Raw genomic sequence first — 57,671 nt, forward strand, 5'->3', positions numbered from 1 at the left:
TTGCATCGAGCCTCATACCCTTCTTTGTCGATCTTGGCGATCCAGTAGTTCGCCATCTTGCGCAGCGAGGACGGGTTCTTGCCCTGCAACCGGTTGGCCATGATGGCATCGACTTCGCGGGCTTTCTCGTCGCCCAAATAGGCCGTGGGTTCGGCGATCTTGGATGCTTTCTCCTCGTCGATCACCCCGCCCTCCATGGCCTTCAAGGTCTCGGGCAGTCGCGTGGTCAGTGTCCGCGCGAGCGCCACCTTTCTCGCCGCCTTGTGCTCGGTCAGTTTCAGTATCCAGGCGACTTCGCCGGGCACGCCACGGGATCTTCCTTGCAGGTTGTCCAGTTCCGCAATGGCTCTCAACTGCCGGGCCTGCGCCTTCGCGATCACCTCCCCTTCCGATTGAATAATGTCTTTCAGGCCTGCAAGTCTGGTATTTGTTTCCACGTCTCCCATTTTATCGACAACGGAAGATCAACACCTTTCCCGAATGGGTGAATCTGGAACTAAAACCAACGTAACCAAACGTGCTCATTCCGTGGGGAACTGTCGCTGGTGACCAACGACGGGAATCGACCCGTGGAGCGACAGTTTCCCACGGCGCGCCGAAGGCGTGCCTGAAACCCAACCCAACTCCCCAATCCGGCAACCACCGCTCGGACGTCAACCCGGCAACCCCTTGTCCCACCACCCCGTACACCGGCATACTGCGCACGTGCCTCGAACCTTCCAGGTCGTCATCGACTGCGAGAACCCGGACCGGATGGCGACTTTCTGGGCCGCCGCCCTGGACTACCAAATAGACACCGCACCGGAAGGCTATCCAACCTGGATGGACTACCAGATCGGAAAAGGCTTTCCGGAGCCCGACCGGGTCCGCTTCGCCGCGGTGAGCGACCCCGAGGGAGGCGGGCGCATCTGCTTTCTCGCGGTCCCGGAGAAAAAGCACGGCAAGAACCGGCTGCACCTGGACATCCAGGCCACCGACCGGGAAGACTCCTTGGAACGGAAGGCAGAACGGGTCGACGCGCTGGTGGCCCGGCTGTGCGAACTGGGCGCTTCGGCCCGCCGGACCGGTCGTGAACGTGGTCAGTATTTCGTGACCATGGTAGACGTGGAGGGCAACGAGTTCTGCGTCCACTGACGACCTCCCTGGGGATATAATTTGATGCATGAAGGCGCGTTCCTGAACAGCGGCGTTCGACGTGCGGGTCGACGTCTGTTGCCATTCATGGCCCTGCTTTTCCTGGTGAACTATCTGGACCGGGTCAATGTGGGCATCGCCGCGGTGGAGATGAATGCCGACCTCGGATTCAGCGCCACCGCGTTCGGTCTGGGGGCGGGGCTCCTTTTCGCCGGTTACACGCTGTTCGAGCTGCCCAGCAACCTCATTCTGCGCCGGGTCGGCGCCCGGTTGTGGATCGCGGCGATCACCGCGAGCTGGGGCGTGTGCGCCACGGCGACCGCGTTCATCCAGGGCGAGACGAGCTTCTACCTGCTGCGATTCCTGCTCGGCGCCTGCGAAGCGGGGTTCCTGCCCGGGATGATCCTGTATCTCACGGACTGGTTTCCCCGATATGAACGCGGACGGTTCACCGCGCTCTTCATGCTCGCCGTGCCGGTCACCGTGGCGCTCGGCACGCCCCTGTCGACGCTGCTCATGGACGTCGACGCCTTCGGCCTGCCCGGCTGGCGGTTCATGTTCCTCGCCGAGGGCGCACCGGCCATCCTGCTCAGCCTGCTGGTGCCGAAGTTGCTGCCGAACCGGCCGGAGGACGCCCGCTGGCTGCCCGCGGAAGAGGCGATCGCGCTCCGCGACAAGCTCACCGCGGAGCACGGTGGCGTGGTCGAGCACGGAAGCGGTTCGCTGCGCGCGGCGCTGAGCGACTACCGGCTGTACGTGGTCGCCCTGATCGGGTTCGGCACCAGCGGCGGCCTCTACGCCCTCACCTATTTCCTCCCGCAGATCGTGGCGGGTTTCCGGAACGACTTCGGGATGCAGCTGTCCACCTACCACATCGGCCTGATCACCGCGTTCCCGTCCGGGGCCGCCGCGGTGGCGATGTGGTTGTACGCGAGGAAATCCGACCGCGCCCGGGAACGCATCCGGCACATCGCCGTACCGCTCTTCCCGGCCGCGGCTGCCCTGGGCGCGGCGCTCTACCTCCGGTCGCCGCTGCTGGTCATGGTGGCGATCACGATCACCACGGTCGGCGCGTTCATCGTGCTGCCGGTGTGGTGGCAGCTCCCGGGGATGTTCCTGACCGGCCCGGGCGCGGCCGGTGGCATCGGGGTGATCGCGGCACTGGGCAACGCTTCCGGGTTCGTCGCCCCCTATCTCACCGGCTGGTTCAAGGATCTGACCGGCGATTACCGCCTGGGCATGCTGGTCATCGCCGGATTCATGGTGGTCGCGGCCGTGAGCGCCCTGCTCCTCGGCCGCGACCCGGCCTTCCGCCACCGCTGACAGCGCGCGGGGAAAGGTTCGCCGCGCCGCGCCGGAACCGATCGGCCAGCTGCAGCAGCGCGTCGGCGAGTTCTGGTGGATCCTCGACCTCGAAGTCGACCTCGAGCGCGCCGAGCAGGAACGCCAGCGAATGCGGGGTGTCCGCGCCGAAGGTCAACCGGCAGGTGTGCTCGTCGACCGGCTCGATCCGCCCGTAGGTGGTGGCACTGCGCGCGTGCGGGGAGTCCGCCGGGGCGTGCAGCAGCACGGTGGCCTGGTACGGCCACATCCGCGCGACACCGCGGGAGACGAAGGCGGCCGCGTCGCCGCCCGGGATCTCGCGGGGCGCGAAGCGCGGGCCGGTCGGGATCCGGGGACGCATCCGGTCGACCCGGAAGGTGCGCCAGCCCTCCCGTTCGACGTCCCAGGCGACCAGGTACCACCGGCGCCCCCAGGTCACCAGCTCGTGCGGTTCGGTGATCCGCACGCTCTCCTCGCCGTGGTGGCCGTGGTAGTCGAAGCGCAGGCGCTGGCGATCCCGGCAGGCGGCGGCGATGGCGGTGAGCACATCGGCGTCCACGGACGGCGTGCCGGGGATCTCCACGGTGGAGACCCGCAGGGCGTCGATGCGGTGCCGCAGCCGGGGCGGCAGCACCTGCTCGAGTTTGACCAGGGCCCGCAGTGCCGTCTCGCCGATGCCGGTGACGCTGCTGCCGGTCGCGGTGCGCAGCCCCACGGCGACGGCGACGGCCTCCTCGTCGTCCAGCAGGAGCGGCGGGAGTTCGGCGCCGGCGCCGAGCCGGTAGCCGCCGGCCGGACCCATGTCGACCTGGATCGGGTAGTCGAGGTCGCGCAGCTTGTCGACATCGCGGCGGACGGTCCGGGTGCTCACCCGCAGCCGCTCGGCGAGTTCCGCACCGGACCACTCGCGGCGCGTCTGCAGCAGGGCGAGCAGTTTCAGCAAGCGGGCCGAGGTCTCCTTCACATTCGCCGAGTCTGCCAGAAGTGGAGGACAGGAGTTGTCCGCCACTGTTCCTACGGTGGGTGCCATGGACGAAACCATCAAGCCCTTCCGCATCGACATCCCGCAGGCGGATCTGGACGATCTGACCCGGCGCCTGGCGGACACCCGCTGGCCGGAGGAGCCGCCCGGGGTCGGCTGGGCCAACGGCATCCCGGTCGGTTACCTGCGGGAGCTGGCGGAGTACTGGCGCACGCGCTACGACTGGCGGGCGGCCGAACGCAAGCTCAACGCGTTCCCGCAGTTCACCACCGAGATCGACGGGCACGACATCCACTTCGTGCACGTCCGCTCGCCGGAGCCGGACGCGCTGCCGCTGGTGCTCACGCACGGGTGGCCCGGTTCGCTCGTGGAGTTTCTCGACGTGATCGGCCCGCTCGCCGATCCGCGGGCCCACGGCGGCGATCCGGCCGACGCCTTCCACGTGGTGGTGCCCTCGCCGCCCGGATTCACGCTGTCCGGCCCCACCCGCGAGACCGGGTGGACGGTGTCCCGGGTGACCCGGGCGTGGGCGGAGCTGATGCGCCGCCTCGGCTACTCCCGGTACGGGGCGCACGGCGGCGATTTCGGTTCCCTGGTCTCGCGCGAACTCGGGCTCGTCGACGCCGAGCACGTGGCCGCGGTGCACCTCACCTCGGTCTTCTCCGCGAGCGCCACCCAGGAGAACGCCGACTTCTCCGTCGAAGCGGAGAAGCGCAGCGTCGAGAAGCAGTTCCGGTACGAGTACGAGCTCGGTGGCTACGCCGCCATCCAGGGCACCAAACCGCAGCTGATCGCCTACGGGCTCACCGATTCGCCGGTCGCCCAGCTCGCCTGGATCGCGGACGGGTTCAAGGCGTGGACCGATGCCAAGGAGGTTCCCGAGGACGCGGTGGATCGGGACGCGATGCTGACCAACGTGATGCTCTACTGGCTCACCGGCACCGCGGGTTCCTCGGCCCGCTACTACAAGGAGGGCACCGAAACCTGGGGTGAACCGGAACCGGACTCGCGGACCCCGACCGCGGTCGCGGTGTTCCCGCACGACATCGCGCTGCCGATCCGCCGGCTCGCCGAGCGCAACAACAACATCGTGCGCTGGACCGAATTCGACCGCGGCGGTCACTTCGGCGCGATGGAGGAACCGGATCTGATCATCACCGATCTCCGCGAAACCTTCCGCGATTACCGGTAGCGGGACGGCGGCGCCGCGATCTTCGCCATCGACCCGACCGATTCACTGTCCACAGTGGAACGAGGCGAGGTGGCCGCGGAGGGCGAGCGCCTGCTGCGGTTCGCCGAGGAGCACGATATCCGGTTCCTTGGCGAACCGGCCCGGTGACCGGCTAGTATCGGCCGCATCGCCGAAAGCAGGGAACCGACGCAGCACCGCGACGCCGGGTGGCGCCGCGGAGCCGCCGGGCGCGCGCTGGCGGTGCTGTTCGCGTTCCTGCTGACCGCGGTCGGCGCCACCACGGCGACGGCCGGTGCCGCGCAGCTCGCGCCGGGGCCGCGGCAGGCGACGAACGCCCAAGCCGCGCCGGGGGTCAAGAGCGCCCCCGCACCGGTGGCGAACCGGCAGCACGTCGCGCAAGCCCACGCGCACGATCTCCCGTTCTCCGAGCCGCCGACCGCCTGGTCGGCGTGCCCCGTGCTCATCCCGGCCGGGCCTGGTGCCGCGCCGGATCCGGCGAGTAACGCGGCGCCGCGTTACGTTTCCGGCGGCCGGGCTCCTCCGTCCCGCCAGCCGGTTCGGTAATTCGCCGCAGCCCGCGAAAACCGCGGTGCGGCGCCGGTTCCGCGCGTTTCTTCGCGTGGAGTTGTTCCTGACGGAGGATTCAGTCACCGTGTCGCGCTCCCGTGCGCGGCGGGGGACGATCGGGCGTGCCGTGGTGTCGCTCGTCGTTCTCGCCGCGTCTGCTTACCTGTTGCTCACCACCGCCCCGCGCCTGGGCCTCGATCTGCGGGGCGGAACCCAGATCGTGGTGGAAACCCGGAACTCACCGACCGTCGTCGCGGACGCGGAGGCCACCGACCGCGCGCTGGAAGTGCTGCGCCGCCGGGTCGACGCGCTGGGCGTGGCCGAACCGATGCTGGCCCGCTCCGGCGACAACCGGATTGTCGTCGAACTGCCCGGCGTGCAGGACCCCGACGAGGCGGTGGCCATGATCGGCCAGACCGCGCAGCTCACCTTCCGCCCGGTGCTGGGCATCGAGGCGCCCGGATCCCCGGGGGAGGGCACGGCCCTGCCCGATGAGGAAGGCAGGCCGCTGCAGCTGGGCCCGCCCGCGCTCAGCGGGGACGGCGTCGAGCGCGCGCGGTCGGGCACTAACCCGCAGGCCGGGCCCGGCTGGTTCGTCAACGTCGAATTCACCGGCCCCGCCGCCGATTCGTGGCAACGGCTGACCGGCCGGGCGGCCTGCTTCCCGCCGGGCGACCCGCAGCGCCGGGTGGCGATCGTCCTGGACAACCGGGTGATCTCCGCCCCGCAGGTCGATCCGCAGATCCGCTGTGACACCGGGATGGGCGGCGGCACCACCACCATCACCGGCCGGTTCACCCAAGACCAGGCCAACGACCTGGCCAAACTGATCAGCGCCGGCGCCCTCCCCGTTCCGGTGGAGATCATCGAGCAACGCACGGTCGGCCCGACCCTGGGTGCCGAGGCGATCGAGGCCAGCGCGTGGGCGGCCGTGGCCGGGCTCGTCCTCACCGGGCTGTTCCTGCTGGCGGCCTACCGGCTGGCCGGGCTGGTCGCCGTGCTTTCGCTGCTGGGCTACGCGCTGGTCGCCTACGCCGCGCTGATCGCCCTCGGCGCCACCCTCACCCTGCCCGGCCTGGCGGGATTCGTGCTGGCGATCGGGATGGCCGTCGACGCCACGGTGCTCGTCTTCGAACGGGCCCGGGAGGAACGCGCGGCCAGACCGAACGGTTCGCTGGCCCGGGCGGGCGACCGGGGTTTCCGCGGCGCGCTCTCGGCGATCGTCGATTCCAACGTGACCACGCTGCTGGCGGCCGGGTTGCTCTTCTGGCTGGCGTCCGGACCGGTGCGCGGGTTCGGCGCCACCCTCACCGTCGGCGTGCTGGCCGCGCTGTTCACCTCGTTCGTGCTCGTCCGATCGTTGCTGCCGCTGGCACTGCGGTCCGCGCCGCGCAAGCGGCCGCAGCTGAGCGGGCTCGCGCACGAGGGCCGGGTGCGGCGCTGGGTGGATCGCCGGAATCCCGGATTCCTGTCCCGGCCCCGGCGCTGGCTGGCCGCGGCCGGGGTGGCCGTGGGACTCGCGGTGGCCGGGCTGGCGGTCGCCGGTCCGAACCTCGGCGTGGAGTTCACCGGTGGCCGGGTGCTCGACTTTTCGACCGCCGCGGTGTCCGATGTGGACAGGGTGCGGGCCGCCGTCGTGGACGCGGGCTTCGGTGACGCGGTCGTGCAGACCTCCGGCGACCGCACCATTTCCGTGCGCACCGGCCCGGTGGACCAGCCGGCCGCCGAACGCATCCGCGCGGCCGTGGCCACCGTGGGCGGGGAGACAACTCAAGTACGAGACGAAAGGATCGGCCCCAGCCTCGGCGCCGAACTGCGCGCCAACGCCCTGCTCGCCCTCGGGCTCGCGGTGCTGGCGCAGCTGGTCTACCTGGCGATCCGGTTCGACTGGCGCCTCGGCGTGGCGACCGTGGTCGCGCTCGCCCAGGACGTCCTGCTCGTGGTCGGGGTGTTCGCCTGGCTGGGCAAGACGTTCGACGGGGTGTTCCTCGCCGCGTTGCTGACCATCATCGGGTACTCGGTCAACGACTCGGTCGTCGTGTTCGACCGCGTCCGGGAACTGCGCGCGGCTCGGCGGCAGGAACCCTTCGCCCGGGTCGTGGGCGCCGCGGTGCTGCAGACCCTGCCGCGCACGGTCAACACCGGCATCGGTGTGCTGTTCGTGCTCGGCGCGCTCCTGCTGTTCGGGGACGGGTCGCTCGCCGACTTCGCGCTGGCGCTGCTGCTCGGGGTGGTCGCCGGGACGGTCTCCACCGTCGCCACCGCGAGCCCGGTCGCCATCCTGCTCGAGGCGCGCGGTCGGCTCAGGGAGTCGCCGCCAGGCGCTCCCCGGCGGCCTGCGCGGTCTTCAGCTCGTAGGACAGCTGAGCGCACGCGGCCTGTCCCCGCGCGATCGCACCCGTCACCCGGAACAGGTACGCCGTGAGCTCGTCGAGCGCCGCGCTGTCCCCGGCGCCGCCCAGGCGGCCCGACCACATCTGCTGTTCCAGCCATTCGCCGAGTTCGGGCAGGGTCCGGGAAAGGTTGCCCACCAACAGTTCCAGCGACCCGAGCACCCGGCAGACATCGGCCGGGCCGCGGATGCCGTCCGGGTTTCCCGCGGCGCAGGCCTGGTTCAGCGCACGGTTCACGTCACGCACCCGCTCACCGAGCGCGAGCACCGCGTTCCCTGCCGTCCCATTGCCGGTTTCTCCCATGATCACGTCCTCACACCACCAATTGATGAGGAGGAGTACCCGCCGGACACAGGTTCAAACCACGCGGCCAGGAAGTTCTGTCCGATGTGCGCACCAGCGCCTCGCCGAAGGCGCGCAACCGGATGAGGGGATCCTCGTCCGGATTTTCGCGGCAGGCGAGTGCTTCCTTGGTCGCGCCGGGCTCGGGACCCCTCCCGGGCGGTATGTGCAGGGTGGTGCGCACGCCTTGCGGGTGGCGTTCGTTTCCAGGTCGAGGAGGGTCGACGGTGTTTGTGGGGCGGTCGAGCCTGCTCACCCTGCTCGACGAGCTGGTCCGGGTTCCCGCGGGCGGCGAGGCCAGGCCGGTGCTGGTGCTGCGGGGCTGCGGTGGCTGCGGCCGCACCGCGTTGCTGGAGAAGGCATACGAGACGTGGCGGGACCGGACGCCCGCGGTCCTGGTGCGCCCGCTCGCCCTCGGCGAGGGCGCCGTCCGGCCCGTTATGGTCGCCATGATGCTGGGGTTGAGCCAGGGCGCGGTGGCGTTCCCGCGTTTCGTGCTGGCCCAGATCGCCATCCGGGAGAACTTCGCCGGGCTGAGCCACGACCAAGCACGGATGCGGCTGCGCAGCGCACTGCACGGTCTCCGGGATCGCGCCGCGCTGCTCGATTTCCTCCGGTACCTGGCGCGGGCGGCGGGTGTGCCCGCGGAGCCGAACCGGCTCGCGGAAGGCGCCGTCGCCAGGCTGTTGCGCGGGCGGCGGATGGTGCGATTCACCTGGCGCCGGGCCCAGGAGTGGTTCGGCCACCAGGACCAGGGTTTCCGGTTCGATCCCGAACGCGTGCTGATCCAGCTCGGCATTCAGGCCGGAAGCCGGAATCCCGCGGTCCGCCGCGGGGTGGACGATCTTCTGGTCACCGCCCTGCTCGCGGATCTGCGATCCAGCCCGGCGAACGCGTTGGTACTGCTCGACGACGGGGAGGTCCCGGCGGCGATGTCCGTCACCCGCTCGCTGCTGCGGGTGCGGCGAGCGCTCGCCGCGGTTCCCGGCAACCGGGAGCAGGGGCTGCCCGATCCGCTGACCCTGGTCACCACCGGCGGCGGTGCGGACACCCCGGACGGTGTCCTCGCGGTCCCGGTGCCGGACCTGCCCGCCGGTGAGGTGCTCCTGCTGGCCAGGAACCACGTGTGGCCCGACGAACTCGGGGCGGCCTCGATCGCCGCCGCGGTGTACCGGCTCACGCGCGGTCATCCCGAGGCGACCGCGTTCCTGCTCCGGAAGCTCAACGACGAACCGCACCTCGTCGACGATCTCGACGCGGCGCTGCGGAGTCCGGGACCCGAGCCCGGGATTCCCGTCGAGCGCCGGTTGCTGCATCCGTTCGTCCGGGGGCTGAGCGAGTGGAAGCGGATCGACGAGATCCTGCTGGAGGCGCTGATCACCCTTTCCGCCGCGCGGAATCCGCTCGAAGCCGAGGCGTTGGCCGCGCTCCTGCCGGCGCCGGTCGGCGTCGATTCGGTGCTCTTCACCTCGCCGGCCCTGTGGTCGCCGCCCGGCGCGAGCGCGCGCCCGCGTTTGCATCCGCTGGCGCGGTATCTGGGCATCCGTGCGCTCGCGGTCCGGGCGGACGCGCGGACGGGCTGGGACGCGGTCTTCGGCTGCCTGCGCGCCAGGGCCGCCGCCGGGGATCGCGCGGGCAGGCTGCACCACGAACGGTTGCTGGGCCGCCGGGACGAGGTCGCCGCGGAGCTGGCCGAGCTGCTGCCCGCCCTGCCGGGTGCGGAGTGGCTGTCCCTGCTCGACGAGATCGTCGCCACGCCCGATCCGCGCGAGCGGGACCTCGAGCGGATCCGGGGTGCCGGTCAGCCCGGGAACCGCCGGGGCCACATCGCGGTCCTGCTTGGCGTGCTGCCCGCGCTCGCGGATCCCTGCCGCACCGAATGGTCCGTGCGGAAGACGCTTCGCGCGCACGCCGAACACAGCCTGCGCCGGCTCGCCGACGAGACCGGCGATCCGAAGCCGTTCATCCTGCGCGCGAAGCGGTACGACCGCGATCCGGACCGGTTCCTGTGACGGGAGCCGAAGTCACACCCGGAGGGAAACCTCGATCCCGTCGCCCAGCGGCAACGCCATGCTGAAGTAGCCGTTGGCCGGTTCCCGGACGTAGTCGAGATAGGGCTTGATCAGGTCCTGCCCGCCGGGTATCCCGTCCGCGACGATCAGCGCGCCCCGCGCGAGGGACGGTTCGACCAGCCGGAGAACGTCCGGGTACAGGGCCGGGAATCCGTCGATCAGCAACAGGTCGACCGCTGCGGGCAGGTCCCGCAGCGTCTGCCGGGCGTCGCCTTCCCGCAGGTCGATCAGGTCGTCCAGGCACGCTTCGGCGAAATTCGCCCGTGCGGCCCGCACCTTGTTCTCCGCCAGTTCGGTCGTGATCACCACGCTTTCGGCGTTGCCGTTGTCGCGCAGCGCGGACGCCAGGTAGAGGGTGGAGACGCCGAAGGAGGTACCGAACTCCACCACGGTTCTGGCATTCCGGTTTCGGGCGAGCAGGTAGAGCAGTTCCCCGGTCGCCGCGTCCACCGGGATCTGGGCTTCGCCGAACAGTTCCACGAGTTCTTCGACCGACTTCCCGCCTCGATCGGGTTCCCCGTGCATCACCCGCACGTCGATGCCGGCGAGAATCTCCGCGTCGTTCCGCTCTTCGGCGAGCAGGCGGTCCAGTACCTTGCGTACCGGCTTGGTGGTCAGCGTGTTCATCGGTCCTCCGGGGCTTCTGCGCTCTGTCAATCCACAGTGGACACTTATCGACGGGGCCACGGCCGACCCTCGTACTCCTCCACTGTACGGTTGAGCCGGGTCAGCATCTCGGTCAGTTCCTTGATGTCCTGCTCGCTCCAACCGGACAGCACCGTGCCGATCCGGTCGCGGTAGCAGTCGCGGTCGGCGGCCAGCCGGCGGGCCCCTTCGGCGGTGATCCGCAGTTTGCGGGCCGGACCGCAGTCGTAGTCCGGGATTCGCTCGACCAGCCCGCAGCGCAGCAGCGCGGCGGTCTGCCGGTTGATGGTCGAGGTGTCCAGTCCGAAGGCTTCGGTGAGTTCCCGGATCGTCATCGGCCCGTCGGCATCGATCCGGTTGAGCAGGATGTAGGCCGATCGGTCCAGCCGCCCGGCGTCCCGGTCCTTGGGAACAAGCAGGTGGCGGCGGCCAATCAGCATCAGCTCCTGTTCCAAGCGTTCGAGCATTGTTGATCTCCACTGATCCCAGGCCGTGGACGAAGGTATGCATGGTACATATGCTGTGTACTGTGCACATCGTCCGGACGCGCGCCGGGCGGGCGTTTATCACGCGTTTGGGGGAAGGTTTCCAGTGCTGTCCCAGCCCGTCGCGCCGGAAGGCACGGCCAAACCCGGTGGCCTGATCACCGTGCTCGCCCTCGCGGGCGTCGTGGTCGCGGTGATGCAGACCTTGCTCGTCCCGGTCCTCGCGAAGCTGCCCGAGCTGTTGCAGACCTCGAGTTCCAACGCGGCCTGGGTGATGACCTCGACCCTGGTGACCGGCGCGGTGGCCACCCCGGTCCTCGGGCGGCTGGGCGACATGTACGGCAAGCGCCGCATGTTGCTGGTCGCGATGGCTTTGCTGGTGGCGGGTTCGGTGGTGTGCGGGCTGACCTCCGATCTGGTCACGATGGTCACCGGCCGCGCGTTGCAGGGCGGCGCCATGGGCGCGATCCCGTTGGGCATCAGCATCATGCGCGACGAGCTGCCACCGGAGCGGCTCGGCTCGGCGATGGGGCTGATGAGTTCCTCGCTGGGCATCGGTGGCGCGCTGGCGCTCCCGGCCGCCGCGGTGGTGGCCGAGCACACCGACTGGCACACCCTGTTCTTCGGCTCGGCCGGGCTCGGCGTGGTCAGCATCGCGCTGGTTCTGCTGGTGGTGCCCGAATCGGCGGTCCGCGCGCCCGGCCGGTTCGATTTTCCCGGCGCGATCGGGCTTTCCGCCGGGCTGGTCTGCCTGTTGCTGCCGATCTCCAAGGGCGGCGACTGGGGCTGGGGGAGCGGTCTGACCCTGGGCATGCTCGGCGCCGCGGTGGTGATCTTCCTCGCCTGGGGTGCGCTGGAACTGCGGATCAACGAGCCGCTGATCGACCTCCGCACGACCGCGCGCCGCCAGGTGCTGCTCACCAACCTGGCTTCGATCATGGTCGGGTTCTCGTTCTTCGCGATGCAGCTGGTGCCCGCGCAACTGCTGCAATTGCCCACCGCCACCGGATACGGCCTGGGCCAGTCGATGGTGGCCGCCGGCCTGGCGGTCGCGCCGGTGGGGCTGCTGATGATGTTGGTCTCCCCGCTGGGTGCGCGGCTGACCGCCGCCCGCGGCCCCAAGGCTTCGTTGATGGCCGGGTTGGGCGTGCTCACGGTTGCGTATGCCGCCGGGCTCGGTCTGCTCGGCGCGGTCTGGCAGGTGTCGGTGATCGCCGCGCTCGTCGGCCTGGGCGTCGGCCTCGCGTATGCCGCCATGCCCGCACTGATCATCGCGGCGGTGCCCGCTTCGGAGACCGGCGCCGCGAACGGCCTGAACACGCTCATGCGGTCCATCGGCACGTCCAGTTCCAGCGCGGTGGTCGGCATGGTGCTGGCGCATATGAGTATCCGGTTCGGCACGGCCGAGGTGCCCACCATGGCCGGTTTCCGCACCGCGCTGGTCCTGTCCGGTGCGGCGGGCATCGTCGGCCTGCTGATCGCCGTGTTCATCCCGGGCCGCCGCCGGGCTCCCGCGGTGGAGCCCGTTCCGGTTGCCCCGGAATCCGGCATCGGCGGCCGGGTGCTCGACGACCGGGGATTACCGGTCGCCCAAGCGAATTTCACCCTGATCGACCAGCAGGGCCACCAGGTGTCCCGCGCGATCAGCCGACCGGACGGACGGTACACAGTGGACGTTCCACGGCCCGGAACGTACGTGCTGATCTGCGCCTCCGCACACCACCAGCCGCAGGCGGCCACCCTGACCATCGGGAACGCCCCAACCGATTTCGACGTCGTGCTCACCGGAGAACCCGCGGCGACCGGTTCGCTCCAGGGGATCGTCCGCTCACCCACCGGAAATCCGGTCGCCGACGCGCGGGTGCTACTGCGAGACGCGACCGGAAACGCGGTGGCATCCGGGGCCACCGGCGCCGACGGCCGGTACCGGTTCACCGGTCTCCCGGACGGCGCGTACACAGTGGTGGCCAGCGGTTTCCCGCCGGTCACCACGACCGTCAGTTTGCTGGGTTTGGGTAGGCACGATCTGGATCTGGCCCTTCGCCATGACACGGGTTCCCCGATCGGTTGAGAAGTGGTTCCTTCTGAACTGACCTCCTAACCGCGGGGTTCGTGGAGTGGTTCGGGTTTGCTGGTGTAGGTGCCGCCGGTGGGGGTGGTGATGGTGATGTTGCCGTTGGGTTGGGGTTCGAAGTTCCAGCCTGGCTGATCCTTCAGGTAGTGGTGTCGTTCGCACCAGCCGCCGAGGATGGTTTTGTCGGTGGTGCCGCCTTTTGCCCAGTCTTGGGTGTGGTCGATGTCGCCTGCCTGGGTGGGTCGGTTGCAGCCCGGTGCTCGGCATTCGCGGTCGCGTAGCCGGATGTAGCGGTCGAGGGCGGTGGGTGGGCGGTAGCGGGTGCGGCCGACGTCGACTGGGAGCCCGGCGACCGGGTCGGTGACGATGCGGCGCCAGGTGGAGTTTTTGCTGTGGGCGATGTCGCGGGCGATGGTGGCGGGGATGGGGCCGTATCCGGCGAGTTGGGCGGGGTCGTTGTTGAGTCCGGTCAGGGTTTGCAGGTCGACGTAGACGTAGATGTCGGCTTTGGGGTCGCCGCCGGACGAGCCGAGACACCGCTCGATCAGGACGTCGGCGCGCAACTGGTCCAGGGTTCGCGATTCATCCTTGGTTTTCCTTTTCCGGGCTTCGCGGTCGATGCTGTGGTAGGCGGCGCTGCCCTTTTCCACCGGCACGTCCGCGACCAGAGTGGACATGCCATGGTCTTGGTGGATCAATTGCAGTTGCCGGTCAGCTCGCCTGGCTTTGCACCGTGCCTCGTATCCCGCCTTGTCGATCTTGGCGATCCAGTAGTTGACCATCTTGCGCAGCGAGGACGGGTTCTTGCCCTGCAACCGTCTCGCCATGATGGCATCAACCTCACGGGCTTTCTCATCGCTCAAATAGGCCGTGGGTTCGGCGATCTTGGCGGCTTTCTCCTCGTCGATCACCCCGCCTTCCATGGCCTTCAAGGTTTCGAGCAGCCGCGTGGTGAGCGTTCGCGCGAGTGCCACTTTCTTCGCCGCCTTGTGCTCCACCAGATTCAACATCCAAGCGATTTCGACGGGTACACCCCGGGATCTTCCTTGCAGGTTGTCCAGTTCCGCAATGGCTCTCAACTGCCGGGCCTGCGCCCGCGCGATCACCTCCCCCTCCAACTGAATAATGTCTTTCAGGTCTGCAAGTCTGGTATTTGTTTCCACGCCTCCCATTTTATCGAAAACGGAAGATCGATACCTATCTCGAATGGGTGAATCGGGCACAGAAACCAACGTAACCAAACGTGCTCGTTCCGTGGGGAACTGTCGCTGGTGACCAACGACGGGAATCGACCCGTGGAGCGACAGTTTCCCACGGCGCGCCGAAGGCGTGCCTGAAACTCAACCCAACTCAGCCAAACGGCGAGAATCCCGCCACTCCCGCAACGCCGCATGAATTCCACCAAGCGCACGGTAAGACTCACTATAGATCCCATACAACGGATCGATACACTCCGCAGCCGCCGCATCAGGAACGAAGACCCGCTCGACCTGAACCGCCTCGCGCGCCGCCACCCCGATACTCGGATGAATCCCCGCACCGACCCCGCCCAGCAGCGCCGCCGCGAGAACGGTGCTGTCCCGCACCCGCAGCCGCTCCACCGGCCTGCGGAGGACATCGGCGAAGATCTGCGACCACCGATCACTCCGCGCGCCACCGCCGGAGAACGCGAGCGACTCCACACGAAACCCGCATGCCGTCTCGACCTCGGCGAGCACCTGGCGGGCGGACATCGCCACCCCCTCCAGCACCGCACGGGTCAGCTCCGGCCGGGAGGTGGCCGAACTGAGCCCGAGGAAACTGCCGCGCACATCGCTGTCCCACAACGGGGCTCGCTCGCCGAGAAGATGCGGGGTGAAGACCACTCCGGACGGAACCCCAGCCGATTCGGCCACCACTTCGTCGATGCTCATCCCGCACACCCGGCTCCACCAGCGCAGGGCGTCGCCGCCCGCCTGGGTCGGCCCGGCGTGGATGAACACCCCGCCCATCGGCGGGAACGTGATCACGCCCCCGGTGGGGTTGCGCTGTTCCGACGCGCCCGCGACGACCACCGACGTGCCGCAGGAAACCATGGCGCGCCCGGATTCGGTCAGCCCGGAGCCGAACATGGTGCCCAGCGCGTCCATCGTGCCGACGACCACCGGCGGCGAGCCGATGCCGATCCCCGGATCTGCCACGGTTCCCAGCGGGCTCACCGGATCGGCGAGGTCCGGGAGACGTTCGGCGAGCCCGTCGACGAGCGCGACGGCCTCGGGCAGGTAACGCGTGCCGGTGCGGTCCACCATGCCGATGGAGGACATTCCGTCGGTGGCCACCCGTCCGGTGAGGCGCGCGGTGATGAAGTCCTTGGGGCTGAGGATCCAGCGGGTGCGCGCCCACTTCTCCGGTTCGCGGGCGGCGAACCAGGCCGCGCGGGAAACGAGCCGGGAGGCGTCGAGGGTGAACGGGCCGCCCCAGATGCGGACCTTGTCCTCGGCGGTGAACCGGGCGTCGAGTTCGCGAGCCACGTCCGCGCAACGCTGGTCCTGCCAGGTGATGGCGGGGGCCAGCGGGTTCAGGTCCGCGTCGACGAAGAGATGGGTGTTGACCTGGCTGACGACGCCGACCGAGCGCACGGTGCCCGCCGCGACGGCTTCGAGGCCGCGGACGCAGATATCCCACCACACCAAGGCGTCCTGCTCGGCCCAGGAGTCGTGCGGCCGTGCGGTGGGGTGGTCGAAGGATTGCGACCGGACGAGGTCCCCGTTCGGGGTGAACGCGGCGACCTTCACCGACGTCGTGCCGAGATCGATACCGACGACAAGATCCATGCTCCGACAGTAGCTTCCGCGATCAGGTCGGCGACTACTCCGCGCCGGACCCGCGGAACGCGACGCGGTAGGCGCGCGGGCTGGTGCCGACTATGCGTTTGAAGCCGTCGCGGAAGGCGGTGGCGGACCCGAAGCCGACCCGGTCGGCGATCCGGTCGACCGCGAGCGGGGTGGCTTCGAGCAGGTGCTGCGCCTCGCGGATGCGGGCGCGGTGCAGCCAGCGCAGCGGGGTGGTGCCGGTCTGTTCACGGAAGCGGCGGTTGAGGGTGCGGACGCTCATCCCGGCGTGTGCGGCGATGTCGTCGAGGGTGAGATCCTTCCCGATGTTGTCCTCCAGCCAGCTCAGCAGGGGTTCGAAGGCCGAGCCCCGCGGGGCGGGCGGGCGCTCGTGCGCGATGAACTGCGCCTGCCCGCCCTCGCGTTCCAGCGGCATGACCGACAGGCGGGCGGCGTCGGCGGCCAGCGCGGAGCCGTGGTCGCGGCGGATCAGGTGCAGGCACAGGTCCAGGCCCGCCGCGGCGCCGGCTGAGGTCAGGAACTGGCCGTTGTCGACGTAGAGCACGTCCGGATCGACGTCGATCTCGGGGTGGCGCTCGGCGAGCACCGGGGCGGCGAGCCAATGCGTGGTCGCGCGAAGCCCGTCGAGCAGCCCGGTCGCGGCGAGGATGAACGCTCCGGAGCAGATCGAGGCGATCCGGGCGCCCCGGCGGGCGGCCTGCCGCAACGCGTCGAGGACCGCGGCCGGGATCGGGGCGGTCGGGTCGGCGCAGCCGGGCAGGATGATCGTGTCCGCGTCGGCCAGCGCCTCCAGGCCCCGGTGCGGCCGGAGGGTGAACGCCTCGGTTTCGACCGTCGGCGTGGCGGCGCAGACGCCGACCCGGTAGGCGGCGCGCCCGTCGGGCAGGCGGGTGCGGGTGAACACCTCGATCGGGGTGGACAGGTCGAACGCGAGGACCCCGTCCAGGGCGAGAACGGCCACGGTGTGCATGGGCACAAGGTAGGCGCGTGGCGGGAACCCGTACCCGAGCGGGGTTCAGACCGGGGAGCCGCCGAAGCCGATCCAGGGTCACCAGGTCAGGTTAGGTGGCGGGACGGTGTGCCTTCGCGCTGAGTTCGCTGGGGACCGGGCGGTCCAGGTCCCGGTGGTAGGCGACGGCGGCCACGGATTCGGTCAGTTGCGGGATGGGTGGAACGGCGGCGGCGTTGAACGCGACGTCGAGGCACATCCGGTGCTGGGTGTGGATCACCACTTCGAGCAAGCGGGCGGCGCAGAGGGCTTGGAGGTTTTCGCGCCAGCGCTGGGGGCCGCCGTCTTCGGCCGACCATTCGTGCGGGTAGATCAACCAGTAGCCGAGTTTCAGCTTCCCGGCGAGTTCGTGGTGCTCGGCCACGGTGTACGGGCCGAAGGGGTGGTGGGTGCCGGGTTCGAAGACCACGGCCGGTGCGGCGAAGGTTCGTGCCGCGCTTGGGGTCCACAGCCGCACCATCGGGCAGCGCATCCCTCTCGAGTGGTCGGAAAGTACCTACCTCGCTGCCCAGTGTCATCGGACCCGCGCTCCGATCGCTAGGGAGGTTCGGCGGGTGGAATGGGGTCTTCCGGCACTAGCGGCGATTTTCGTACTGCCGTCCCGAAGCTAAGCACCGATGAACAACTGCCGAACAGCCGGACGAAGTGCGCGCGGACCTCGCACGCACTCAATACGTTGATCCGTCCCGGTTTCGTTCTTCTGCGCGGCGGAGGCTTGCGGTGTCCAACTTTCCCTGGGAACTCTTCCTCGCGGTCTTCGCGGTGGTCGTGCCGATCTTCGCGTTCCTGTGGGAGTTCGTGTTCGTCGGCCGCAAGCGGCTCGGTTACCGCGTGCAGATGGACACCACGGCCAGGCAGGAGGCCACCTCCGAGAACGCGGGCGCGTGGCGGAGGCTGGAGCGGGAGAGCGGCGCCCCGCTGGTCGATCCCTCGTTCGTCCTGCTGCGCATCGAGAACACCGGCACCACCAACATCGACACGAACGACTACGCGGTCCTCGACGACATCAAGGTCGGCGTCAAGATCAACTTCCCCGGGCGCAGGGTGGCCGGGATGGTGGTGACGGAACTCAGCGACGAGTTTCTGCGGGACAACTTCGGCCCCAAATCGGGGCTGGGCGTGCGGAACGTCGAGAACTCGGGGCGGACCGTGGGCGTCATCGAACTGCCCCGGACGCCGTTGAACCGCGGCCAGCACTACAAGGTCCTGACCGTCCTGGAACGCGCCGGTGACGGCCAGAAGAAGTTCGACGAACCCGAGGTGGTCGCCGGTATCAAGGGCGGAGTCCGAACCGGACGCATCCGGGAGACCAAGAGCCGCACCGGAGTCCCGCGCTGGCTCATCGTGCTGGTCTACCTGCTCGTGTCGGTCGGCCTCGCGGAACCCTTCGTCATCGACCTCGCCACCGGACCGCCGGCCCCGCTGGACTGCGCCACGGGCAAACTCACGGTCACCGGGTCCACGGCCTTCGAACCCGTTCTGCGGGAGGCCACCGCGTTGTACGCGAAAACCTGCCCGGACAGCGGTTTCACGGTCGACACCCACGGCAGCGCGCAAGGACTCGAAGCCGTGAACCAGCAGCGGAGTCCCGAGGTGCTCGCGTTTTCCGACGGTATGAAGGGAAACCGGCTTCCGCAGCTGCTGCCGAGGCCCATCGCGTTCCTGCTCTTCACGCTCGTCATCAACAAAGACGCCGGAGTTCAGGACCTCACCCTGGCGCAGGTGCGGGATGTCTTCGCCGGACGGGTCGGCAACTGGAAGGAACTGGGCGGGAACGACCGGCCGGTTCGCCTGGTCGACCGGGAATCCGATTCGGGCACGCGGACCACGCTCGAACGGCGGGTCCTCGGCGCCGTGGAGCCGGGGGAGAACTCCAACGACTGCGTGGAGCCGAAGGCCGAGAACCAGCCCGCCGGAGTCATCCGGTGCCGGAAGGGCGATACCGGCAGCCTGCTGAACGCCGTGGCGGGCACGACCGGCGCCATCGGCTACAGCGAACTCGGGGCCGCCGCGGGGCGTGAGGACGTGCTCACCGTGCGGATCGACGGGCAACCGGCCACCCTGGAAGGGGCCGATCACGGGGCCTATCCCTTCTGGCAGACGGAATACGCCTACAGCTACGGCGAGCTCAAGGCCGATTCGCTGGCCGCCAGCTTCCTGCGTTACCTGACCAACCAGGTCGGCGCGGACATCATCCGCTCCCACGGCGACCGGCCCTGCGCGGAACTGGCGAACCCCGTGCTGTGCCACCCCAGCTGACCGTTACTTGACAGCTGTCCAGCAGTGGTCATACCTTCGCCTTAGTGGACACGTGTCTACTAAGGCGAAGGGGGTGGCGGTGGCCAAGATTCTCAAGTGGCTCATGCTGATCATGGGGATCGCCTGCGTGGCGATCGGCGCCTTCCACTTCGTGCTCGGCATCGATTCGGTGCCGGGCGAGGGGGCGGCCGGTGCGACCGTCGACAGCCGGGAACGGTTCTACGGCGCGGTTTTCCTCGGGTACGGCCTCGCCTGGATCTGGGCGGCCCGGCGGTCGCCGATCCCGGCGAAAGCGGTGCGGTGGCTCGCCGGCATCTTCCTGCTCGGCGGGGCCGGGCGGCTGCTCTCGATGGCCGTCCACGGGCAGCCGCAGTGGTTCCAGGTCGTGCTCGCGGTGCTCGAACTCGCCCTGCCGCCGCTGTACTTCTGGCTGGCGTCCGCCGACGAGCGGGGTGAGCGTCCCGAAAGACCCCTTTCCGCCCGCTGATTGTGCCTGCGCCGCCATTCGGTCATCCTGGGCTGATCGGGACGGGAGGGTGCCATGCATGCCGTGATCGTGGGAGCGGGGATCGGTGGCTTGATCACGGCGCTGCGGCTGCACCACGAGGGCATCGACTGCGCGGTCTACGAACAGAGCGAGCAGATCCGCGAACTGGGTGTCGGGATCAACATGCTGCCGCACGCGGTCCGGGAACTGGCCGAGTTGGGGCTGCTGGACCGGTTGGACGAAACGGGAATCCGGACCCGGGAGCTGTTCTACACCCACCGGCTGGGGCCGGAGATCCTGCGCCGGCCCTGCGGGCTCGACGCGGGATTCGCGTACCCGCAGTTCAGCCTGCACCGGGGCGGTTTGCAGGGCGTGCTGCTCCGCGCGGTGCGCGAACGGCTCGGCGCCGGTGCGGTGCGGACCGGGCACCGGCTGGTCGGTTTCGAGCAGGACGCCGGCGGGGTGCGGGCGCGGTTCGCCGATCGGCGCGGCGATCCGCTGGAGCCGGTGCGCGGCGACGTGCTGGTGGCCGCCGACGGCATCCATTCGACCGTGCGGTCGCTCCTGTTCCCGGCGGAGGGCCCGCCGCGGTGGAACGGTGTCCTGATGTGGCGGGGAGCCACCGACTGGCCGGACTTCGGCACCGGGCGTTCGATGATCATCGCCGGTGGGACCGCGGCCAAGCTGGTCGTCTACCCGATCGCGGAAGGGCGCGCGCCGGGCACCAAGCTCACCAACTGGGCGGTGTGCGTCCAGACCGGGCAGGCCGGAGATCCGCCGCCGAAGCGCCAGGACTGGGCGCGCGAGGGCGACCGCGCGGAGTTGGCGCGGCATCTCGGCCGGTTCCGCCTGCCGCTCGTCGACCACGTCCGATTGGTCCAGGCCACCCGGGAATGCTTCGAAATGCCGATGTGCGACCGGGATCCGCTGCCGCACTGGACCCGGGGCCGGGTGACGCTGCTCGGGGACGCCGCGCACCCGATGTTCCCGATGGGCTCAAACGGCGCCAGCCAGGCCATTCTGGACGCGGTGAGCCTCGGCGGTCACCTGGCGCGGCACGCCGAACCCGGTGCCGCGTTGCGGGCGTACCAGGACGAGCGCCTGCCCGCCACCGGCGAGGTGGTGCTCCGCAACCGGGCAGGCGGCCCGGAGCGGGTGATCGACGAGGTCGAACGCCGTGCCCCCGACGGATTTTCCCGGCTCGCGGACGTGATCGACGCCGCGACGCTGGAAGCCGTGGTCAGCGGCTACGCGCAGGTGACCGGGGCGGCCCGGCAACAGGTGAACCGCCCCCGCTGATCAGGCACCTTCGACCGAACCCGGCGGCAGGAAGTTCACGTCGTGCAGGGCGGACACCCGGACGACCTCGTCCGGGTCCGCCAGGTTGTGCAGCTGGTCGAACAGCGCGGCGAGGCGGCCCGCCGGGCTCACCCAGAACAGCGCGCGCGTGGGCACCTCGCCGCGGTTGTAGTAGGCGTGCGGGAGGTTCTTCGGCATGCGCACGGTGTCGCCGGGGCCCGCGGTCTCCCACTGTCCGTCGAGGTAGAGGGTGAAGACCCCTTCCAGCACGTAGATGTGTTCGTCCTGGGTCGGGTGCACGTGCGGCGGCACCCCGGTTCCGGGCGGGTCGTAGGTCTCGAACGCGAAACTCGATTCACCGGCCGACTTCATGGAATAGGTGTGCCCGAGCACGTTCCACACCTTCCCGCCCATGCCTTCGCTCGCGAGCGTGATCCCCTTCGGCAGGGGTCCGAGCACGATTTCCTCGCCGTTCATGACGCCTCCTGGCCGCTTATCGCTCTGCGAGAACAGCAGACCAGAACCGATCTTGTTCGGGCAAGATGCGAATCCGGTGAACGGATAGGAGGGATCGTCCGCGGTGACGAAGATCGAGGTGCTCCGCAAACCCGTCGAATACCGGCACGGCGCCGTGGTCATGGAGGGGATCCTGCTGCGCGACGCGGCGACCGGCGGCCCGGCGCCGACGGTCATCGTGTGCCACGGGGCGGAGGGCCGCAGCGACGAACTGGCGAGAATGGCCGAACGCGTCCTGCCGTGGGGTTACCAGGCGTTCGTCATGGACCTGTACGGCAAGGGGGTCAGCGGTTCCACCCCGGAGGAGTTCGACGCGTTGATGCGGCCGTTCCTCGATGACCGGGCCATGCTGGCGGACCGGTTGTCCGCGGTGGTCGCGGCCGTCGCCGGGCTCCGCGAGGTGGACGAGTCCCGGATCGCGGCCATCGGTTTCTGCTTCGGCGGACTGTGCGTGCTCGACATGGCGCGGGCGGGCCTGCCGGTCACCGGGGTCGCCAGTTTCCACGGCGTGCTGACCCCGCCGCCCGGCTCCGCCCCGCGGCGGATCGGCTGCAAGATCGCGGTGTACCACGGCTGGGACGATCCCTTCGCGAAACCGGAGGACGTCGTCGCGCTGGCGGCGGAACTGACCGCGGCCGGGGCCGACTGGCAGGTGCGGGCCTTCGGCCAGACGCTGCATTCCTTCATGGCCGAGCAGGCGAACCGGCCCGATCTGGGCATCGCGTACAACGCCCGGTCCGCCGAACGATCCTGGTCCGGATTGCGCGGATTTCTGGCCGAATGCCTCGGCACCGGATCGTCCATTGTGGACTAGCCGGAGTGGTGGCAGGGAGCGGCGTCGAACTGCCGGTTCGCACTGAGAGTCACCGCGGCTTCGTTGGTGATTACCCCACAGTAATCCTGGTATACGTGGTTCTGAGAGGTCCCCCAGGTACTGAGAGGACGGGTAATGCGCACACGGAGACGATGTCTGCTCGGATTGGCGGCCGGTGCACTGGCCGTGACGGGCCTGGTGGTGGTGCCCGGCACGGCCGCGGCGCAGGGGCGGGGCCTCGACTGGCAGCCCTGTCCCGACGCCAAGGGAGTCGACTGCGCGACCGTCGAGGTCCCCCTCGACTGGGCCAAACCCGGCGGCGAGAAAATCCACATCGGATTGGCGCGGCGCAAGGCGAAGGATCCCGATCATCGGATCGGCTCGATCCTGATGGATCCGGGCGGGCCGGGCGGTTCCGGCGTCGACGTGGTCAAGCAGACCGAAGTCTTCACCGACCAGGTCAACGCGCGGTTCGACGTGGTCGGTTTCGATCCCCGCGGTATCAACACCAGCACCCAGCTCAAGTGCGACACCCAGCTCTCCCAGGATGCGATGAACGCCCGGCATCCGACCAACCAGGCGGAATTCGACCGGCTGGCCGACCTGAACAAGCGGCTTTACGACAGCTGCCGCGAGCACTCCGGCGCGCTCGTCGACCACGCCGACAACCTGCACACCGTCCGGGACCTGGACGCCGTCCGGCAAGCACTGGGGGAGCGCAAGCTCAACTACCTCGGATACTCCTACGGCAGCCTGATGGGGCAGCAGTACGCCGAGGTGTTCCCGCACCGGATCCGGGCTATGGTCACCGACGGCAACATGGACCACAGCCTGCGCAGCACCAAGGACTTCATGTTCACCGAGACCGAACCGGTGGAGAAGAACTTCCTGGAGTTCGCCGGGTGGTGCGACCGGAGCGCCGAATGCGCGCTGCACGGTCAGAACACCAAGGCCGTCTACGGTGATCTGCGCGAGAAGGCCAAGGCCGGGAAGCTGGTGGATCCGCAGACCAAGCAGCCGATCGATTTCTACAGCCTGTCCCAGCTGGCGTTCGGGGTGAACTCCCCGCAGGGGTGGACCAGGCTCGCGACGAACCTCAAGGCGCTCAAGGACGGCAACGGCGTCCTGGACATGACGGCCGCCGCCGACGTCTCGGAGAATCCGTATCCGGCGATCTGGTGCAGCGACTGGGGTTTCGGGGTGAAGGACTTCGCCGAATACGCCCGGTTGCGCGGGGCGCTGGCGAAAAAGTTCCCCAACATCCAGTGGTCGCCGTATGTCGATCACGCGTTGAGCTGCGTGGGTAGCCCGGTGAAGTACACCAACCCGCGCAAGCCCCTGGACATCGACCACGCCCCGCCCCTGGTGATGATCGGCAACGTGCACGACCCGGCGACGGTGTACCGGTGGAACCGGACCGCCGCGGAGCAGAGCGGTGCGCACCTGATCACCTACGAGGGCTGGGGCCACACCGCCTACCACCCGGGCCGCAGCCAGTGCGTCAACGACGCGGTGGACGCGTACCTGATCGATCTGAAGGTGCCGCGGGACGGCCTGTCCTGCCCGTCGCTGGAGAAACCCGGCGTCGTCGGCACGCAGTCCATGGAGCCGCTCACCGCAGGGCCCTACCGGGCATGACCGATCGAGCGGTGGCGCCGGGGAGTCCGTTCCCGGCGCCACCGCTCGGCGGGTCAGGGCGCCAGGCCGAGTTGGTGCATGACGAACGCGAGGATCTCGGCGCGTTGTTCGGCGGCCAGCGCCGGATCGATGCTGCCGTGGCCCACGTCGTTCCAGATTCGCAGCAGGATCGGGTGTTCGCTCGCGGTGGCGTGCTGCAGCGCGGCGGTGAACTTGCGGCCCTGGAAGGGCGGGCAGCTGATGTCCCGTTCGCCGATCACCTGCAGCACCGCCGGGTACCGCACCCCGGGCACCACGTTGTGGTACGGCGAATACTGGTAGAGCACCGCGGCGTCGGCGGGATCATCGGGATTTCCGTAGTCCTTGGCGTACACCGAACGGATTCCTTCGACGCCGGGAACGTCGGCCAGCGGCTCCAGCACGTCCAGCACCGGAACCTGCGCGACCACCGCTCGCCAGAGTTCCGGTTGCTGGACCGCGGCCACCGCGGCGAGCAGCCCGCCGTTGGACGCGCCGTGGAAGGCCAGCGTTCGCGGTGTCGCGATGCCCCGCGCGATCAGGTCCTCGGCGACCGCACGCAGGTCGTCGAAGACGTTCTGCTTGCGGTGCAGCCGTCCCGCCTCGTACCAGTCGCGCCCGTACTCGCTGCCACCCCGCAGGTTCGCCCGCACGTACACGCCGCCCGCGTCGACGAAGGGCGCGTTCTCGCCGAGGAAAGCGGGCAGCAGCGGGATGTTGAAACCCCCGTAGGCGTTGACCAGCGTCGGTCGTGGTGCGGCGCGGTCGAGGTCGGCGCGGGCGATCACGAAATAGGGGATTCGGGTGCCGTCGGCCGAGGTCGCGAAGTACTGCTCGACCGCGATGCCGTCGAGTTGTTCGCCCGGCTCGACGATTTCCAGTTCCGCGGTGCCGACGTCGAGCCGGTACGCGGTGTCGGCCGACGTGAACGTGGTGGCGGAGAAGGTGAATTCGTCCGAACGCGGCCTGGCCCGGTCGAGCACCAGGCCGAAGGAGGCGCTGGCCCCGGGCAGCGGAGCCGTGCCGACCGGGGTGCCGTCGAGTTCGTGGACGGTGATGTCCAGCGACACGTCCCGCAGCGCGGAGACGACCAGCCGACCATCCACAATGTCCAGTGAGCGCAGCACGCGGTCACCGGCGGGGATGATTTCGCGCCAGCTCGATTGGTCGGTCGAGGTCGCCGCGGGCACCGCCACCACCCGGCCGCGCGGCGTGTCGGTCGCGATCGCCAGATAGGTGTCGTCGTCGAGCCACGCGCCGTGGAGTTCCGCGTCGAAGCCGTCGGGCGTGAACCGCCGCCACCGGCCCGTCGCGATCTCACCGATCACCGAGGCGGCGTATTCGTGCGGCACGGTCACCCCGAGGACGTACCGGCCGCCCGGCGACACCTGCGGGGTCAGCCCGAGCGCGGTGGGGGAGACGTCGCCGTGTTCGAAAACCGCTTCGGGCCGCGCCACTGCGTCCGGGGTGACGGCCGCGAAGCGGAGGGCGTGCCGACCGTCCGGCGAACGACCGTGCAGGTAGAACCCGGTGCCGTCGGGCAGCCATCCGACCCGCAGCATGTTGCCCTGCATCGTGGGCTCGGCCGTGTCGAGCAGGCGGCCGGTGCCGGCTTCGACCACGCCGTAGTGGCCGAAGGGCTCGCCTCCCGCGGAGTGGCTGAACGCCACGAGCCGCCCGTCCGGTGACGGGATCGCGTACAGGAACATCGTGGGCCGCTGGTCGCCGCGGCGTGCGGTTATCGCGGCGGCGTCGACGAGCACCCGGCCCGCGCCGTCGCGCTGCTCGGAGACGCGGACCGCTTGCGCCGTTCCCTCGTCGTTGCGCCCGATCCAGAACCACCGGCCCGCCACCGCGAGCCGGGTGCCGAGCAGGGCTTCCGCGCTCGAGGGGCACGAGCGCAACGACTTCAGCACGGCCTCGAACGCCGGCGACGACCGCACCGCTTCGACCGCAGCCGCCACCTGGCGGTTCTGCCAGTCCAGCACCTCGTCGGTCCCGGCCCGCAGCCAGTCGTACGGGTCTTCGAAGGTCACCCCGCCGATGGTCTTGGTGATCGGTCGCCGGGGCGTCTCGATGGCAGCCACGCTTCTCCTCAAGTTCGGATGGTTACATCATCCAGATGTTCATATCATCTTGAAGGGCAGGCCGGGTGTCAAGGGCGGCTCGTGAGCGGGTGGCGGTGAGCGCTGCCCGGAATCCGCTCGCCGAGGCGGTGGATCAACCGGTGGCGTCCGTCGCTGAATTACTCAAATGCTCAAGTGCAAGTACGTTTGTGAAACACTCACTTCAAGGTGGGGCCGGAAACGATGAACGTGACCGATAAACGTGAATTTTGTGATGCAATCTTTATGGGCGATTGTGATCTATTTTCTACTGTGGTATGTCTAATTTAGACCGTGGCGTTGGGTGGTAGAACCCTTGTTGTGCAACAGTTTCCGCAGGTCGGCAAGGGAAACGTGATTATCTGACCTGGGTGCCGGTGTCCACATAGGCGAAGGATCTTCGGGTTGTCTTCAATTCGTCGACTTGCTCCAATTGGTGGAACCGGCGCTTTGTCGGCTTGTTTTCCATTCTGGACAGGATGAGACTGGGAACCGTCGGTTAATGATCGATCGAAGGAGAGGAGGTGCCCAATGAACGACAAAGACGAGGTGATGACGCCGGTGCTGGAAGAGATCGGTGACGTCGAGGAGGTCGCGCAGGGTCCCGGCATTCTGCTGAATGACGGACCGCATCTGCTCCGCGGGTTCCCGAATTGATCGGATCGACCTTGAGGTAACGGGGCTCCCGTCGTGCCGGCCGGCGGGAGCTCTCGACATCGGCGTGTCCCGTTCGGCCGGAGTGGAGGAAACATGCGCGGGGCCTCGTCGTTCGACTGGGAGTCGCTCCTCATCGGACAGGCGGTACCGAGGGCGAAGCGGCGCTGGCTGCTCGCGGCGCACTCGGCCGCCCTGCGCGTCGCACGGGCCTTCGACCGGTCCGGCCTCGCCGGAGCCCTGGGCGCGATGGACCGGATCACCGCCCACCGCGAGGCGCGCCGGGCGCTCGCGGCGCTGCCCGCCGAGATGCGGACCTTCCTGGCGCAGGAAGTGGTGTGGCAGACGCGGGGCCTCGTGCGCACGTTCTACGGGGAGCGCCTCTGCCTGTTCGAAGCATTGGCGACCACCGCGGCACTGCGCGCGCTGGGGCTGCCCGCCGCCGTCATCGTGGGTTACGCCACCGGATCCGGGGCACGCCGGACGCCGGTGCACGCCTGGGCGGCCCTGGACGGCATCCCGGTCACCGACTCCGGTTACGTGTGGCAGCGCTACACCGAGATCACCCGGTACCCCCACGAGCGGAAGGGCGTGTCATGCGCAGGCTGACCACCGGTCCGGTGCACCTCTTCGGGCGAATCGGCAACCTGTCCGCGCCGCCATGGCGGCTGGCGCCGCCCCGGGTGGTACCGCTCAGCCCACCGAATCTGTACAAACTCCCTTGCGGTGCCGAAGAAATCGTGCTCGGACAGTGTCCGAACAGGACTTCCGCTCCGGAGCCCGCCGCGCGCACTCTCCTTTCCGGACGGATCGAACTGCCGGCCGGTGGGGAACCGGTGCGCGGCCGCGCGGCGGTGACCGAACTGGAGCGGTTCCTCGACCGGCACGGCGCCGGCGGTCTGCGTTCCCGGGAGGGCGAGTACTGCCTGGCCCATCTCACCCGCGACGGCGGCACGTTGTACCTGTACCGCGGCCTCACCACGACGCGCGGCCTCTACTACCGGCTGTGCCACCACGGACTGATCTTCGCCACCGATCCGGAGGACCTGTGCGATCCGGAACGGCCGCTGCACCGGCAGGTCGACGTCGACGTGCTGGCGGCGCTCGCGATCGAGACCCCGGTCCCGGACGACGCCTCGTGGTACCACGGCGTCCGGCGGCTGCCCGCGGGCTACCTGCTCACCGCGGGGGCCGGTGGGTTGCGCGTGGAGCGGCACGACGACCTGCGCGTCGCCGAGCCGGCGCGAGATCCCTTCCCCGTCGCGGCGCGGTCGTTCCGCACCCTGTGCTCGGCCGCGGTCGCTCGTGCGGTCGCGGACGTGCCGACGAGTGGCATCCAGCTCAGCGGCGGGCTGGACTCGGCCGTGGTGGCGTTCGAGGCGCACCGGCACGGGGACACCACGCTCTTCCCGTTCCACTTCCACTACGACCTGCCCGCCATGGCCGACGAAAAGGCGATGGCCGAGGCGGTCGCCCGCCAATGCGGCCTGCGGCTCGACGTCCTCGACGGCACGGCGTCCCTGGCTCCGGGCGGTGACTACCTGCTCCCCGGGCTGCCCGCGCGGGCGCCGCTGACCCACGGTTTCGTCCTGCCGAACCTGGCTTCCTGCGAAGCCCTGGCCGCCCGGCCCGGTCCCCGGCGCCTGCTGTCCGGAGTGGGCGGCGACGAACTGCAACTGCACGACTTCATGACGCCACTGCGGTCCTTCGGCCGGCGGGCGCTCAACCCGCTCGCCGCCGGAGCCCCGCCCTGGCAGCTCTTCGACAACGCCGTCATCCGGCAGTTCCTCGGGCGCTCCCTGAAAGAACCCGCGCCCGCTTCCTGGGCGGGGCGCGCCTTCGCGGCCGCGCGCGTGCTCCGCGGCACCGCTCCGATGCGGAGAACACCGTTCGACCCCTCGCTCGTCGAGGGGGTCCCGTGGTTCACCGCGGAGGCGATCAGCGCGGCCCGCGGCGTGGGCGAGTCGGCCATGGCCGGTTACGCGGACGGCTTCGCGCGGGCGCGGGCGGGAGTCCGGCGGACCTGGCTGGAGATGTACCTGACATATGTGAACTTCCACCGCAACGCCAACGACTACACCATGGCGACCTGGCAGCACGCCGTGTTCGACGCCCAGGGGATCGAGTACGTCGCCCCCTTGGTGGACCGGGCCCTCGCCGAATTCTCCCTCACCCTGGACACCCGCTACCGCTACGTCGTGCACCGCGGGCACCCGGTGTCCAAGCCGCTCATGCGCGCCGGGTACACCGGACTCCTGCCGCGCGCGCTGCTGGCCCGGCTGGACAAGGTCGACTACAGCTCGCCCTACGAAACCTTCGTCCTCAACAACAAGAGCCTGGTCGGCGATCTGCTGGGAGCCGACTCCCGGCTCGCCGAACTCGGCCTCCTCGCGCCGCACGCGGTGCGGCGGCTGCTGAACGCGCCGACGTGGCAGCTCCGCCGGAAGGCGGGCGAACTGGTGCACACCGCAAGCCTCGAATTGTGGTTGCGCGGCGGTGATCGCCGCCCGAACGAACCGATACCGGCGGTCGAACCGCCACCGGCCACCCGCCGGACCTCGCCCGCCCCGGTCGCCAAGCCGGCCGTGGCCGCGCTCCCCGCGGCCGGGGACGCGGCGTGGCGGATGACGCCGGACGCGGTGGTGCGGTTCCTGCCCGACGAGGCCGTCCTGCTCAACGAACGCGAATTCAAGCTCTACCGGCTGGACGCCGACGGCGCCGACCTGCTCGGCGAGGTGCTCCGCTGTGGCTGCTGGGCACGGCTCGAAGCGGCGCTGCGCAACGGCGACCACGCCACGACCGCCAAACGGCTCGACCGGGCCCGCGAACTCATCGGCTCCCTGATCCATGCCGGACTGCTCGACGGCCCGCTGCCCCGGCGGAACACTGGGGACCATGATCGCTCAGTTGAGACGGGCCGAACCGGCTGATTACGACCGCATCGTCGCGGTGCTGGACGACTGGTGGGGACGCCCCATCAGCACCGCCTTCCCGCGGCTGTTCCTCGATCTCTTCTTCTCGACCAGCCTGGTGGCCGAACAAGACGAGGAACTCGCCGGATTCCTGGTCGGCCTCTTCTCCGGTTCGAACGACGAGGACGCCTACATCCACGTCGTCGGCGTCAACCCCCGCGCCCGGGGCACCGGCCTGGCCCGCCGGCTCTACGAGCGGTTCTTCGAGCTGGCCCGGGCCGACGACCGTTCCGTCGTCCGAGCGATCACCTCGCCGGGGAACCGCGGCTCGATCGCCTTCCACCAGGCCATGGGATTCACCGTCACCGGCCCGATCACCGACTACCACGGCCCCTCGACCGAGCGCGTGCTGTTCGAACTCCGCCTGAGCGAGTGAGCGGTGCTCACTCCCAGCCGATCGCCTTGAGCACGTTGAGCCGGGCGGCGCGGCGGGCGGGTGGGAGCGAGCCGAGCAGGCTCAGCAGGACGACGGCGACGCCCAAACCGAGCGAAATCGGGATCACCTCGAATGCCACCTCGATCCCGGTGGTCGCGGCCAGCGTGAACGTGATGAGGTAGTGCAGGGCGAGGCCGACGCCGAGTCCCACGGCGCCGCCGATCGCCCCGACGGCGGCCGCCTCGGTGACCACCACCCGGCGGATCGTGCGCCGGTTCGCCCCGAGCGCGCGCAGGATGCCCAGTTCGCGCTGCCGTTCCAGCACGGAAAGCATGAGCGTGTTGAGCAGCGCCAGCGCGGCCACCCCGGCGACGATCCACTGGATGGCCAAGGCGAGCGACGCGGCCTGCCGCACGGCGGTACTGGTCGCTTCGAGCAGATCGGACCCGGTGACGACGTACATCGGGTACGGCAACTCCGAGAGCATCCGCTGGATCGTGGTGCGGACCGCGTCCAGCTCGGCGCCTGGCCGGAGTTGGACCTCGTACATCGTGGCGCCCTCGCGGTGGAACCACTGCCGCGCCCGGTCCAGGGAGATGGCCACCAGCCCGGTGTCGACGGTCGGGTAGTCCACGATGTCGGCGACCCGCAGCCGCTGCGGCCCCTCCGGACTGGGCAGGGTGAACGAGTCGCCGACCCGGAGATCGCGCTCGCGCGCGAGTTTCCCGGACAGCACCGCCCCGGTGCCGGACAGCAACTCCGCGCGGCCGCGCTCGCTCGCCTTGGCGACCGGCACCAGGTTGCTCCCGGCCGAGGCGCCCTGCAGGACCACCCGCGAACCGTCCACAGTGGCGTAACCGAACAGGCTGGGCACCACCCGATCCACCCCGTCGACCCCGGCGAGCCGGTCGTGCAGCGAAGGCGGCAGGGCCGGGCCGGTGGGCAGCATGTCGGGCGGGGTGGGGTGCAGGGAAAGGTCGATGCGGCCGAGCGGGCCGAGCGCGTCCCGCGCGGAGGTGACCAGGTTCTGGCTCGCTCCGGTGGTGGCCACGCCGATGCCCACCGCGATGGCGACCACCATCGTCGTCGCCCAGATCCGCCGGGGCGCGCGTCGCATGGCGGCGGCCGCGAGCCTGCCGGTCCCGCCGAGGCGACCGGCGACGCGCGCGACGACCTTCGTGATCGGGGTCAGCAGCGCGTAGCCGAGCACGATGACCCCCACCACGAACCACGCGACGGCGGACAGCGCCCATTCGTCGGCGGACACGGTCACCAGCACCGCCGCGATCGCGAGGAAGGCCACCCCGGCGATCGCCGCGACCATCCGGTAGCGCTGCCGCTCCTCGTCGCCGTCGGCCAGTTCGGCGGGCCGCATCGCTTCCACCGGCGCCACCCGGAACGCCCGCACCGAAGCCAGCCAGGACCCGATGACACTCGTGGCCACGCAGGCGCCGAGCGCGAGCGGGATGGCGTACCACGGCAGCGCGAACTCGACCCGGGCGTCGAACGTTTCGGCCAGGAACGGCGGCAGCCGGTGGATGGCCCACCGCGCCAGCAGCACCCCGAGCGGGCCGCCCACGAGAGCGCCGAGGATCCCCAGCAACACCGATTCGGCCAGCAAACCCCGCAGCACGGTGGCGCGTCTGCCGCCCAGCGCGCGCAGCGTGGCGATCGCCGGTCTGCGCTCCACCGCGGCCCGGTTCATCGTGTTGAAGACCAGGAAACCGGCCACGGCCAGTGCCATGAACGCGACGACCAGCGTCGAGTTCATGGCCAGGCTCACCGCGGTGCCGGCTTGGGCGGCGCGGAACCGCGGCGTGCCGACGAAGGCCCGATCGTCGACGGCCACGTCCAGGTTTCGCCGCAGCGACTCGACATCGACGCCGTCCCGGGCGACCACCAGCACGGAGTCCAGCCGGTCGTCCCGGCCCGCGAGCTGCTGGGCCAGCGGCAGCGGCGCGAGCACGAAGAAGCCGGAGTTCACCCGCGAGGCCAGCTCGCCCCGCGCCACCAGCGCGACGGTGACCTCGTGGGAGGTTCCGGTGTACGAGGTCAGCCGGATCCGCTGTCCCGGCGCCAGTCCGGCCGCACCGGCGAGGCCGGAGCCGAGCACCACACCGTCGGGCGGCAGGTCGCGCCGGGGCACGGAGTCGATCGCCCGCTGGAGGTCGCTGCCCAACTCGCGCAGCCGGTCGTCGGCGCCGAACAACACCGCCCGTTGCGGACCGATCCGCACCGCGGACTGGATGATCGGGACCGCCGCGGCGACCTCCGGCCGCGCCGCGATCTCCGGCAGCAGCTCGGCGGGGAGGCCGGATTCGGCGACCCCGGTCACCTCCAGGTCGGCCGCACCGGCCACGCCGTCGGCGAGGCGTTCGACCGAGCCGGTCAGCGAGCCGTAGGTGCCGAAGACGGCGACGACGAGGGCCGCGGACACCGCCACCACCCCGAGTGCGAGCACCGAACGCCCCTTGCGGGCGCCCAGGGGGCGCAGGTTGAACAAGCGGAACCGAGTGAGCGAGGCGGGCACCCGGCGCCCGGTCATGCCGGTCCCGCCTCGTCCAGAACCTCGTCCCGGATCAGCCGCCCGTCCTGCAGTTCGACCACCCGATCGGTCCACGAGGCGGCCGCCGGATCGTGGGTGACCATGACGACGGCACGCCGATCGTCGTGCGCGATCTCGGCCAGCAGCTCGAGGATCCGCGTGCCCGTCTTGGAATCGAGATTGCCGGTCGGCTCGTCGGCGAGGATCACCGCCGGGTTCATCACCAGCGAACGCGCGATGGCGACCCGCTGCAGCTGGCCGCCGGACAGTTCCGCGGGACGGTGTTCGGCCCGTCCCGCCAGCCCCACCCGGCCCAGCAGCGCTTCGGCGTCCCCGCGCACACGGGTCAGCGGCACGCCGTCGAGCAGGCGGGGCACGGCCACGTTCTCCCACGCCGACAGCGTCGGAAGCAGGTTGAAGAACTGGAACACGAACCCGACCCGGTGCCGGCGGAGCTCGGCCAGTTCGTCATCGGTGACCGCGCCCAGCTCGCGGCCGTCCATCAGCACCGCACCCGAGGTCGGCTGATCCAGCCCGCCGAGCACGTGCAGCAAGGTGCTCTTGCCCGAACCGCTCGGACCGGTGACCGCCACGAACTGCCCCTCGCGAACCGCGAACGTCACCCCGTCCAGGGCGCGCACGGATTGCTTGCCGACCTGGAAATCCCTGACCACATCCCGCAATTCGAGCTCGGCCATGCGATGGCGCTCCCGTCCTCGTCGGCTGGGTGCTGTCGTCCTCGTCGGGATACGTGAGCTCGCGGGAGAGCCGCCGGTCGTCGCCCGTCCCCCAACGAGCGACGACCGGGCGGCCTTCCACATCGCGAGGCGCTCGGCAGCGAATGCGGCCACCTCGCACTCGCACTGAAGAGTCCAGCACGCCGCTCTCACACTTCGCTGTTGCGGCGCTTACAGCCGCTCACCGTCGGCCGCCTGGTCGATCAACTCCGCGAGGGTGTAATCGCTGAGCAGGGTGACCACGGGCAGCGTCACGCCCAGATCCCGGGACACCCGGTTCTTCAGCTCCACGGCCGTGAGCGAGTCGAGGCCGAGGCGGTTCAGCGGGCGACGCAGATCGATCCGCTCGGGCGGCATCCCCAGTCCCGCGGCCAGCTGGTCCACCAGGTACCGGGTGATCACTTCGCGCCGATCGCCGCCGTTGCCGGTCCGCGGCGGAGCGACCGGGGTCGCCTCCGCTTCCCCGTTACGCGGGACCAGCCGCGCCAGCAGCGGGGACCGCGCCGCCCGCGGATGGGCCCGGCTCCACTCCGGCCAGTCGATGACGAGCGCGGCCGCCTGCGTCGCGTCGTCGCCGAGCAATCGCTCCAGGATCGCGAGGCCCGTGGCGGGTTCGAAGTCGCCCGTTCCCGCCGGCAGCGATCGGTTCGCCTCCCGCAGCGCCCGGCTGGCCATGCCCACCGAGGCCCAGGCGCCCCAGTTGACGCTGGTCGCCGGCTCGCCCCGGCGGCGCCGGTGGTGCGCCAGCCCGTCCAGGAACGCGTTGGCGGCGGCGTAACCGCCCAGCAGGGGCGAGCTCAACAGCGCGGATGCCGAGGAGAACAGCACGAAGAAGTCGAGCGGCGTGCCCCGCAGCAGGCGATCCAGCACCAGCGAGCCGGTGACCTTCGGACGCAGCACGGCCGAGATCTTCGCGGCGTCCAGTTCCCCGATCGGGTGGTAGGCGTGCACGCCCGCGGCGTGCAGCACGCCCCGGATCGGCGGCCACCCGCGCCGGGCGATGCCGTCCAGCACGGACCGCATCGCCGCCTCGTCGGCGACGTCCACCGCCTCGTAGCGGACTTCCGCCCCGGTGCGTTTCCAGGCTTCGATCGCCGCGACGCGCTCCTGGTCGGCCGAGGCGTCCAGCGGTGACCTGCCGAGCAGAAAGAGGTAGCGCGCGCCCCGGTCGGCGAGCCATTCGGCGATCTTGGCGCCGATTCCGCCGAGCCCGCCGGTGACGAGGTAGGTCGCGTCGGGGCGCACCACCGCCCGCCGCGGCCGGGCGGCGGGTGGTGAAACCGCCGCGGTCTCGTCCTGGAAGGAGAGCAGGACCTTGCCGATGTGCTTGGCCCGCGCCAGGTGCCGGAAGGCGCCGGCCGCGTCCCCGGCCGGGAACGTCCGGTAGGGGAGTGGCGCGAGGTCTCCGGTTTCCAGGTGCCGCAACACCTCTCGCACGATCGCCGAGACCCGTTTCGGATCGGACCGCCCCATGTCCGCGACGTCCACGACGTGGAAGGAGATGTTGCGGCCCAGGGCGCGCAGGGCGAGCCGCCCGTCGCCGACGATGTCCTTCTTGGTCAGTTCGAGGTACCGGCCGTACGGGGCGAGCAGTTCGAGGTTGCGCTGGATGGCCGGTCCGGCAAGGGTGTTGAGCACGACGTCGACGCCCTGGCCGTGGGTGGCCGCGAGGAACTCCTCGGCGAAGTCCAGCGATCGGGAGTCGGCCACGTGCCGGATTCCCATGGTGCGCAGGAGCGCGCGCTTCTCCGGGCTCCCCGCGGTCGCGAAGATCTCCGCGCCCTTCCACCGCGCGATCTGGACGGCGGCCAGCCCCACGCCCCCGGTGGCGGTGTGGATCAGGATCCGGTCTCCCCGGCCGAGCCCGGCGAGGTGGCACAGGGAGTGGTACGCGGTGAGGAACACCCCGGGCACGGTGGCCGCCTCCGGCAGGCCGAGTCGAGCGGGGCGCCGGAACACCAGTTGAGCCGTGGCGAGCACGTGCGAACCGAGTCCGAGTTCCCCGAAGGCGATGACCTCGTCGCCCACGGCGAGCCCGTGCACCAGATCGCCGACCGCGGTGATGGTGCCCGAGCACTCCGAGCCCGGGTTCAGCTCCGCCTCGGCGGGTATCGGGGCCATCCCCAGCACGCAGAGCAGATCCGCGTAGTTCAACCCGGCGTACGCCACCTCGATCTCGACCTCCCCGGGGCGGGGGTGGCGCCGGGGCGCGTCCTCGACGGCGATCTCGTCCAGCACGCCCCGTGCCGCACTGATCCGGACCGCCCCGGGGGCCCGCACCGGTCGTTCGCTGTCCGATGTGGACGGTCTTCGGTACCTGGCCAGCCGTGCGACGAATCGATCGTCGCCGCGCAGCGCGAGCTGGTTCTCGGGGTCGTCCGCGGTCAGCTCCGCGAACAGGGAATCGGCGCCCCGCCCGGGTTTCCCGTCCTCGAGGTCGACAAGGGTGCAGCGCAATTCGGGGTGCTCTTCGGCGAGCGTCCGGCCCAGCCCCCACACCGGCGCCTGCAGCACCGATCCGGCGGGGTCCGCGGGCGTCACGGCCTGAACGGACCGGGTGACCAGCCAGAGCCGGGTGCTCTCCGGCCGCGCGGTCAACCCCTGAACCAGTCGCACCACGCTCGTGCAGCCGGTGAGTTCGGCCCGGGCGATCTCGTCCGGCGTGGCCGTGTCGGGCCGGGCCGCGTCGAGGTTCCACAGGTGGACCACGCCGCGCATCGGCCGGTCGCCGAGACCGCGCAGGACCCCGGGCAGCGCCTGGTGGACGTCCCCGGGATCGAGCCGGTGGTCGGCGGGTTCGGGGGAGTCCGCGGGCGCCACGGTCACGCAGGAATGACCGGCGCGCTCCAGCCGCTCGCGCAGGCGCCGGGCGAGCCCGCCGGCGTCGGCGAAGAGAAGCCAGGCGCCGGGCGGGGATTCCGGTCCGGCATCGCGCCGCTTCGGTTCCCAGCGCGGTTCGTACAGCCAGTCGTCGAAAGCGGTCTCGGCGAGGTACCGCCCGCGCACGCCGCCGAGTTCGACCACGCACTTCCCGGCCGCGTCCCAGACGCGGATCTCCCCGAGGACGGAGTCGGCGGACGGCTGGGCGGGATCGAGTTTGACGTGACTCCACAACTCCCGCCCCGGTTTGCCGTGCACCCGCGCCCGCGCGATCTCGCCGAGCACGAACACCGCGTCGGGCCGGTTTCCGGCCGCCGCCAACGCCTGCCCGCAGGCGTCGAGCAGGGCCGGGTGGAAATGGAAATCGTCGAGATCGTCCGCCAGTTCCGCGGGGCAGACGATGTGCGCGAGCGCCTCGCCGTCGCGTCGCCACAGCTGCGCGATGCCCTGGAAGCGGGCCCGCCATTCGTTGCCGCCCTTGGCGAAACGCCGGTAGAAGTCCGGACCGGCCACCCGTTCGGTGCAGCGTGCCCGGACGACGTCCACCGGTTCGCCGCCCTCGATCGGCGTGCCCCCGAGGTGCACCCGCGAGCTCACGTGCGGCGTCCACGAGTCGTCGGAATCGGCCCTGCTGTGGATGTCCAGCCGCCAGGTGCCGGTGTTTTCCGGGCTTTCCGGGCTTTCCGGGCGCAGGCGGACCCGCAGCACCGGCGTCTCGTCGCCGCGCAGGACGAGCACCTTGCGGCAGTCGAAGCCGGTCATGGTCACCGGCCGGCCGCCGAAGGCCTCCCGCGTCGCCGCGACGAGGAGTTCGCAGTAGGCGGTGCCGGGAAAGAGGGGCACGCCCTGGACCCGGTGGTCCTCGAGGTAGCCGTTGCGGATCCGGTCGAGCGGCCCTTCCCACACGTACTCCCGCCCGGCGGCGGGCACGGCCGCGGGCAGCAGCGGATGCCGGGCGCCGGTGCCGCCGGGCGGCGCGGGTGGCGGCCGTTCCGGGCGGAACCAGTAGGACTCGCGCTGCCACCGGTACGTCGGCAGGGAGACCAGCCGGGCCCGCTCACCGTGCACCGCGTCCCAGTTGATCGGCTGCCCGCGGGTGTGCAGGAAGCCCAGCGAGTTCAGCATCGCGGCCCGTTCGGGCTGCCCGCGGCGCACCGAGTGGACCGCCGCGCCCTCGACCTCGCCCGCCTCGAGGCACTCCTCGATCGCGGACACGAGCACCGGATGCGGGCCGATCTCGACGAAAACGGTCGGCCCGGCTTCGAGCGCGGCGCCGACCGCCGAGGCGAACCGCACCGGCTCACGCAGGTTGCGCACCCAGTATTCGGCGTCGAGCGCGGTCCCCTCGACGGGTCCATTGAGGACGGTGGAGCGGATCGCCACCTCGGCCGGTCGCGGGCGCAGACCGGCCAGGCTCCGCAGCAGTTCCTCGCGCACGGCGTCCACCTGCGCGCTGTGCGCCGCGAAGTTGACCTCGACCCAGCGGCAGGGCACCTCTTCGGCGCGCAGTGCGTCGTGGATCTCCGCCAGCGCATCGGTTTCGCCGGACAGCACCGTGGCGGTGGGGCTGTTGCTCGCGGCGACGGAGACCCGGCCGGGATGCGTGGCGATGGTTTCGGCCGCCCGTTCGGCGGAGAGGGCGACCGAGAGCATCGTGCCGCGACCGCGGAGCCGCCCGGCCAATCGGCTGCGGTGGCAGATGACCGCGGCCGCGTCCGCGCACGTCAGGGCGCCCGCCACCTGGGCGGCCGCGACCTCGCCCATGCTGTGGCCGATCACCACGTCCGGTTCGACACCCCACGACCGCCACACCGCCGCGAGCGCGACCTCGGTGGCCCACAGCATGGGCTGGACGATTTCGACGTCCTGCTTCTCCTTGTCCTCGGCCAACTCGTCCATTAAGGACCAACCGCTCTGCGCGCGCACCGCCCGGTCGCAGTCCTCGAGCGCGGCGCGGAACACCGGGGAGGAGGCCAGCAGTTCCCGGCCCATCCCCGGCCACTGCGCGCCGTGGCCGGGGAAGACGAAAGCGATCCTCGGCGGCTGGTCCCACGGCCGCCCCTGGGCGAACGTCGCGGGGCCGGGACTCCCGTCCGCGAACGCGCGCAAGGTCGCGGCGACCTCGTCGTGGGTCCCACCGGCCACGGCCAGCCGGTCGGTGTGCTGCTGCCGGCGGGAGGCACTGTGGCACACGTCCGGCAGCGGGTGGTCGCGCCCGGCGCCCGCCAGGTACTCGGCGTGCGCGCGAGCGGTGGCCACCAGCGCGCGGGGAGTGTGCGCGGACAGCGTGAGCAAACAAGCGTTGTCCTCGGCGGCACCGCGGGGTGGCGGCTCGGCCTCGGACAGCACGAGATGCGCGTTCGTGCTCGACACGCCGAAGGAACTCACCCCCGCGAGGCGGGGACGGTCCCGGGCGGGGAGCGGGGCGAGTTCGGTCCGCACCTCGAGGGGCAGCGTGTCCCACGGCACCTCCGGGTTGGGCTCGCGCAGGTGGAGGCTCGGCGGGACCATGCCGTGGTGCAGGCACAGCGCGGCCTTGATGAGACCCGCGACCCCGGCCGCCCCCTCGGTGTGCCCGATGTTCGTCTTGACCGAGCCGATCAGGCACGGCCGGTCGCCGGGCCGGTTCTCGCCGAGAACCGCGCCGAGGGCTTCGAATTCGATGGGGTCGCCGATCGTGGTTCCCGCCCCGTGCGCCTCCACGTAGTCGATGTCGGCCGGGGAGACCCCCGCGTCGGCCATCGCCGCCCGGAGCACGTCCGCCTGGCCCCGGACCGAGGGGCGGCCCAGGTACCCCGCGGCTCGCCCGTCGTTGTTCACCGCGCCACCCAGCAGCAGCGCGTAGACGCGGTCGGCGTCGGCGAGCGCGCGGTCGAGCGGTTTGAGCACCAGGAGCCCGGCGCCCTCGCTGCGGCCGTAACCGTCGGCGCCGGCGTCACCGAACTTGGTCCGGCCGTCGCGCGCCAGCAGTCCGGCCTGGGACAGCGGCACGAACGTCTCCGGGCTCAGCAGCAGGTTGACCCCGCCGGCCAGGGCCATGGTCGACTCGCCGTCCCAGAGGCTCTGGCAGGCCTGCCGCACCGACAGCACCGAGCCGGAGCAGCCGGTGTCCAGGGCCACGCTGGGACCCTGCAGGTCGAAGGTGTAGGACAGCACTCCGGACAGCATGCAGCGCGCGCCGGAGGTGCCCGCCTGCACGTCGATCGCCGCTTCCCGGCATTGGAGTTCCCAGTAGTCCGAGGAAACCTGCCCGACGAAGACCCCGGTCCGGCTGCCCGCGAGTTCCTCCGGCGGCTGCCCCGCGTCCTCGAGCGCCTCCCACGCGGTTTCCAGCAGCAGCCGCTGCTGCGGATCCATCCGGCGCGCCCCGCTCGGCGGGATGCCGAAGAACTCGGGCTCGAACTTGTCGATCTCGGTGAGGAACGCGCCCCGGGTGACGCTGTTCCGCCCGCGCGCGGAGAACTCGGGATCGTGCAGCACGCGCAGGCTGGTTCGGTCAGCGGGGATCTCCCGGATCGCGTCGTATCCCGCGCGGAGCCGCCACCAGAACTCGTCCGGGCCGTGTGCGCCGGGAAAGCGGCAGCCGATACCGACGATGGCGACCGGGGTACGGCGCATCCAGTCCTCCACGAACCTGGTCCACTGGCGAATTCATCGATCACACGCTCGCGTCGAGCAGCGAGCCGAGTTGGTCGGCTTCGGGTGTCCCCAGTTCGGTGAAAATGGCGAGTGCTTCCCGCCAGGGCTGGATCGCCGCCGCGTCGTTCTCCGCCTGGCGGAGGACGTGGCCGAGGGTGCGCAGGGCGCGGGCGTGACCGAGCCGGTGGCCGATCTTGCCGTGCACGGCCACCGCCTCGTTCGCGCAGTCCAAGGCTTGCTGGTAGTGCCGCTGGTCGAGGTGCAGGGTGGCGAGCGCGGTGAGCGCGTGACCCTCGTACGGCCGGAAACCGTCCGCTCGCGCCAGCTCGAGGGCGGTGCGGGCGCAGGACATCGCCTCGTCGTGCCGGCCGAGCCCGCGGTGGGCCAGGGCGAGCCCGTTCAGCGTGTCGATCTCGCCCCGGCGGAAGCCGCTCTTGCGCGCCAGTTCGAGGGCCTGGGTGTGGTGGTCGGCGGCTTCGGCGAACCGGCCGAGGTGCCCGTACGTGGAGCCGACGGTGATCAGGGAGATGATCTCGGTTCGCCGCGAGCCGATCTCGCGCGCGTAGGTCAGTGCCCGGTGACCGTGGTCGAGTGCCTCTTCGTAGCGTCCCGCGTCGCGGCTGATCCAGGCCAGGGTCTCCATGGCGGCGGCCTCGCCGTCCCGGTAGCCCGCCTCGCGGTAGCGGACCAGCGCCTCGGAGCACAGGCCGAACGCCTTCTCGTAGTTGCCCATGCTGTTGTTGACGTGGGAGAGGCTGTGCAGGGAAAGGGCTTCGCCGAACCGGGCCCCGGTCTCCCGCTGGATCGCCAGGGCCCGGGTGTTGTGCTCGACGGATTCGGTGAACTGCCCGAATTCGCAGAACACGAACGACATGATGTTGAGGATGTAGGCCTCGCCCGCCCGGTTTCCGGTCTGCCGGTAGCAGCGGAGGCCGGTGACGAGGTGATCCCGCGCCTCGCCGAGCCGCCCCAGGACCCAGCACGCCTGACCGGCCCGCTTGCTCGTCTCGCCCTCACCGGCGCGGTTTCCCGCTTCCCGGTAGAGGTTCCTGGCCTGCAACGCGTTGTCGAGCGCTCGCGCGTACCCGCCGAACATGTACTGCGCCTCGGCCAGGTTGTACAGCATGGCCGCTTCGGCTTCCTGATCACCGGCGGCCCGTGCCGCGCGCAGCCCGGCTTCGGCCGTGGCCAGCGAATCGGTCCGGTTCAACCGGGAGTAGAAGTGACCGCGCAGCGCGTCGGCGAGGCGCCAGGCCATCGGGCGGGGACCGTGGGCGGCGGCGTGTTCGATGGCGGCGGCCAGGTTGGTCCGTTCGGCGTCCAGCCAGCTCAGCGCCTGCGGGTGCGCGGTGAACGCGACCGGCTGCGCCTCGGGCTCGGGCGGCTCGCGGAGCAGCGGCGCCATTTCCGGGTAGAGTCGCCGGGCGGCGGCGAGCACGTTGTGCAGGTACCAGCCGAACAGCCGTCGCGTGGCGGCGTCGCGTTCGGGCTCGCCGTCCTCGGCCAGCGCCCGTTCCGCGGCGTACCGGCGAATGAGGTCGTGGAACTGGAACCGGCCGGGCGCGTGGTCCTCGATCAGGTGCGCGGTGGCCAGCCGGCCGAGCAGCCGCCGCGCCTGCTCGGCCGTGGAATCGGCGAGCGCGGCGGCGGCGGACGGCGTGAAGTCCGGGAGCGGCACCAGCCCCAGCAAGCGGAACTGCCGGGCGGTGTCCGGGGCCAGGGTCTGGTAGGAGAGGTCGAAGGAGGCCCGGACCGCGGCCTGCTGGTCTTCTTCGACCGCGAGTTCGGTGAGCAGGTTTCCTTCGGTGAGCCGGGTCAGGTACGTGCCGATCGCCTCACCGGGATGGCTGTCCAGGTAGGCCGCCGCGATGCGCAGCGCCAGCGGCAGGTAGCCGCACAGGCGGGCGAGTTCGGCCGTGGCCTCCCGTTCGGCTTCGACCCGATCGACGCCGACCGTGCGGGTGAGCAGGAGGTGGGCTTCGTCCGGGGTGAGCGCGTCCAGCACCACCCGGCGGGCGCCCTGCAAGGTGGTCAGCCCGCGCAGATCGTCCCGGCTGGTGACCAGGACCAGGCAGCTCGGGCTGCCCGGCAGCAGCGGCCGCACCTGATCCGCGGTGACGGCGTTGTCCAGCAGCACCAGCGTTCGCTTGTCGGCCATCAGCGAGCGGTACAGGGCGGATTGTTCGTCCTGCTCCAGCGGAATCCGCTCCTGCGGAATGCCGAGGGCGCGCAGGAACTTGCCCAGTGCTTCGGCCGGCACCATCGGCGGGCTCGAGGAATAGCCGCGCAGGTTGACGTACAACTGCCCGTCGGGAAGCCGTTTGGCGACCCGGTGCGCCCAGTGCAGGGCCAGCGCGGTCTTGCCGACGCCCGCGGTGCCGGAAAGCGCGGTGATCACCACCGTCTGCGCGGGACCGTCCGGCTCGCCGGTGAGCAGCGCGTCCAGCCGCTCCAGGTACGCCTCGCGCCCGGTGAAGTTCGCGACGTCGGCCGGAAGCTGCCGGGGGAGGATGCCGAACGCCGGGACCGGTGACGCGCCCTGCGCGGGAGACGCGGCGAGTTCGGGATCGGCGGCCAGCACCCGCTGGTGCAGTTGCCGCAGGGGCGGGCCGGGTTCGATGCCGAGCTCGTCCGCGAGCAACCGGTAGATCTCCTGGTAGGCGGCCAGTGCCTCGGCCTGCCGGCCGCACCGGTACAGGGCGAGCATGAGCTGCCCGCGCAAGCGTTCCCGCAGGGGATGGGCGCGCACCAGATCGCGCAGTTCGGGGATCAGCTCGTCGTGCTCGCCGAGTTCGAGCCGGACCTCGATCCGCTCCTCCGCGACGGCGATGCGAGCCTCGTCGAGGCCGGCCGCCTGCGCCTCGGCGAACTGGCCCGGCACCCCGGCGAGCGCCGGCCCGCGCCACAGGTCCAGAGCCGCCTGGAATTCCCGCACGGCTTCGGTTTTCCGGCCCGCCGCCACCGCGGCCCTGGCCCGGGCCACATGCCCCTGGTACACCTCCAGGTCCAGTTCCCCGGGCCGGGTTCGCAGCAGGTAACCCGCCGCGTGGGTGACTATCCGTTCGCCGCCTTCGGGCTCGAGCTCGGCGAGTGCCCGCCGGGCGCGGAAGATCAGGGTGTGCAACGCGGCGTTCGACGCGTTCGGGGGCGCCTCGCCCCAGGTCGCTTCGATGAGCTTGCCGAGGGGTACCACCTGATTGGCCTGCACCAGCAAACCGGCCAGCAACGCCACCTGTTTCGCGCCGCCGAGGGGCGCCTCCCTCCCGTCGCCCCAGACCTCGAGCGGGCCCAGGATCCGAAACTCCATGGCGGCTCCCGGAACGGTCGTCCACGCTGTACGCGGCGGTAGCGGAGGATCCACTTGGCGACAGACCTGTACCCCCACCGTAGTGCTGCCGCGGCAATACCGGCCGTCGCGTTCCCGCAATTCACCGGACCGGACTAGTGTGCTCCTTCCATACCGTCTTCGAGAATCCGGGACAAGGAGGTGGCCGAGCGGATGAACCCGGATGCCGAGCATCATTTCCATTCCCTTGACCAGGCGGTTCTGGACGGGCAGGCGGTTTACAACAAATATCTGCTCGCGGTGTACAACGTGACCGTTTTCCGGATCAATTACCCGTTGTTCTGGCGTTGCCCGGTGTCCAGTGTTCAGCGGCTGTACAACGCGAGTGTCGGTGCGGAACATCTGGAGCTGGGCGTCGGCACCGGTTATTTACCGGCGCACAGCACTTTCCCGGTACCGGCGCCCCGGATCACCCTGCTCGATCTGAATCCGACCACGTTGGCCGTCGCGACGAAACGGCTCGCGAAATACCGGACCGCGCGGGTGCGGGCGAATGTGCTGGAACCGTTGCCGGTGCCGAAGTCGGCCTTTGATTCGGTGGGCCTGAACTTTCTGCTGCACTGCCTGCCGGGCACCCTGCGCGAGAAGGGTGTCGTGCTGGCGCACGCCGCGGCGGCGGCGCGGCCGGGCGGCGTGGTGTTCGGGAGCACCATCCTGTCCTCCGGGGTGCCGGTGTCCGTGCCCGCCCGCATGATGATGCGGGTGCTCAACGCCACCGGGGTGTTCCACAACGATCGTGACGACCTCGGGGATCTCCGCAGCCAATTGGACCGGCATTTCGCGAGTCACCAGTTGATCGTCCGGGGCTGTGTCGCGCTGTTCAGGGCGCGCACCATCAGGTGAGCAGGCGCGGTCGCGGGCATAGGCGGGCGGGGGAGCGGGTAAACCGGGCACGGCTCGACCAACGCCGACGGGAGAGAACGATGAACGAGGTGACCACGATCGTCGTCGGGGTGGACGGATCGGAATCGGCGACGCACGCCGTGCGCTGGGCGGCCGCGGTCGCGGCGAGCCGGAAGTTCGGTTTGCGGATCGTGCACGGCTCCGGGCTGACCGCGGGCTACTACAGTGCCGGTTTGCCCGCGCCACAGGAGGTTTTCGACGCGCTGGAGCAGGAGGCGGAGAACGTCCTCGCCGCGGCCGCCGAGACCGCGCGAGGGGTGGCCGAGGACCTTGCGGTGACCACCTCGCCGCGGAACGAACCGCCGATCCCGCTGCTGCTGGAGTTGTCGCGGACCGCGCGGATGCTCGTGCTCGGCGCGTCCGGGCGGGGTGGCTTCGCCGGGATGCGGCTCGGGTCCACCGCCATCGCGGTGGCCGGTCACGCCCACTGCCCGACGGTGGTGGTCCGGGGCCGCGATGAGGACGGTCCGGTCGTGGTCGGGGTGGACGGCAGCCCGGTGGGGGAACGGGCCATCGGGGTGGCCTTCGACGAGGCGTCCTGGCGGAACACGCCGCTGGTCGCGGTGCACGCGTGGAGCGACGTCGACTACGACAGCACCTTCGCCTCGTCGCGGCTGTTCGCCGACTGGGACGCCCTGGCCGCGGACGAGGAACGGCTGCTGGCGCAGCGGCTCGCGGGCTGGCAGGAGAAGTACCCGGAGGTGCGGGTGGAGCGGGTGGTGGTGCGGGACCGGCCCCGCCACCAGCTGCTGGAACGGTCGGAGCACGCGCGGCTCGTCGTGGTGGGCAGCCGGGGCCGCGGCGGGTTCGCCGGAATGCTGCTCGGTTCGACCAGCCAGGCGCTGATCCAGCACGCGAACTGCCCGGTGCTGATCGTGCGCCCGGAGTGACCGGGAGTGTGGCCTCACCGACTCGCCGGTAACTCCGGCGGCGGCCGCGGCGATTGACTGGGAAACATCTGCCGGAAGAAGGACCTCATGTGGCGCCGAGTGCAGCGGTCTGAGCGCGGTGTGACGAACGCGCTGATCGTGCTCGCCGTCGTCTACACCGGCCTGGCGGTGTTCAACGCCGTCTTCGCCGCGTTCACCGGCGCGCTCTGGCAGGTGATCCTGGCCGGCGTGCTGTTCCTGGCCGCACTCGCGCTGGTGGTGCTCGTACTCCGCGAACAACCGCGGGGGCCGGGCCGTTCCTCGGTCGGGGAGTGACTCGCGTTCGCGCTTTGCCGACGGGTCGTGAGTGGTACGGCCGGTTCTGACCGGCCTGAACCCGCACGACCCTCGGACTTGGTTCCCTTACAAGAGACGGTGACCGGTCTGGGCGTGCAGGCGCGGCCTGGCCGCCGCCCCGATGCTCGTCGCGCTTTGTCGGCTAGGAGGGGCCGCAACGAGGCCGTGCTCGTCGGGGTGTCCGGGGGGACCTACCGAAATGGGGAACTCGGCCTGCCGAAACGAGGGACTCGCACGTCCGAAACGGGGGACACGCGCCAGCGGGATCCCCGCCCGCCGCGGTGCGCCCCACGCACCCCATGCGGCGTTCGGTGCGCGAGATGCTCGTTGAGGACACCAATGTGGCTTTCGGGGCGTTGAAGGTACCGAACGCCGCATTGGGTACCTCCGAGCACCACCACCCGCGCGGATTCACACTTTGTCGGCCAAGTGCGGCTCGTCGAACGGAAACGCCAGGTCACAAGCAGGTGACCAAATGAGAGTCCGCTCCAACCGGCCTGAACCCTCACGACCTAGCGGGACGCGGGCGCGTGCGCCAGCTTGCGCACGCGCACCGGGCGCTGGTGCCCGCTCGCCCGCTCCAGCCACACCCACACGCAGTCCGTATTGCGCAGATCGACCGGCCCCTCGACGATCCTCCCGCGATCGCCGCGGTACAGCCCATCGATCACCACGACCTCGTCACCGATCTTGAACACCGGAAACGCCCCCTTCCCTCGCGGACCACGACGTTAGGCCGATCAGCGGGGTCGGCATACCGCCGACACGGGATCTTCGCGCGGGCCGGACCGCCCACCGGACAACCGTGTGTCACCACGCCCGGCCCGGGGCGGAATAAAGTCGATCTTGCCCGGCGATGTACCGGGTATGTCGAGGGAAGAGGTAGTGCGGCCGACGACCCGGCCGGTCGCCATCACCGGCGACGACGTCGATCCGGAGCAGCAGAACGTCCGGTACGAGCTAGCGACCCTTTCGTTCCGCCTGCTCGACGCCGACCGGGCGGCCGCCGGGATCCTGCCCTGGGTGAACGGCCCCGCCGCGCGCGGCACGCTGCTGGGCTGCTGGCAGACGGAGAACGGCCCGCTGGGGCGGCTGATCGTGCTGCGCGGCTTCGCCGACGACACCGAACTGGCCCTGGAGCGGGCCCGCGCCCGGGCCAGCACCGATCCGTTCGGGGCCGGTGACCACCTCACCGACCTGTCCCTGCGGAGTTTCGCCCCGTTCCCCTTCCTGCCCCCGGTGCGGACCGGGCAGTTCGGCTCGGTGTACGAGATCCGCGACTACCACCTGCGACCGGGCGGCCTGCCGGCGACCATCGCCGGCTGGCGGCAGGCGCTGCCGGCCCGGCACCGCATCGACCCCCTCACGGTGGTGATGTACGCGCTCGACGGCCCCGACCGCATCATCCAGATCTGGCCCTTCCACAGCCTCGACGAACGCGTCGCCATCCGCCGAGACCTCTACGCGAGCGGCCTGTGGCCGCCGCCCGGTGCGCCGGAACAGATCCTCGAGGCCACCTCGGTCATCGCCTTCCCGGCCGAGTTCTCCCCGCTCACCTGAGCACGAATTCGGCGATATGGGTGGCCAGCACCGGCCACAGTTCCCGGGGCAGGCTGTGCCCCATCCCGTCGATGACCACCAGTTTCGCGCCGGGGATGGCCGCGGCGGTGGCCTGCCCGCCGCTGAGGTCGAACATGACGTCGTCGGTGCCGTGGATGACCAGGGTGGGGACCCGCAGTGACCGCAGCCGTTCCGTGCGGTCGCCGGAGGCCAGGGCCGCGACCGAGTGGCGCATCATGCTCAGGTGGTCGTGGCCCCGGTCGTATTGCCGTGCCGCCCGTTCGGCCGCGGCGGCTTCGTCGAACTCGAACCCCGGGGACCGGACCGCCCTGCTGGCCCGGACCTGCCATGCGATGAAGCCCTGGCGGTCGCCCGCCGCCGGGGGCGGCCCCACCTCCGCCAGCGCGCCGAGGTCGGTCTTGCCGACATTCCAGTCGCCGGTGCTGGACATCATCGACGTCAGCGACCGCACCCGGCCGGGGTGCTCGATCGCGATCGTCTGCGCGATCATCCCGCCCATGGAGGCGCCGACGAAGTGGGCCGTGCCGAAACCGAGCACGTCGAGCAGGCCCACGGCGTCGGCCGCCATGTCCGACAGCGTGTAGGCCGCCGACGAGAGGTCACCGGCCATCGCCGCCTGTGGATCGGGCACCGGTGCGTCGGGGAAATGGGTGGATCGGCCGGTGTCGCGCTGGTCGAAGCGGACCACGTGCAGGCCCCGCCCGGCCAGATCGGCGCAGAACCCCTCCGGCCAGTTGATCATCTGCGCGCCACCGCCCATCAGCAGCAGCACGGGTGGCGCCTGGGGGTCGCCGAAACGCTCGTAGGCGATCTCGATGCCCGCCGGGCCGACATTCACGGCCAGTTCCTCGCCCATTCCGCACCAACTCCTCGACCGGGGAAATGCGAAAAACAATAGCACCGGGAACTCGGAGAACGCGACCCGGAAACGGATTGCCGACACTTCGCAGAGCCCAAAAAATAGGTGCGAAAGGCGGTGGATACAATAGAAACGCGAATCGGGGGTCAGGAATGCAGATCGCGGAAGACCTGGTGCAGTTTCGCCTTGTCCTCGAAGCCGATGCCCGGGGTGTCGGTGAGCCCGACGCGGCTGCCGCGGACGACGGCCGAGTCGGCGAACCCGCCGGTGGGCTGGAATTCCCCGGGATAGGACTCGTTTCCGCCGAGTTTCAGCGCGGCCGCGATGTGCAGGGAGAACTGATGCCCGCCATGCGGTATGCAGCGGCGCGTGGACCAGCCGCGCCGGCGGAGCAGGTGCAGAATTCGCAGGTATTCGACCAGGCCGTAGCCGAGGACCGGGTCGATCTGGATGATGTCGCGGTCCGGGCGCATGCCCGCGTACCGGAGGAGGTTGCGGGCGTCGGTCAGGGAGAAGAGGTTCTCACCGGTCGCGAGCGGGCCGGGGTACCGCTCGGCGAGGGTGGCGTGCAGGGCAAAGTCCAGCGGATCACCCGGTTCCTCGTACCAGAACAACTGGTACGGCTCGAGGGCTTCGCCGTAGCGCAGGGCGGTGTCCAGATCGAACCGCCCGTTGGCGTCGACGGCGAGCCGGGAGCCGTCGCCGTCCAGCACGGCCAGCGCCGCCTCGACGCGGTCGCGGTCCTCGGCCAGATCGGCGCCGCCGATCTTGATCTTCACCACCTCGTAGCCGAGATCGAGGAATCCCTTGATCTCGTCCTGGAGTTCGCGTTCGCCCTTGCCGGGCGCGTAGTAACCGCCCGCGGCGTAGACGAACACGCCGGCGTCCGGCTCGCCGTCGCCGTGGTGGTCGGCGAGCCACCGGTAGAGCGGCTTCTCGTCGAGCTTGGCCACCAGGTCGAACAGGGCCATGTCGAGGACGCCGACCGCGACGGCCCGTTCGCCGTGGCCGCCCGGTTTCTCGTCGCGCATCAGCACCGCCCAGGCGCGTGCCGGGTCGAAGGTGGCGCCGTCCTCGGTCAGCAGGTCTTCCGGCGGGGCCTGGAGCAGGCGGGGGATGAGCCGGCGGCGCAGGATTTCGCCCACGCTGTAGCGGCCGTTGGAGTGGAACCCGTAGCCGACCACGGGCCGCCCGTTCCGGATCACGTCGCTCACCACGGCGACGATCGAACAGTCCATGTTCCGGAAGCTGATGTAGGCGTTGCTGATCGACGAACTGATCGGCACCGTGCCTTCGTGGATGGCGACTATCTGCGGCACAGTCATCTCTCCTCTGGTTGCTCGGTGGCCGGGTGTGCTTTCCGGCCGATGGTCCGGGCGAACTTCTCCCGGTCGAGGGCGCCGGGTTCCCAACGGGCCACGGCGATGGTGGCGACCGCGTTGCCCAGCACGTTCGTCATCGCCCGCATCAGCGAAAGGAACCGTTCGACGGACAGGATGAGCGCCAGGCCGGCGACCGGGATGAACCCGACCGCGGCGATCAGGTTCGCCAGGGTGACGAAGGCGGATCCGGTGATCCCGGCGGTTCCCTTGGACAGGAAGAGGAACACCAGGAACAGCGTGAGCTGCTCGGTGAAGCCCAGTTCGACGCCGTAAACCTGGGCGATGAAGACCGCGGACATCGGCACCACGACGGCCACCCCGTCGAGGTTGAACGAATACCCGGTGGGCACGACCAGCCCGACCACGTCGCGTTTGCAGCCGAGCTGTTCCAGCCGCACCATCAGCTGCGGCATGACCGCCTCCGACGACGAGGTGCCGAGCACGAGGTAGAGCTCCTTGCGGAGCGCGCGGATCAGCCGGAACAGCGAAACCCCGCACAGCCGGGTGACGGCGCCGAGCACCACCGACAGGAAGACGATCAGCGTGACCAGCGCGAGCCCGACGTACTTCATCAGCGCGGTGAGCGTTTCCGGGCCGTACCTGCCGACCGTGTAGGCCACCGCCCCGAAGACCCCGATCGGCGCGAGCCGGATGACCATCCCCACGATCCGGAAGAAGACCTCGTTCAGCCTGCCGCAGGCGCGCAGGATCGGATCCGACACGTTCTTCGGCAGGCGGAGCAGGGCGATGGCGAAGAGGACCGCGAACACCAGCACCTGGATGATGTGGCCGGTGGCGAACGCGTTCACCACGTTGTCCGGCACGAGGTCGAACAGGAACTCGCCGAGGGACTTCTCCTGCGCGCCCTCGACGTAGCTGCCGAGGTCGCTGGACGCACCGGCCGGGGGAGCCACTCCCGCGCCGGGGCGGAACAGGTTGATGGCCAGCAGCCCGAGCAGCGTGCCGATGGTGGTGACGATTTCGAAGTAGATGATCGCCTTCAGCGCGATCCGGCCGACCTTCTTCATCCCGCCGACCGAGACGATCCCGGTCACCACGACCAGGAACACGATCGGCGGGATGGCCAGCCGGATGAGCGCGATGAACAGGTCCGCCAGCGGTTTGAGGGTGGCCGCGGCGCCCGGCGCGGCCAGGCCGAAGAGCGCGGCCGCGATCGCCGCGGCCAGCACCTGGATGCCGGTGTTGGTGGCCAGGCTCCGCCACCGCGATCGGGTCTCGGTTTCGTGCTCGGTCCGGCTGGTCATGGTTTCACCGCTCGGGCACCAGGGTTTGGCGGAGCGCGTCGCGGTCCACCGTGAGGCCGAGGCCCGGCCGGTCCGGGATGGTGATCCGGCCGTCGACCGGACGGGGCGCGTCCGGGAACAGCAGCTCGCCGACCTGGACCATGCCCAGGTGCCATTCGAGGATCCACCCGTTCATCAGGCCGGCCAGGGTGTGCATGTTGAACAGGGGCCAGCCGCCGCCGTGCGCCACCGGCAGGTTGTAGATCTGCGCCAGGTGCGCGGCCTTGCGCGCCTCGGTGAAACCGCCGCAGTAGCAGGCGTTCGGTTGCAGGATGTCGACCGCCTGGCGCTCGACGAGTTCCCGCAGCCGCCACCGGTGGCCTTCCATCTGCCCGGCGGCCAGCGGGATCGAAGTGTGCGCCCGCAGGTCCGCCATGGCCCGGGCGTCGTTCTGGTGCAACGGTTCCTCGAACCAGGTGATGCCGCAGTCCTCGATCGCCCGGCACAGGAACTTCGCGTCCGCCGGGGTGAACAGGTAGTTGGCGTCGATCATGAGGTCGACGTCGTCGCCGACGGCCTCCCGCACGACCCGGACCCGGGCCGCGTCCTCCCGCCAGCCGCCCCGGTCCACGCCGACGACCAGTTTCAGCGCCCGGAAGCCCTGGTCGAGCTGCGACGCGGCGGCTTGGGCGAGGGTTTCCCGGTCGTACTGCGGAAACCCGAAGGTCACGTACGCCGGTAGTTCGGTGCGCGCACCGCCGAGCAGACCGGCCACCGAGCGCTCCGCGTGCTTGCCGTTGATGTCCCACAGCGCGATGTCCAACAAGGACAGTGCGCTGGACACCACGCCGGTCATCGCGCGCGGATTGAGCGCGCGCCAGACCCGTTCGTGGATGGCTTCCACCGCACGCGGATCCATGTCGGCGACCACCGGCAGGAAGTGCTGTTTCAGGGCCACGACCACGGATCTGGCCAGGAAGTGCCCGGTGAGCGCCACGCCGGTCAGCCCCTGGTCGGTCTCCACCTCGCAGAAGACGAACTCCCGCTGCTCCTCGCGGCCGTAACCGCGCACCTTCCCGCTCAGCAGGGGCACGTCGATCGACGTCGTGTGCACGCTCGCCCGAATGTCCTTGATCTTCATCCCGCTCCTTTGGGGGCCCGGCGGCAGTGATAGGGAAGTGTGGAACCGGGATCGCCAACTGTCAACGATTTGCTATTTGCCGCCAAGTGGTGCATGATGTGGTGCTTTTTCTGGACGCGGTGGCACTAACAGCGAAAATGAGGAGGGAATGGCGGCTGATGGTAGATTGTCAACAGTTTGCCGACCGCCCGAGGAGGCCGTGAACAGCCGTGCCCGACTACCCGGAGACGATGGCGGCGCTGCAGCGCCGGGTGGCCGAACGCCAAGCGACCTCGCTACCGCACCTGATCGTCGAAGAGCTGGAAAGAATGATCATCACCGGCGTGCTCAAGGGCGGTGACCGGATCAACGAGTCGGCGCTGGCCATGCGGCTGGGGGTGAGCCGCGGCCCGGTCCGCGAGGCGTGCCGCCACCTGGAACGCAGCCGGCTCGTGGAGTTCCGGGCCAACCGGGGCATGTTCGTCCGGGAGATCTCGGTCGAGGAGGCCGCGCACCTCTACGACATCCGCGCCAGCCTGTTCGGTCTCGCCGGCCGGTTGGCCGCCGCGCGGATCGCCACCGCCGACGCCGATCTGCTGCGGGCGAAGATCGATCGGCTGGAGAGCACCACCAGCATGGACGACTACTACCCGCTCAACGTCGAGCTGCACCGGGCGATCGTGGCGCTGGCCGGGAACCCCCGGCTGATCGAGCTGTACGACAACATCTCCAAGGAACTCCACCTGTTCCGGAGGCACGGGCTCGAACCGGCCACCGCCCGGCACATTTCCAACGACCAGCACCGGCTGATCGTCGATCACCTGCAGGCCGGTGCCGCCGACGAGGCCGCCCGCCTGATGGAAGAGCACATCCTCGCCGGCAAGAGCCGGATGCTCGCCGAGCACGACAACCAGCGCGTGACGCGGCCCGCGAAGTAGCCTGCGGGATTCCGCGTGCGGGACGGCGATCGCGGGCAGGCCGTGAATCGTCCGAAAGAGTGCCGATTCGCCTCCACATCCACCGGTGGCAACACGTACCGTTCTTGGTGTGTATTCCCCTGAGGGCGGCGACCGGGCGCATGATCGGGATTTCCTGGAGTTCGCGGCGAGCGTTCTCGACCGGCTCGTCACGGAGTTGAACGACACCCTGGCCCCGGACACCACATCACTGTGCCGTCGGCACACCGAGGACGCGCTCGAGTTGCTCGAGCACGCCCGCGGCCAGTTGCACGAGGCCGCGCTTTTCGCCGACCGCTGCGCCCTGGCACAGGCCAGCGAATGCGATGCCCCGTGCCGCGGGCCGGTCGACGTCGTGCTCGTGCACGACGGTCCCGAATCCGTGTGCGGCGCCTGCGTCCTGCACGCCGGGTTCGGCCTGCACTTCCTCGGCGATGTCCAGCTCGTCGGCGACGCGGTGTATGTGGCCGAAGCCGAGGAGGTCGCCCGGCAACTCGCCGAGCACCTGCCACCGGAAGACCCCGCGCCCTGACCGTCCGCGAGTTTCACGTTCGGAGGTACCCGATGCGACGTTGGGTACCTTCAACGCCCCCAATGCCGCATTGAAGCGCGGCAGGCGGAGCCCGTTTCCGACTGTACCTACTAGTATGTACGATCCAGGGTGTGGACACCAGGGAACGACTCATCGAGAGCACCCGGGAACTGCTGTGGGAGCGCGGCTACGTGGGCACCAGCCCGAAGGCGATCCAGGAGCGATCCGGCGCCGGGCAGGGCAGTATGTACCACCACTTCCACGGCAAGCTCGAGCTGGCGCTCGCCGCGATCGGCCGCAGCGCCGGGGAACTGCGGGACCGGGCGGAGGCCGAGTTCGCCGGTCCCGGCACCGCGGTCGAACGGATCACCGCCTACCTGCGGCGGGAACGGGACGCGCTGAAGGGCTGCCCGGTCGGCCGTCTCACCCAGGACCCCGAGGTGATGGCGGACCCGGAACTGCGCCGCCCCGTCGAGGAAACCTTCGCCTGGCTCACCGACCGGCTGGCCGGGCTGCTGGCGGAAGGCCGCGCGAACGGCGAGTTCGCCGCCGGTCTCGACCCCGCGGCCACGGCCACCGCGCTGGTCGCCGTGCTGCAGGGCGGTTATGTGCTGGCCCGCGCCGCCGATTCGGCCGCGGTGTACGCCCGGGCCGTCGACGGCGCACTCGGCCTGCTCACCGCCCACGTCCGCTGACCCGCCAAACGAGGAGAACCGCATGCCCTTCGTTCGTATCGACGCGTTGCGGGCCGACGGCGCCCGGCTCGACGCGCTCGGCCGCGCCGTGCACGACGCCCTGGTCGAGACGATCGGGTTCCCGCCCGACGACCGGTTCCAGGTGCTGGTCGGCCACGACGGCGCGAGCGGCACGCTGCGCTACGACGACTACCTCGGCATCCACCGCGACGACGACCTCGTGTACGTCGCGATCACGATGCGCTCCGGGCGCACGCCCGCGCAGAAGCAGGCGCTGTACCGGCGGATCGCCGAACTCGCCCACGCATACGCGGGGACCGAGCCGCGGAACGTGTTCATCACCGTGACCGAGAACGAGTCGATCGACTGGTCGTTCGGCGACGGGGTGGCCCAGTACGCCGATTCCTCCGAAGTGGACAGTCCATCCCCGACGGTCGCCGGGAACTAGGCGCTCAGCCGCGGCGGTGCACGATCCGCCCGTCGAACACGGTCAGCGCCACCGGAAGCGCGGCGATTTCACGCGGCGGGGTGCGGCGGAGGTCGCCGTCGAGCACGCAGAGGTCGGCCACCTTGCCCGGAGTGACCGACCCCTTCCAGGTCTCGGCGAAGTCCTGCCACGCCCCGGTCGTGGTGTAACTGCGCAGCGCCTGTTCCAGGGTGAGCCGTTGCCGTTCGTCGTGCACCTTCCCGCTCAGCCCTTCGCGGGTCATCAGCACGCTCAGGCCGAGGCGCCAATGCGGCGGGTTGACCGGTGCGTCGGAACTGCTCAGCAGCCGCACGCCCGCGTCGACCGCGGACCGCCACGGCACGAAGGATTCGCCGAACTGCCCGGCCACCTGGTCGATGACGTTGTGCCAGCTCTGCGCCTGCGGGCCGAGCCCGAACCGGTTTTCCGCGATCCGGGGCAGGGACTCGGGTTTGACCTGCGCGCCGTGAATCAGGATGTGCCGCGGATCGGGGCGCGGGTGGGCGCGCCGCGCGGCGAGGAACGCGTCGACCACGATGTCCACGTGGCGGTAGACGTGCACCCCGACCTGGTATCCGGCGGCATGCGCGAGCCGCACCATCTCGGTCAGCTCGGCCACCCGCGCCGCGTGATCGCTTCCCTTGACCAGGAGTTCGCCGCCGTTGTCCGCGTAGAGCTTCACCCCGGGCACCGCGAATCGGCGGGGATCCAGCCCGGCAGGCGGGCGGAACTCGGCCAGCGCCTCGGCCACCTCGGCCGCGGAGCCGCCGGATTGCGAGCTGGGCAGGAACAGGGCGTTGACCCTGGCCGCCAGCCCGCCCGAGCGGGCCAGATCGACATAGGCAGCCATCGACTCGATGCCTTGCGTTCCCAGGCCGAGCCCCTCACCACCGGGGCCGAGCCCCGGATCGGTGAAGCTGGTGATGCCCTCCGCGTGCAGATCCGCGACCATGCCCTGGATCGCCTGCTTCCGCTGCTCGCGGCCCCAGGGCGGCAGCAGGCGCTGCACCAGGCCCTGCGCGGCGACTTCGAGCAGGCCGGTGGGCCGCCCGTTGGCGTCGACGATCACGCCCGGCTCGCCGCCCTTGATCCCGGCGAGTTCCAGCGCCACCGAGTTGACCGCGGTGACGTGATAGGAGAAGTCCTGCAGGCACACCGGATGCCGGGGCGAGACGGGGTCGAGATCGTCCCGGTTCGGCGGCCGCTTCTCGGCGAGCTGGGGCACGCGCCAGCCCGCGCCGCGGATCCACTGCCCGTCCGGGATCCGCCCGGCCTCCTGCCCGACCGCGGCGACGATGTCGGCGACCGACTTCACCGCCGGAAACCCCAGTGCGAGCGCGAACGGCGGCCGGTTCAGGCCGGTCACGGCCGCATGCAGGTGGGAGTCGTTGATCCCGGGCACCAGGGTGCGCCCGGCCAGGTCCACCACCTCGGCCCGCGGCCCGGCCAGCGCCCGCGTCTCGGCGTCCCCGCCGACCCCGATGATCTTGCCCGCGCGCACGGCCACCGCCGTCGCGGTGGGGCACTTCGGATCCAAGGTGATCACGTCGCCGTTGACGAACACCAGATCCGGGGCGCCGCCCTCGGCCGAGGCCGCCGCGGTACCGCCGCTCACCGCGGCCGCGGCCACCGCGGCGCCGAAGAGCTTTCCGGCATCGCGCCGGGTCATTCCGGTCATTCTCGTCACCCTTCTTGAGCGGGATGGCCCGCGAAGCATGGGACAATGCGGCCTGGCATTTCACCGGGCATCCGGAACGACGTGGCAATGTGCCACACGCGAAGGAAAACCCCCATCGAGAATGTCCACTGTGGACAAGTTCAGTGCTGTGTCATCCCAGATTCCGTGCCACCCCAGGTTCCGTGTCACCCACGATACCGGAACAGCGCACGCGCGGAATCGCGTCCATTCGGCCGATTCCCGATCACCCCTTGAGGAAACGCAGCAGTTCCTCGGCGACGAACCGCGGGTTTTCCTCGACGAGCCAGTGCCCGGCGTTCGGCACGTCGACCGCTCGCACGATGTCGGTCAGGCGCGGAGCCACCGTGGCCCGGACCGCGTCGAGCTGTCCCTGAGCGGTCATCAGCAGGGCCGGGACGCGCACCGGCGCGGCCGCCACGGTGTCGCGGACGTCCTTGTCGAGGGCGCGGTAGAGCTCGAAGCCGCCGGACAGGACCTCGGGCCGGCCGTAGGTCCGCGCGTACTCGCCGATTTCGGCGTCGGTGAACGGGGACCGGTCCGCGGTGCCGCCGAACGCCGTGCCGCCGAAGGAGACCTGGGGGTAGAACAGCGCCAGGTACTCGCGGACGTCGTCGCCGACCACGGCCTCGGGGACCCGCCGCTGGGAGTGGAAGGCGATGTGCCAGCTCAGCGAGCGGTAGGTGGCCGCGTCGATCCCGGGGCCGGGCAGCGGCAGGTCGAGGTAGCCGAGCCGCGCGGTGTCGGCGGGGAACTGGGCGGCGTACTGGAACGCCACCGCGGCACCGAGGTCGTGCCCGACGATGCGGGCGTCGCGCACCCCGAGCCGGTCGGCGATCAGCGTGTGCACGTACCGCGCGAGGGTGGCCTTGTCGTAGCCGGTCGGACTGCCGGTGCTGTCGCCGAGCCCGGGGAGGTCGACCGCGTAGACGGTGTGGTGCTCGGCGAGCGCGGGCATGATCGGCCACCAGCCGAACCAGGTCTGCGGCCAGCCGTGCAGCAGCACCACCGGCGTGCCCCGGCCACCGGTCACGTAGTGCATGCGGACACCGTCGACGTCGGTGAACTCGTGCCGGAAGGCGTTGAACCGCGGATCGCCCTCGGCGGCCTTGGCGTGCGCGGGAACCTCGGGGGCGGGCGGTGCGGAACAGGCCGCGGTGCCGGTGAGCAGGACGGCCAGGGCGACGGCCGCCGCCGTGCGTGCGGATCTGGAGACCATGTGTGCGGTGTCCTCAAGTCGGTGGGATCAGCGCCCGGTGGCGCCGTCGATCAGTTCGCGCAGGATGTCGGCGTGGCCCGCGTGGCGGCCGGTCTCCTCGATCAGGTGGGTGAGCGCCCAGCGAACGCTGGGCGCGCGTCGAGCCCCGGGGATGGGTGCGCCGAGGTCGGCGCACCCGTCGAGAACGTCGTTCGCGCGCTCGACGGTCTCCCGGTAGCGGGCGAGGACGTCGGCGACGCTGTCCTCCGGCGAGGCGTGGAAAGTCGCCTGCCAGTCGGTGACCTCCGCGCCGAGAAAGGTCGCGCGTTCCACGAAGGTGAGGTGGTTGAGCAGGCCGAGCAGGTTGGTGCCCGACGGCACCCCGGCCGTCCGGACCTGCGGTTCGGGGGTGCCGCGGACCTTCGCGGCGATCGAGGTGCGGAGGTAGTCGAGGAACGCGCGCAGGGTTTCGGCCTCGC

46 protein-coding genes (1 of these 46 running past the window's edge) are annotated in these 57,671 nt (G+C 70.4%); 24 read left to right on the plus strand and 22 right to left on the minus strand.

Going from position 1 to position 57,671, the window contains the following annotated elements:
- On the minus strand, positions 1-437 hold a 437-nt coding region (locus FXO23_RS13845; protein WP_246257216.1), incomplete at its 3' end, for a DUF222 domain-containing protein.
- A gap of 268 nt (positions 438-705) precedes the next feature.
- On the opposite strand from FXO23_RS13845, the gene FXO23_RS13850 reads away from it, so the two are divergent.
- A complete protein-coding gene (locus FXO23_RS13850) occupies positions 706-1,134 on the plus strand; it encodes a VOC family protein (protein ID WP_158884751.1) in 429 nt (142 codons plus the stop codon).
- Positions 1,135-1,221: 87 nt separating this feature from the next.
- Positions 1,222-2,457: an MFS transporter gene (locus FXO23_RS13855; protein ID WP_158884753.1), complete on the plus strand. Its 1,236-nt coding sequence runs from the start codon at positions 1,222-1,224 to the stop codon at positions 2,455-2,457.
- Here FXO23_RS13855 and FXO23_RS13860 read toward each other — a convergent pair.
- Positions 2,393-3,421: a helix-turn-helix transcriptional regulator gene (locus FXO23_RS13860; protein WP_158884755.1), complete on the minus strand. Its 1,029-nt coding sequence runs from the start codon at positions 3,419-3,421 to the stop codon at positions 2,393-2,395. The genes FXO23_RS13855 and FXO23_RS13860 overlap by 65 nt on opposite strands.
- A 64-nt stretch (positions 3,422-3,485) precedes the next feature.
- Between FXO23_RS13860 and FXO23_RS13865 the strand changes: the two genes are divergently transcribed.
- From FXO23_RS13865 to FXO23_RS13880, 4 genes are all read left to right on the plus strand, one after another.
- Entirely contained in the window at positions 3,486-4,631 is a 1,146-nt protein-coding gene (locus FXO23_RS13865; RefSeq protein ID WP_158884757.1) for an epoxide hydrolase family protein, read from the plus strand.
- Positions 4,632-4,871: 240 nt separating this feature from the next.
- Complete coding sequence (locus tag FXO23_RS13870) at positions 4,872-5,195, plus strand: hypothetical protein (RefSeq protein ID WP_158884759.1); 324 nt, start codon at positions 4,872-4,874, stop codon at positions 5,193-5,195.
- An 88-nt stretch (positions 5,196-5,283) separates the two neighbouring features.
- Complete coding sequence (gene secD / locus FXO23_RS13875) at positions 5,284-7,623, plus strand: protein translocase subunit SecD (protein ID WP_158884760.1); 2,340 nt, start codon at positions 5,284-5,286, stop codon at positions 7,621-7,623.
- 537 nt (positions 7,624-8,160) lie between these two features.
- Positions 8,161-9,945, plus strand: coding sequence for a hypothetical protein (locus FXO23_RS13880; RefSeq protein WP_158884762.1), 1,785 nt, complete (start codon positions 8,161-8,163; stop codon positions 9,943-9,945).
- A 12-nt stretch (positions 9,946-9,957) separates the two neighbouring features.
- On the opposite strand, the gene FXO23_RS13885 is transcribed toward FXO23_RS13880, so the two are convergent.
- The gene (locus tag FXO23_RS13885; protein WP_158884764.1) at positions 9,958-10,632 is read right to left on the minus strand and encodes an O-methyltransferase; all 675 of its coding nucleotides are present in this window, start codon (positions 10,630-10,632) and stop codon (positions 9,958-9,960) included.
- A gap of 44 nt (positions 10,633-10,676) precedes the next feature.
- Positions 10,677-11,117: a MarR family winged helix-turn-helix transcriptional regulator gene (locus FXO23_RS13890; RefSeq protein WP_158884766.1), complete on the minus strand. Its 441-nt coding sequence runs from the start codon at positions 11,115-11,117 to the stop codon at positions 10,677-10,679.
- Between the two features lie 124 nt (positions 11,118-11,241).
- Between FXO23_RS13890 and FXO23_RS13895 the strand changes: the two genes are divergently transcribed.
- Complete coding sequence (locus FXO23_RS13895) at positions 11,242-13,206, plus strand: MFS transporter (RefSeq protein ID WP_246257218.1); 1,965 nt, start codon at positions 11,242-11,244, stop codon at positions 13,204-13,206.
- 26 nt (positions 13,207-13,232) lie between these two features.
- On the opposite strand, the gene FXO23_RS13900 is transcribed toward FXO23_RS13895, so the two are convergent.
- The 4 genes from FXO23_RS13900 to FXO23_RS13915 all read right to left on the minus strand — a co-directional run bounded on the left by FXO23_RS13900 (position 13,233) and on the right by FXO23_RS13915 (position 17,509).
- Complete coding sequence (locus FXO23_RS13900; RefSeq protein ID WP_158885174.1) at positions 13,233-14,381, minus strand: HNH endonuclease signature motif containing protein; 1,149 nt, start codon at positions 14,379-14,381, stop codon at positions 13,233-13,235.
- 168 nt (positions 14,382-14,549) lie between these two features.
- Positions 14,550-16,022 (minus strand): xylulokinase, encoded by a 1,473-nt coding sequence (locus FXO23_RS13905; protein ID WP_158884770.1) that lies wholly within the window; start codon positions 16,020-16,022, stop codon positions 14,550-14,552.
- Positions 16,023-16,056: 34 nt separating this feature from the next.
- Complete coding sequence (locus FXO23_RS13910; RefSeq protein ID WP_158884772.1) at positions 16,057-17,010, minus strand: GlxA family transcriptional regulator; 954 nt, start codon at positions 17,008-17,010, stop codon at positions 16,057-16,059.
- A 91-nt stretch (positions 17,011-17,101) separates the two neighbouring features.
- Entirely contained in the window at positions 17,102-17,509 is a 408-nt protein-coding gene (locus FXO23_RS13915; RefSeq protein ID WP_158884774.1) for a hypothetical protein, read from the minus strand.
- Between the two features lie 260 nt (positions 17,510-17,769).
- Between FXO23_RS13915 and FXO23_RS13920 the strand changes: the two genes are divergently transcribed.
- The 3 genes from FXO23_RS13920 (at position 17,770) to FXO23_RS13930 (ending at position 21,094) form a co-directional block, all read left to right on the plus strand.
- Positions 17,770-19,308 (plus strand): substrate-binding domain-containing protein, encoded by a 1,539-nt coding sequence (locus FXO23_RS13920; RefSeq protein ID WP_158884776.1) that lies wholly within the window; start codon positions 17,770-17,772, stop codon positions 19,306-19,308.
- A gap of 79 nt (positions 19,309-19,387) precedes the next feature.
- Positions 19,388-19,795, plus strand: a complete 408-nt coding sequence (locus FXO23_RS13925; RefSeq protein WP_158884778.1) for a DUF4345 domain-containing protein — start codon at positions 19,388-19,390, stop codon at positions 19,793-19,795.
- 54 nt (positions 19,796-19,849) lie between these two features.
- Positions 19,850-21,094 carry a flavin-dependent oxidoreductase gene (locus FXO23_RS13930; RefSeq protein WP_158884780.1) on the plus strand — a complete coding sequence of 415 codons (1,245 nt, stop codon included), beginning with the start codon at positions 19,850-19,852 and terminating at the stop codon, positions 21,092-21,094.
- Here FXO23_RS13930 and FXO23_RS13935 read toward each other — a convergent pair whose 3' ends face one another.
- Positions 21,095-21,571, minus strand: coding sequence for a cupin domain-containing protein (locus FXO23_RS13935; protein WP_158884782.1), 477 nt, complete (start codon positions 21,569-21,571; stop codon positions 21,095-21,097).
- A gap of 103 nt (positions 21,572-21,674) precedes the next feature.
- On the opposite strand from FXO23_RS13935, the gene FXO23_RS13940 reads away from it, so the two are divergent.
- Positions 21,675-22,424, plus strand: coding sequence for a dienelactone hydrolase family protein (locus FXO23_RS13940; protein ID WP_218951996.1), 750 nt, complete (start codon positions 21,675-21,677; stop codon positions 22,422-22,424).
- Between the two features lie 135 nt (positions 22,425-22,559).
- Positions 22,560-24,062 (plus strand): alpha/beta hydrolase, encoded by a 1,503-nt coding sequence (locus tag FXO23_RS13945; RefSeq protein WP_158884784.1) that lies wholly within the window; start codon positions 22,560-22,562, stop codon positions 24,060-24,062.
- Between the two features lie 53 nt (positions 24,063-24,115).
- Here the strand turns inward: FXO23_RS13945 and FXO23_RS13950 are convergent, their stop codons facing one another.
- Positions 24,116-26,167, minus strand: a complete 2,052-nt coding sequence (locus FXO23_RS13950; RefSeq protein WP_158884786.1) for a prolyl oligopeptidase family serine peptidase — start codon at positions 26,165-26,167, stop codon at positions 24,116-24,118.
- A gap of 549 nt (positions 26,168-26,716) precedes the next feature.
- On the opposite strand from FXO23_RS13950, the gene FXO23_RS52245 reads away from it, so the two are divergent.
- From FXO23_RS52245 to FXO23_RS13965, 4 genes are all read left to right on the plus strand, one after another.
- Positions 26,717-26,842, plus strand: coding sequence for a hypothetical protein (locus FXO23_RS52245; RefSeq protein ID WP_281356518.1), 126 nt, complete (start codon positions 26,717-26,719; stop codon positions 26,840-26,842).
- Between the two features lie 93 nt (positions 26,843-26,935).
- Entirely contained in the window at positions 26,936-27,448 is a 513-nt protein-coding gene (locus tag FXO23_RS13955) for a lasso peptide biosynthesis protein (protein WP_158884788.1), read from the plus strand.
- Positions 27,436-29,769 carry an asparagine synthase-related protein gene (locus FXO23_RS13960; RefSeq protein ID WP_158884790.1) on the plus strand — a complete coding sequence of 778 codons (2,334 nt, stop codon included), beginning with the start codon at positions 27,436-27,438 and terminating at the stop codon, positions 29,767-29,769. The genes FXO23_RS13955 and FXO23_RS13960 overlap by 13 nt, the downstream gene beginning before the upstream one ends.
- Complete coding sequence (locus tag FXO23_RS13965) at positions 29,735-30,187, plus strand: GNAT family N-acetyltransferase (RefSeq protein WP_158884792.1); 453 nt, start codon at positions 29,735-29,737, stop codon at positions 30,185-30,187. The genes FXO23_RS13960 and FXO23_RS13965 overlap by 35 nt, the downstream gene beginning before the upstream one ends.
- Before the next feature lie 7 nt (positions 30,188-30,194).
- Here FXO23_RS13965 and FXO23_RS13970 read toward each other — a convergent pair whose 3' ends face one another.
- The 4 genes from FXO23_RS13970 to FXO23_RS13985 all read right to left on the minus strand — a co-directional run bounded on the left by FXO23_RS13970 (position 30,195) and on the right by FXO23_RS13985 (position 43,295).
- The gene (locus FXO23_RS13970) at positions 30,195-32,732 is read right to left on the minus strand and encodes an ABC transporter permease (protein WP_158884794.1); all 2,538 of its coding nucleotides are present in this window, start codon (positions 32,730-32,732) and stop codon (positions 30,195-30,197) included.
- On the minus strand, positions 32,729-33,430 hold the full coding sequence (locus FXO23_RS13975) for an ABC transporter ATP-binding protein (protein WP_158884796.1): 702 nt from the start codon (positions 33,428-33,430) through the stop codon (positions 32,729-32,731). Before FXO23_RS13975 ends, FXO23_RS13970 begins: the two co-directional genes overlap by 4 nt.
- A gap of 210 nt (positions 33,431-33,640) precedes the next feature.
- On the minus strand, positions 33,641-39,967 hold the full coding sequence (locus tag FXO23_RS13980) for a type I polyketide synthase (RefSeq protein ID WP_158884798.1): 6,327 nt from the start codon (positions 39,965-39,967) through the stop codon (positions 33,641-33,643).
- A 40-nt stretch (positions 39,968-40,007) separates the two neighbouring features.
- Positions 40,008-43,295, minus strand: coding sequence for an AfsR/SARP family transcriptional regulator (locus FXO23_RS13985; RefSeq protein WP_158884800.1), 3,288 nt, complete (start codon positions 43,293-43,295; stop codon positions 40,008-40,010).
- 180 nt (positions 43,296-43,475) lie between these two features.
- Between FXO23_RS13985 and FXO23_RS13990 the strand changes: the two genes are divergently transcribed.
- The 3 genes from FXO23_RS13990 to FXO23_RS14000 all read left to right on the plus strand — a co-directional run bounded on the left by FXO23_RS13990 (position 43,476) and on the right by FXO23_RS14000 (position 45,442).
- The gene (locus FXO23_RS13990) at positions 43,476-44,177 is read left to right on the plus strand and encodes a methyltransferase (protein ID WP_218951997.1); all 702 of its coding nucleotides are present in this window, start codon (positions 43,476-43,478) and stop codon (positions 44,175-44,177) included.
- An 80-nt stretch (positions 44,178-44,257) separates the two neighbouring features.
- A complete protein-coding gene (locus FXO23_RS13995; protein WP_158884804.1) occupies positions 44,258-45,127 on the plus strand; it encodes a universal stress protein in 870 nt (289 codons plus the stop codon).
- Positions 45,128-45,214: 87 nt separating this feature from the next.
- The gene (locus FXO23_RS14000; protein WP_158884806.1) at positions 45,215-45,442 is read left to right on the plus strand and encodes a hypothetical protein; all 228 of its coding nucleotides are present in this window, start codon (positions 45,215-45,217) and stop codon (positions 45,440-45,442) included.
- A gap of 533 nt (positions 45,443-45,975) precedes the next feature.
- Here FXO23_RS14000 and FXO23_RS14005 read toward each other — a convergent pair.
- Entirely contained in the window at positions 45,976-46,161 is a 186-nt protein-coding gene (locus FXO23_RS14005) for a KOW domain-containing RNA-binding protein (RefSeq protein ID WP_158884808.1), read from the minus strand.
- Between the two features lie 187 nt (positions 46,162-46,348).
- On the opposite strand from FXO23_RS14005, the gene FXO23_RS14010 reads away from it, so the two are divergent.
- The gene (locus tag FXO23_RS14010; protein ID WP_246257220.1) at positions 46,349-47,023 is read left to right on the plus strand and encodes an NIPSNAP family protein; all 675 of its coding nucleotides are present in this window, start codon (positions 46,349-46,351) and stop codon (positions 47,021-47,023) included.
- Here the strand turns inward: FXO23_RS14010 and FXO23_RS14015 are convergent.
- The 4 genes from FXO23_RS14015 to FXO23_RS14030 form a co-directional block, all read right to left on the minus strand.
- Positions 47,016-47,900, minus strand: a complete 885-nt coding sequence (locus FXO23_RS14015) for an alpha/beta fold hydrolase (RefSeq protein WP_158884810.1) — start codon at positions 47,898-47,900, stop codon at positions 47,016-47,018. The genes FXO23_RS14010 and FXO23_RS14015 overlap by 8 nt on opposite strands.
- Before the next feature lie 149 nt (positions 47,901-48,049).
- Positions 48,050-49,228, minus strand: coding sequence for an enolase C-terminal domain-like protein (locus tag FXO23_RS14020; protein WP_158884812.1), 1,179 nt, complete (start codon positions 49,226-49,228; stop codon positions 48,050-48,052).
- Positions 49,225-50,550: a cation:dicarboxylate symporter family transporter gene (locus tag FXO23_RS14025; RefSeq protein WP_158884814.1), complete on the minus strand. Its 1,326-nt coding sequence runs from the start codon at positions 50,548-50,550 to the stop codon at positions 49,225-49,227. Before FXO23_RS14025 ends, FXO23_RS14020 begins: the two co-directional genes overlap by 4 nt.
- Positions 50,551-50,554: 4 nt before the next feature.
- The gene (locus FXO23_RS14030) at positions 50,555-51,670 is read right to left on the minus strand and encodes a mandelate racemase/muconate lactonizing enzyme family protein (protein WP_158884816.1); all 1,116 of its coding nucleotides are present in this window, start codon (positions 51,668-51,670) and stop codon (positions 50,555-50,557) included.
- Positions 51,671-51,879: 209 nt separating this feature from the next.
- Here FXO23_RS14030 and FXO23_RS14035 point away from each other — a divergent pair, with 209 nt between their 5' ends.
- From FXO23_RS14035 to FXO23_RS14050, 4 genes are all read left to right on the plus strand, one after another.
- Positions 51,880-52,587: an FCD domain-containing protein gene (locus FXO23_RS14035; protein ID WP_246257222.1), complete on the plus strand. Its 708-nt coding sequence runs from the start codon at positions 51,880-51,882 to the stop codon at positions 52,585-52,587.
- A 109-nt stretch (positions 52,588-52,696) separates the two neighbouring features.
- The gene (locus FXO23_RS14040) at positions 52,697-53,137 is read left to right on the plus strand and encodes a hypothetical protein (RefSeq protein ID WP_158884818.1); all 441 of its coding nucleotides are present in this window, start codon (positions 52,697-52,699) and stop codon (positions 53,135-53,137) included.
- A 131-nt stretch (positions 53,138-53,268) separates the two neighbouring features.
- Positions 53,269-53,832 carry a TetR/AcrR family transcriptional regulator gene (locus FXO23_RS14045; RefSeq protein ID WP_158884819.1) on the plus strand — a complete coding sequence of 188 codons (564 nt, stop codon included), beginning with the start codon at positions 53,269-53,271 and terminating at the stop codon, positions 53,830-53,832.
- 22 nt (positions 53,833-53,854) lie between these two features.
- Positions 53,855-54,280, plus strand: a complete 426-nt coding sequence (locus tag FXO23_RS14050) for a tautomerase family protein (RefSeq protein ID WP_158884821.1) — start codon at positions 53,855-53,857, stop codon at positions 54,278-54,280.
- A gap of 4 nt (positions 54,281-54,284) precedes the next feature.
- Here the strand turns inward: FXO23_RS14050 and FXO23_RS14055 are convergent, their stop codons facing one another.
- The 3 genes from FXO23_RS14055 to FXO23_RS14065 all read right to left on the minus strand — a co-directional run.
- A complete protein-coding gene (locus FXO23_RS14055) occupies positions 54,285-55,976 on the minus strand; it encodes an amidohydrolase (RefSeq protein WP_218952001.1) in 1,692 nt (563 codons plus the stop codon).
- A gap of 244 nt (positions 55,977-56,220) precedes the next feature.
- Complete coding sequence (locus tag FXO23_RS14060) at positions 56,221-57,213, minus strand: alpha/beta fold hydrolase (protein ID WP_158884823.1); 993 nt, start codon at positions 57,211-57,213, stop codon at positions 56,221-56,223.
- Positions 57,214-57,240: 27 nt separating this feature from the next.
- Positions 57,241-57,671, minus strand: partial view of a DinB family protein gene (locus FXO23_RS14065; protein WP_158884825.1) — the 3' portion only. 61 nt of this gene lie beyond the right edge of the window; 431 of the gene's 492 nt are visible here — the last part of the coding sequence; the start codon falls outside the window, past its right edge; its stop codon occupies positions 57,241-57,243.

Origin of the sequence: Amycolatopsis anabasis, from assembly GCF_009765355.1 — a bacterium.
GTDB lineage: Bacteria > Actinomycetota > Actinomycetes > Mycobacteriales > Pseudonocardiaceae > Amycolatopsis > Amycolatopsis anabasis.

Excerpts from the sequence above, each read along its gene's own strand:
- FXO23_RS13915 (WP_158884774.1), bottom strand. The coding sequence starts at position 17,509 with ATGGTGCGGCTGTGGACCCCAAGCGCGGCACGAACCTTCGCCGCACCG.
- FXO23_RS13995 (WP_158884804.1), top strand. The coding sequence starts at position 44,258 with ATGAACGAGGTGACCACGATCGTCGTCGGGGTGGACGGATCGGAATCG.
- FXO23_RS13965 (WP_158884792.1), top strand. The coding sequence starts at position 29,735 with ATGATCGCTCAGTTGAGACGGGCCGAACCGGCTGATTACGACCGCATC.
- FXO23_RS14060 (WP_158884823.1), bottom strand. The coding sequence starts at position 57,213 with ATGGTCTCCAGATCCGCACGCACGGCGGCGGCCGTCGCCCTGGCCGTC.
- FXO23_RS13910 (WP_158884772.1), bottom strand. The coding sequence starts at position 17,010 with ATGCACACCGTGGCCGTTCTCGCCCTGGACGGGGTCCTCGCGTTCGAC.
- FXO23_RS13865 (WP_158884757.1), top strand. The coding sequence starts at position 3,486 with ATGGACGAAACCATCAAGCCCTTCCGCATCGACATCCCGCAGGCGGAT.
- FXO23_RS13955 (WP_158884788.1), top strand. The coding sequence starts at position 26,936 with ATGCGCGGGGCCTCGTCGTTCGACTGGGAGTCGCTCCTCATCGGACAG.
- FXO23_RS13890 (WP_158884766.1), bottom strand. The coding sequence starts at position 11,117 with ATGCTCGAACGCTTGGAACAGGAGCTGATGCTGATTGGCCGCCGCCAC.
- FXO23_RS14025 (WP_158884814.1), bottom strand. The coding sequence starts at position 50,550 with ATGACCAGCCGGACCGAGCACGAAACCGAGACCCGATCGCGGTGGCGG.
- FXO23_RS13930 (WP_158884780.1), top strand. The coding sequence starts at position 19,850 with ATGCATGCCGTGATCGTGGGAGCGGGGATCGGTGGCTTGATCACGGCG.
- FXO23_RS13970 (WP_158884794.1), bottom strand. The coding sequence starts at position 32,732 with ATGACCGGGCGCCGGGTGCCCGCCTCGCTCACTCGGTTCCGCTTGTTC.
- FXO23_RS14020 (WP_158884812.1), bottom strand. The coding sequence starts at position 49,228 with ATGACTGTGCCGCAGATAGTCGCCATCCACGAAGGCACGGTGCCGATC.
- FXO23_RS13985 (WP_158884800.1), bottom strand. The coding sequence starts at position 43,295 with ATGGAGTTTCGGATCCTGGGCCCGCTCGAGGTCTGGGGCGACGGGAGG.
- FXO23_RS14000 (WP_158884806.1), top strand. The coding sequence starts at position 45,215 with ATGTGGCGCCGAGTGCAGCGGTCTGAGCGCGGTGTGACGAACGCGCTG.
- FXO23_RS14015 (WP_158884810.1), bottom strand. The coding sequence starts at position 47,900 with ATGGGCGAGGAACTGGCCGTGAATGTCGGCCCGGCGGGCATCGAGATC.
- FXO23_RS13960 (WP_158884790.1), top strand. The coding sequence starts at position 27,436 with ATGCGCAGGCTGACCACCGGTCCGGTGCACCTCTTCGGGCGAATCGGC.
- FXO23_RS14030 (WP_158884816.1), bottom strand. The coding sequence starts at position 51,670 with ATGAAGATCAAGGACATTCGGGCGAGCGTGCACACGACGTCGATCGAC.
- FXO23_RS13935 (WP_158884782.1), bottom strand. The coding sequence starts at position 21,571 with ATGAACGGCGAGGAAATCGTGCTCGGACCCCTGCCGAAGGGGATCACG.
- FXO23_RS13900 (WP_158885174.1), bottom strand. The coding sequence starts at position 14,381 with ATGGGAGGCGTGGAAACAAATACCAGACTTGCAGACCTGAAAGACATT.
- FXO23_RS13975 (WP_158884796.1), bottom strand. The coding sequence starts at position 33,430 with ATGGCCGAGCTCGAATTGCGGGATGTGGTCAGGGATTTCCAGGTCGGC.
- FXO23_RS14050 (WP_158884821.1), top strand. The coding sequence starts at position 53,855 with ATGCCCTTCGTTCGTATCGACGCGTTGCGGGCCGACGGCGCCCGGCTC.
- FXO23_RS13945 (WP_158884784.1), top strand. The coding sequence starts at position 22,560 with ATGCGCACACGGAGACGATGTCTGCTCGGATTGGCGGCCGGTGCACTG.
- FXO23_RS13980 (WP_158884798.1), bottom strand. The coding sequence starts at position 39,967 with ATGCGCCGTACCCCGGTCGCCATCGTCGGTATCGGCTGCCGCTTTCCC.
- FXO23_RS14055 (WP_218952001.1), bottom strand. The coding sequence starts at position 55,976 with ATGACCGGAATGACCCGGCGCGATGCCGGAAAGCTCTTCGGCGCCGCG.
- FXO23_RS13855 (WP_158884753.1), top strand. The coding sequence starts at position 1,222 with ATGGCCCTGCTTTTCCTGGTGAACTATCTGGACCGGGTCAATGTGGGC.
- FXO23_RS13885 (WP_158884764.1), bottom strand. The coding sequence starts at position 10,632 with ATGAACACGCTGACCACCAAGCCGGTACGCAAGGTACTGGACCGCCTG.
- FXO23_RS52245 (WP_281356518.1), top strand. The coding sequence starts at position 26,717 with ATGAACGACAAAGACGAGGTGATGACGCCGGTGCTGGAAGAGATCGGT.
- FXO23_RS13905 (WP_158884770.1), bottom strand. The coding sequence starts at position 16,022 with ATGGATCTTGTCGTCGGTATCGATCTCGGCACGACGTCGGTGAAGGTC.